This window comes from Salinivibrio sp. HTSP (genome assembly GCF_003390965.1).
GTDB lineage: Bacteria > Pseudomonadota > Gammaproteobacteria > Enterobacterales > Vibrionaceae > Salinivibrio > Salinivibrio kushneri.
Map to the genome: position 1 here is coordinate 1 of NZ_PXUD01000063.1, position 57,671 is coordinate 57,671.

Here is a 57,671-nt window from a genome sequence, read left to right on the forward strand (position 1 = left end):
CCCCCTATCCAACATCGTGCTGGGGCTTGTGTCACCTACGCTGCCTGTGCGGCAGTGAACGCATTAACTACGAGCCAACAACCGGCGGGCGATTTCTAAGCTGCCTGTGCGGCAGTGAACGTACACTATTAAAGTAGTGTACCTTGGCGTATTTTCTAAGCTGCCTGTGCGGCAGTGAACTCTCGGCAAGTTTAGTAAGAGCAAAACTTCTGTTTCTAAGCTGCCTGTGCGGCAGTGAACGCCAAGTTCTTGTGACACGGTTTCGAGCGCCATTTCTAAGCTGCCTGTGCGGCAGTGAACGACTTGAGGACGCAAAAACAGTCAGAGATCGCTTTCTAAGCTGCCTGTGCGGCAGTGAACCGATAGTTCTTTTAATCAAGATATTAGTGGCTTTTCTAAGCTGCCTGTGCGGCAGTGAACATCAAGATATAAGCAACTGGAATGTATCGTCATTTCTAAGCTGCCTGTGCGGCAGTGAACCCAAATGCATACTTGGGGGGAGTCAAGTGAGATTTCTAAGCTGCCTGTGCGGCAGTGAACTGGGAAAGATATTTCTACTCGGCAGCCAGAAATTTCTAAGCTGCCTGTGCGGCAGTGAACATCCAGCGTGCTCGCGATGAGGCGTTAGAGCATTTCTAAGCTGCCTGTGCGGCAGTGAACGCTCTTTCATCGCAGAAGCTGACGGAGTGTAATTTCTAAGCTGCCTGTGCGGCAGTGAACAAAAGCCGAGTTGTGGCGACTCGACTTTTTTATTTCTAAGCTGCCTGTGCGGCAGTGAACAGGCAGTACAATAGCTTCATGAATAAAACAGATTTCTAAGCTGCCTGTGCGGCAGTGAACAAATGCGGGATCATCGCCCAAGACCAACAAGCTTTCTAAGCTGCCTGTGCGGCAGTGAACCCCGTCAATGCTAGGCGGGTTTTAATTTAAAATTTCTAAGCTGCCTGTGCGGCAGTGAACTATAGAATAACGTAATAATTGTCAGTGACAACAGGCCGTTAGGATAAACATCATCTTTTACCCTTGTTAAAAATGGCTTTCCGTAACTATCTGTATTTATTGTTTATTTTTAAATATCCCAAAAACAAGGGTAACAGCATTGATGGGTTAGAAGGAACACGCTGATCGGTTTTTCCTGCTCTACGCGTATTATTGGCCACCAGCACAAGGAGACCGAGATGGCATTGAACGAACAACCGGGAGAGATTGACCGAATTATAGAAATGGCGTGGGAAGATAGAACCCCGTTTGAGGCGATTGAAGCACTCTATGGCCTACGCCAAGACGATGTGATTGCGTTAATGCGACGTGAATTAAAACCGCGGAGCTTCAAAGTATGGCGCGAACGGACTCGCGGGCGCAAAACTAAACACACCGCCCTGCGTTCGAGGCACGTGATGCGTAGCCATTGTAAGACACAGTACAAACTTAAATCAGCCAAAAAGTGACAACAGTGACAGCATCACCGGATCAGAATATGGGTGAATACAGTCTCTACGCGGTGTTAAACCAAAGTGAGAGCTAATTTGTCACTTTCTCGTAACACTCACCGGAGTTATCACCGAAAGCGAGAACATGTAAAATAAACCTATTTTTCATGATCTTATAAAGTTAAACACCGACTAATCCAAGCGGTTATCCACAGTTTCTGTTGATAGTAAACGCGTAACCCCTAACTTATTTTTTAATTAATTATCAATACTTTAAAAGCAATAAACGGTTTTTTATAGAAAATTCTTGACGGCTGGGCGGATAAAGGTGCAATCCAAACGGTTAATCGAGCCAACGGCGTGCTACTTCCATCAATAACTTATCTTTGTAAGGGTGAGCCAGTAATGTTACCCCGTAAGGTGTGTTTTGATGCTCAAACAACGGGATAGTGAGCTGGGGTAAACCACAAACCTCCGCTAGCGCCATCAGTCGTCGCTGGGATAAGTTAAACGCATCACTGTCTGACGCATCCGCATCACGAGGTAAAATGGCGCCAGGTGTGGATGGAAGCAGCAACACCTTATCACTTGGCCACATAGCACAAACGGTATCTCTCAACTGCTTGCGGGTTTTCTTCGCCTGATAATGCGCTTTGTAGTCGACCGCTTGTAAGCGATCTAAATACTGTTGCGTTGAGGTGGGCAAATCAAGCTTGGCCTGTTGCAACCATGTACCATACATCAGCAAAAATTCTTGGCTAGCAATCGACACCTGCGCATTTTCAAGCCGCGACAGCACCAGTGTGTTCATGGCTAGGGTCGACTCTTGCGGTAAGCTTAAACGCTCAAGATGCTGATAAACCTGCGCCATCGCTTCGTCACTGTAAAACAAGGCAAACACCGCTTCGGCGATGACTACGCCCTGGATATTCGTCACCGCAGAGGAAGGCTTGGCGACCAGCTCTTGAAACTGACTGAGCGGGCCAAGTGCCGCGCTGCACACACCCACATTATCAAAGGTTTCTGCGACAGAGATGATCCCCTGTGTATCGATCAGGTTTGGCGTGGGACGATAACCAAACAGGCCGCAGTGTGCTGCAGGGATCCGCACGCCGCCAAATGCATCATTACCAATGCCCAAATCAGCCAATTTTTTTGCCACCGCCACCGCAATACCTGCGTTTACTCCTCCCACGCGGTACTGACGAAAGTGGGGATTGCGAAGCTCCGCGTAAAAGGGATTAAAACCGGTAATACTAACGCCTAAGGGGTCCATTTGCAGTTGCCCTATCAGGCTGGCCCCTTGCGCCATCATGGTTTTAACCACCGCAGCGTCTTGGCTGGCGGCGGTGCGTCCCTCAGACCATGAGGGGATCCCGATACCAGCGACATGTTCCTCAACAGACACCGAGTGAGAGACTGCAAGTTTATAACGCCGAAACACCCCACTAAGGCTGTCTTGCCGTGGTGGATCGAATTGGTGCGCAAACATCGCTTGATCGAGCATAGTTACAGGCCTCATCAGTCACGCTTATTACTTATTGGTCAGTGTAATACATGGGCATGAAATCAGGCGCACTTTCACGGTTTATCGTACTGATATCTCGAACATGCCAGCTTGCGACCTGCAATCTTACTATCGACTCTCTTGCGACACGAGGCGATGTGAGATGTCTTGCTTCGTCACGCGACTATTTTATAAGTTTACCGCGGTTAAGCCAGGTACTTGTCGGCACGATTGTTCAAATGCGCTGAGTTTGGGCGCCAAGTCAGCACTGACAAAGGTATGCTCGAGTATTTCGACCTTACGTGCGAGCTGCCAACTATCCACCGATGCGCCCTGTCCGTAAGGAATGGCATAAACATGAAAGTGCTGACGCTGTGCCAAGTAATCCAAGTTGGGTGGCACACGAAGCGGCTGATAGCCCTGATTGAGGTAGATATAAAATTCACCCATACAATTGGCAACCACATACGATCCTTGCTCGCTGCGCAATGCTAAGTAAGGTCGTGCGGTCTCAGCATATTGATTGATATGCCACTGATTCGCGTCAGGGTTAAGCTGAATCATTGGGGCAACAGGTCTCACTGGCGCAGGCGCCGCCTGAGGCTGAGGCACATTATTCACTTGCGTGGGCTGAGACTCTGAGGGCGCTGGATCAATAATACGTACACGCTGAGCCGTCTGATCCTGATCTTGACCCAAAACGCGATCAACCCATTGCTGCCATTGCTCCAAAGGGCTAATTAGCAGTGCTATCATTGCCCAAGACGCAAGCACCCAGCGCCACGATAATCCAGGTTTCGCTGGCTTTAATGTGACAGGGGTGGCTTTGCGGGTAAGATCGGTTTCCAGTTGCTCTGCGCGCGTTAGCGCTTCTTTTAACTCGCGGTTCACCTGCAGCAAATCTTTTTTGCGTTGGTCCTGCTCGCGCTGTAAAGCATCATGTTGAGATTCCAACGACTGGTGCTGTCGCTCGAGTTTTTGATATTGCTCACGCCATTGGCGGTTATCAAACTCAAGCTTGGCCATTTTGGCCGTCAAGTGGGCGGGGATTTGGGTATCGGCTTGGCGAGACTTCAGTGTTCGGTTTTCTTGTTGCAACGCCGACACTTCTTTTTGCAGTCGTGCGATCTGGCTGCGCAATGCCGCTTGGCTGGCGTCACTTTGTGATTGACCGAGCGCACTCCCCTCGCCCTTGCCTGACTTCACCGCTTGATAGGCCTCACTGACCAGCTGCATTAGCCCCGTACTCCCTCCTTTGTCTGGATGTACGCGGCTAGAAAGTCGCTTATAGCGTTGTTTTATTTGCTCGGCATTATCTCCAACATTCACGCCTAAAAGTTCGTTCCACGTGGTCATGTGACTGCTCGTTATCCTAGTATACGCCTGCCTAGATTAGTCAATTTATCGGCCAATGTGGGAAAAATTAACCCCCTTTTGTCTCATTTAGCGTTAACAAACTCGGAGAAAGCGAGAGTTGTCGCCTCGGTTGTTAGAAAAAAACACTAGAAATTGGCATTTTTTACTCTTAAGAAAAAATTATTCCCCGTTCACTCATTTTTGCATTGCATTCAAATTTTTGTGATCTATCATACTTTCCGTCATAACGACGTTCCGATGAAGACAGCAGGAGAGAGATGGCAAGCGCCATCCGCCGAAGAAGTAAATCTTTCAGGCACTTAATTGTATGGACTGCTGTTGGAGGAAACTCTGGAGAGACCCGTTAGTTCGGGCGCCGAAGGAGCAAGCTTGGACTCAAGTGAAACTCTCAGGCAAAAGGACAGAGGAGATACCCACCCCAATATGTAGCACTTTTGTTAATATTAGTGTGGTCTATCTCCTCCTTTGATGTTTAAAGGGGGAATTAATGCCATTTTTTTCGCAACTACCGGATATACAAACACTTCTAGGCACCATTGACGACTGGATATGGGGGCCACCGCTTCTTTTGCTACTCACCGGTACGGGGCTCTTTTTTACAGTACGGTTGGGGTTACTCCAACTCCGTCGCCTGCCGTTTGCGCTCAAGCAAATCTTTAAGTCCTCGAACGCCAAAACCCAGGGGGATGTGTCAGGGTTTGCGGCACTGTGTACAGCCTTATCCGCGACCATAGGGACGGGGAATATTATCGGCGTGGCTACAGCCATCTCTCTTGGCGGCCCTGGTGCGCTGTTTTGGATGTGGCTCGCCGCCTTTTTAGGGATGGCGACCAAGTATGCAGAGTGCTTGCTGGCGGTCAAATACCGCGAGACTGACCACAAAGGCAATATGCTCGGTGGGCCGATGATGTACCTGTCTAAAGGCGCCGGTAAACCTATTCTCGCCAAGCTCTTTGCTTTATTTGGACTGGGCGTAGCATGTTTTGGCATTGGCACCTTCCCACAAGTCAACGCCATTAGCAGCGCAGCGACCCATTTATTCAACATTCCTACTGTCGCCGTTGCTGGACTTTTGACCGTACTTGTCGCCTTAGTGACATTAGGCGGAGTTAAATCCATTTCTGCCGTCGCCGCCAAGATTGTGCCCGTAATGGCAGTACTCTATGTAAGCGCATGCTTATGGGTACTCGTGGCAAACGCCGCGCAACTACCACAAGCCGTCAGTTTGGTGTTTGAGTCTGCTTTCAACGGTATGGCCGCGACCGGTGGCTTTGCGGGTGCCGGCATGATGCTGGCGATTCAATCGGGTATTGCCCGTGGCGTGTTCTCTAACGAGTCTGGCCTCGGGAGTGCGCCCATTGCCGCGGCCGCAGCAAAAACCGACTCCTGTGTTGAGCAAGGCTTGGTATCAATGACCGGCACCTTTATCGATACACTGGTGATTTGCACCATGACCGGGCTCACCTTGATCCTGACGCAATCTTGGTCGGGTGAGTTAGCGGGGGCCGCCATGACTTCACATGCCTTTGCGGTAGGGATGGAAAGCGCTGTTGGTCCGATGCTGGTGAATATTGGTCTATTGTTTTTTGCCTTTACCACCATTTTAGGTTGGCACTATTACGGTGAACGCTGTGTTGCGTACCTGTTTGGCAAAAAAGCGATTTATATCTACAAGCTATTCTTTATCGGCTTAATTGCATCTGGTGCCTTTATTCAATTAAACACCATTTGGATACTGGCCGATATCGTCAATGGCTTAATGGCTATTCCTAACTTGATTGGCTTATTGCTGCTGCGCAAGGTAGTGATAGCGGAAACTCAAGCCTACTTTGCTTCCTATGACAACCGCGCAGCCTCAAACGCTGTGCCTAACCAAGGCAACAATGCGGTGGTTGATACACAGTAAGCAAGTCATGTATTGGCGAATGCTCGTCTGATAAAAAGCCGAAGCATCGATGCTTCGGCTTTTCTTGTCTGCTCATTGTTCGCGTTCACGCATTGTATCGCGTTTACACACAAGCGATTAGGCGTATTGGCGCTGCGATTCTTCAATGCCAAGCTTACCCAAAATAGCACGTGGGTTAGTAAAATTACTTACCCTCACATCATGCTCCACTTTGTCACCGACAGCGACAAACTCATAGTTAAGAGACTGTGTGGCTTGTTTATCCCACACCCCATCACCAAAATAAATGCGACGCTCAAAATGGACACCGTAATCTTGTTTGGCACGGAACGCAGCCAATGCCATTACCTCGCTGCGACTCATCGCATCTGAGCAAGAAGAAAAAACAATACCGTCAATATTAAAACCAGCGGCTTTAAGCTTCATCCGTGCGGTTTCTTCCCAACCGCCTGTTGCTATCGCCAAGGCAACCGTGGGCATATGACGCATCTCATCAATAAATGCCACTGCGCCTGGCAACGGCTTTAATCCTTGCAGAGCAATGGCGTCGGCCAGTTTATGGGTGAATACGCGCTTTATTTCTCGAAACAACATGATTTTTTCGCGCTGAAGCTCATGGCTATCAATCAGCTCTTCAATGATCCCCGCATCGGTGACATTGGTATAGCCTCCCCAATCATCCGGCACCGTTAAGCCGGTGACGTCATAAACCGCTTCGCTAAAACACTCGTGGTCCATTTGGCAGCTGTCGACCAGCGTGCCATCCACGTCTAACATAAATAAATTTTTCACGCGCATTTCCTCAAACCCCGTTGCGTCCCACAAGCGACCGACTTGTGATTTGATCTGGCGCTTTGCCGTTCTTTGTTCTGGGTACCTAGCCAACACAACGGGAATTATAACATTATTTTTACATTTTGAACGACTATCGGCCGCCATCATACGCTCATACTCACGTCGCGCAACTCACCACGCCACGCGTATCGACATCAACAAAAATTTTGAACAAGTTTAACGAATCTGTACGCTGGAGTTCGTTGTGAAAATCTCTAGACTACATCGAGTCAACAAAACAACATCATGTGCAATACGCCTATTAACTTTAAGGAGAGACGCATGAAAGCGCTGGTATTGAAATCAAGTATTCTTGGCCCCTACTCAAGCTCAAACGCGGTGATTAATAGTGTGGTGGATGAGCTATCTCCTGACACGCTGATTGAGCGCGATCTTGCTTCTACCCCATTGCCAGTTCTCACTGGTGACAATGTGGGCGGTTTACGCGGGGCAGACGGGCTTACTGACGCCCAGCAACAAGTACAGCAAGCCTCCGATCAGTTGATTGAAGAAATTCAGCAAAGCGATACCTTGGTGATTGCGGCACCTATGTACAACTTTACGATCCCCGTGCAACTCAAAGCCTGGATCGATCTCGTTGCCCGTGCCGGCGTGACCTTCCGTTACACCGAAAATGGCCCCGAAGGTTTATTGCAAGGCAAGCGCGCGATTGTTGTAACAACCCGTGGTGGCATGCATAAGGGCGGCGCGACGGATCATGTCACTGGCTATATGCAAACCGTACTTGGCTTTATCGGCATCACCGACGTCGAGTTTGTTTACGCCGAGGGACTGGCGATGGGCGAAGACACTGCAAGCCAAGCCATTGATGAGGCCAAGCAAACGCTTAAGCGCCTTGCCTCATAACGGAAAGCGGTGCGGTAAACCGATTTCGCAACGAGCAACACTCTGCTCGCCTATGAGAGTCTGCCTACTGGCAGGCTTTCTTGGTTTCTGGATGCGTCACGCCTCCAATCACCCCAACCAAGCCAAGATTGGTGTTAAACGGTGCCAATGTTACCATGAGCCTTTATCGCAGGGTCTCAACCTGCCCCCTTTTGATTGATCAAGTTGGATTCGATTGTGACAGACGCCGACCAGCCAAGCTTTTTTTTCTACGACTTTGAAACATTCGGCACCCATCCAGGTAAAGACAGACCTTGCCAATTTGCTGGCGTGCGTACCGACAGTGACTTTAATGTCATCGGTGAACCCTTAGTCCTGTACTGCCAACCACCCAATGACTACTTACCGGCACCAGAAGCCTGTTTGGTCACCGGGATTACGCCACAGCTGGCATTGCAAAAAGGCTTACCTGAGCCGGAATTCATCGCACAAATCCATGCTGCTTTCTCGCAACCCAATACCTGCATTGTCGGGTATAACAACGTGCGCTTTGATGATGAAGTCACGCGCTACACGCTGTACCGCAACTTTTTTGACCCATACGGCTGGAGCTGGCAAAACGGTAATTCGCGCTGGGATTTGCTTGATGTGATGCGCGCCTGCTACGCACTGCGCCCCGACGGCATTGAATGGCCCTACGATGACAACGGCAAGCCCAGCTTTAAACTCGAAAACTTATCCGTTGCCAACGGTATTGAACATAGCGACGCGCACGATGCCATGGCCGATGTACACGCGACCATAGAGCTGGCGAAAAAGATCAAGGCGGCACAGCCACGGCTATTTGATTATTTGTTAAAACATCGGAATAAAAACAAAATCAAGCATCTGATTGATGTGGTCAATATGACACCACTGGTTCATGTTTCCGGTATGTTCGGCACAGAGCGCGGCAACACCAGCTGGATCGTGCCCGTCGCCTGGCATCCTGATAACCCCAACGCTGTGATTACTGTCGATCTGGCCCGTGATCCAGCCCCTTTGTTTGAATTGGATGCCGATGCGCTTCGCGAACGTTTGTATACGCCCCATCACGCACTCGCTGACAATGAGTTACCCGCACCACTCAAGCTGGTGCATATCAATAAATGTCCCGTTCTCGCCGATGCGAAAACCTTACGCCCCGACGATGCCACCCGGCTCGGTGTGGATCGCGAAGCCTGCTTACACCACCTAAAAACATTGAAAGCCGCACCAGAATTACGTGAAAAGCTGGTTGCTGTGTTTGCCGATGCCAAGCCTTTCGACGATCTGGACGTGGATACGGCCCTGTATGCGGGCTTTTTCTCGAAAAGCGATCGCAGTGCGATGGATATCATCCGTGCACGCGATCCAGAGAATCTTGCCGCCCTGGATCTCAGCGTTGACGACTGGCGCATCAAGCCACTGTTATTCCGGTATCGCGCGCGCAATTACCCGTGGACGCTCACCGACGCCGAGCAGAACAAGTGGTTTATGCATCGACGTGATTACTTTGAAACACACCTTCCTGCCTATATGGATAATCTGCAGCATCTCGCTGAACAACACCAAGCGGAGGAGGATAAGGTGCGCATTTTAAAAGCGGTTTACCACTATGTGGAATCACTGGTTGGCTAACACGGGGACGGTTACGATAGACGCATCGCCGATACACCGACTGGTCAATACGGCGACCCAACCTCATTCCGACGTTCGTCTACCCACCAGGTAGCGAACGTGGATTCGCTGAGTCGCCTGCTTTTAATAACTTTATGTTTTTAAAGTAATTAACTAGCAATGCTGACACACTGCCTGCTTTGCCCTACCAAAAAAAAGATAGCTTGACCAGTTGCAGTTCTGTGATTTGAGTCCACACTTTTAAAAAGGATGTTGTTTGGAGTGTGGCAATGATGACAACAAAAGTAGATACGCGCTGTTACCGCTTTCCTGAGGTTGATTTCGAGCCAGAAAGCCGTACGTTATATTGGATCGATGACACGATGACGGTCCTCTCTTACGAAGAATCTCGTTTGCTCGAGATGCTCTGCTACTATGCCGGCGAGGTACTCTCTAGCCGCACATTGTTCAAACAAGTGGCGTTACCTGATAGCTCATTTGCCCAGCATCAAAGTGTGGTGACATCATTAATGGCCAAATCCTACCGCAACGGCAAAAAATGCCTACCGTTTGAGGTGGTCGGTGAGTTTGGTTTTCGTGTGTCACTGCCACAGCAAACACTGGCTAAGCGTCCAGGACGAGCAACAAACACTGCATCGCAGACGCCCCCAGCGTCTTTAACGCATTCAGCCACCATTGAGGCGTCGTCGTTTAGTATTGCTAAACCACTCACGATCCTAGTCACGGCGGCGGCAGTCATTATTGGCATGACAGCGTTACTGACCCAAGCTTAGCGTTGATACCCGCTCTATGCCGCGGGCATGTTGTGTCAGAGCGTCATGTTGCTCTGGCCATTAGTCTTGATATCCGGGAGAGAGATGATGCCACGCCACTACTTACCGCTTCTGTTGTTTATCTCGCTGCTCATTCTCTCCGCACCGACTCGGGCGACTATTGAACAAACCTATGTGGCACACCTTGGCGCACTGCCTGGCTTGATCAATTTGGATGGTAGCGGCGCGTTTGTCGATTTTGTCCGCTATCTCGACGCGCAAGACCCAAGCACCAAGATCAATATCGAGGTTTTTCCGATCCATAGAGCGATTAATCATGTGGCCCAAGGTCAGGCTGATTTTGGTTTACCCGCCGTGCGCCCAACGCGGGAGGTATCCACCCTGCCATTCGACTTTAGCGAGGTATCATTTGGTCAGGTCACCCATGTCCTTTACACTAATAAAGCGGTCCCCCTCACAGTCAAAGAACTCTGGGCGAATCCCTCGCGCTATACCATTGAGGCTGTCCCCTACTATATGCCCTTTAAGGTGCAACGCGCTCACAGTATCAAGCAATCTTTGTTGCGTTTGGCTGCGGGAAGAATTGATGGCTTCATTTGGGCGCAAGAGGAAGCAGACATGGTACTCAAAGAGCTAGGTTTGACCACGATAAAACGCGCGCACTTTGCCGACTTAGAAGATGTCTTTTTTATCCCGAAAGGCGAAGCAGGTCGAGAAATCGATGCCTATCTCACACGCTTGATTACCCGCTTACGCGAGGAGGGGGATCTCGCGCGTGAGTATCGTAAGGTGCATCGCCCCTATGTCGATTGGCAGCCATAAATGCATTAACTGCATTCGGGTCGCAAACGTTTCTGCCTACTCACGCCGTCATAATGGCCACTTTCATCGTCATAGAAACATTGATGTCACTCTAACTTTCAGCAACAAATACCTCTTTGCAAACCATACGTGACATTAATCACACAACTATCAGAAAGGCTTCTCTACACTATCCGCCCGTTAATGATAAAGAAGAGATGCTATGCGAACCGCACTTACTGACGCACTGACACAATTACCCGACGCCCTACAAAGCGTCGTCTCTGATTGGATAAATGACGCAAACTTTGGTGCTAGCTTCACACCAGAGCAGGTGGCGCAGATGGAATCCGCCAGTGGCCTTAGCGGCGCCGCACTGCGTCTTGCTTTATTGCCTTTGGCGGCGGCCTATGCCGTTATCCCCATTTCGCAGTTTAATGTGGGTGCGATTGTCCGTGATGAGAACGGCACCCTGTATTTAGGCGCAAACATTGAATTCACCGGGGTGCAGCTAGGGCAAACAGTGCATGCCGAGCAATGCGCTATCAGTCATGCTTGGACAAAAGGGGCAAAACGCCTCACCGATATTACGATCAATTACAGCCCATGCGGCCACTGCCGACAGTTCATGAATGAACTCAATGGCGCTGAGTCCTTAAGCATCCAGCTGCCACAATCCGACGCGAAAGATCTGCACACTTATCTACCTGAGCCGTTTGGTCCTGCCGATTTGGGCATTGAATCTCGCTTATTGACCGACGAGTCCAATCAATTATCAACGGATGATATTGATATCCCCTTGCTAAAAGCGGCCGCTGACGCCGCTAACCGCAGTCACGCGCCCTACTCAGGTAACTATAGCGGAGCAGCGGTTGAAACCAGTGATGGCGAGTTTTTCTCTGGCATGTATGCCGAAAACGCGGCGTTTAACCCAAGCCTTCCGCCTCTTCAGGTCGCATTAATCGCGGTTAATATGGCGGGCTATCATTGGACAGACATTCGCTCTGTTGCGCTGGCCGAGATGGCAAGTAGTACAGTCAGTCACCTAGCCGATACCCAGGCAACACTGGATGCCATTGACCCCGATATTCCCTTAGTCTATTCAACCCGCTAAGCGCTCTCCTGATTGATCCGGTCTTCAGGGATTTCAGGTCGCCCTGAGGCCGGATTTGCGCTACTATCCATGCGTCTTTTCTCTGATAGTCACGGCAATGAAACAGATTCATCACCCACTCCAAGGCGCGACCTGGATGCTGACCGCAGGCTTGTGTTTTGCCCTTGTTAACAGCCTGTCTCAGTACGTTAGTTTTAAAATGGGCTTACCCTCTACCACGGTTGCCTTCATTCAATACGCCATCGCCCTGGTGGCGATGATCCCTTGGTTGAAACAACTGGGGGTCCGTCAAGCACTGAAAACTCAGCACCTTAGTCAGCATTGCCTGCGGGTGTTTATCTCTGTGATTGGTATTCAACTGTGGCTCTGGGCGCTGGCCTATCCAGTGCCCATTTGGCAAGGGATTGCGCTATTAATGACCTCACCGCTATTCGCCACGGTCGGCTCGGGGCTGTTTTTGCGTGAGCGGGTCGGGATCGCACGCGGCCTTGCGACGCTCGCTGGATTTTGTGGTGCCATGATTATCCTCGAGCCTTGGTCAAGTGCGTTCACTTGGGCAACCTTGTTGCCCGTGGGAGCGGCGTTTTTCTGGGCAACTTACTCACTGATGGTGAAACGTTTATCCGCTTACGACCCACCCACCACCATGGTGGTATACCTACTCTTGTTGATTACGCCCTTTAATTTGCTACTCGCCGTACCTGATTGGACGCTTCCCCAAACATCCACTGCTTGGTGGATGTTATTTGGCGCTGGCATACTGACTGCCCTCGCCCAGTGGGCCATTGCTAAGGCATATGCCGTTTCCGATGCCTCTTTTGTCCAGCCTTTTGATCACGCTAAACTCCCTCTTAACGTCCTCTTTGGTTGGCTGGTGTTTAGTTGGGTCCCTCCCGGCCGACTATGGTTAGGGGCGGGTATTATTATTGCAGCGGTCTTTTTTATTACTCACTGGGAATCACGCCAATACACACAGGCCAAAAACAAGCTCGCGTAACCGGTTTTCCTGCTTCTACGTTCACTTGCCCACTAAGAAAGCGCTGTCAAAGAAAAGGGGCCGTTATGGCCCCTTGACACGCTCTCATTCAAATCAGCCACTACGAAGCCGCCGCTTTGATTAACCACACTTGTTCACCACGCTCGCCGTCTGGTTCCGTATGGGTTTCAAGCAACCGAATGTCTAACCCTTGGAACGCCTCTTCTACCACTGACGCATCAATGGAAAATGGCGGCGTGTCATCCGCTTGCGGATAAAATAAGGTAATCAGCAGCAAACGCCCCCCAGGTGCCAGCAAGGTTCGAATATGGCTGACATACTGCGCGCGCATCGCAGGCGGCATGGCCACCAAGGCCGCGCGATCATAAATCAATGGCATAGGACTCAGGCGCGCGGTAAAGAAATCGCCATTGATCAGCTCCAGTTCATCAAAACAATAATGGGTATGCCCTGACGGTGCGCGATAAACCTGCGGGGTATATAAGTTTTCCGAGAAAAAGGCACGAACGGCGATCTCACTAAGCTCGACGCCAATCACATGCTGGTGTTTTTCCGCAAGCCAGTTGAGATCGATCGACTTTCCGCAAAGGGGCACCAAAACCGTTTCGTCACTTTGTGGTGCCAGTGACGGCCAATGGCGGATAAGCATCGGGTGTACCGTATCTCGGTGAAAGCCTATTTGATTTTCAGCCCAGCGCTGATGCCAGAACTCTTGTTCCATGCGCTCTCCAACGTGATGAAAACCGTGATTTTAGCAAGTTATTTACCCAAACTCATTCATCGTATTAACCCGATGCCTCGCGATCTAATTCCGATCCTGATCACAAACTAACCACTGAGTGACTTGCGAGTGACGCCACAAAACATTACTGTTCAAACATACAGTAATGATGATATATACAGGTGTTTTATGTACGTGACGTCCAATGTGTCAAATCAAGCGAAAGCTCAGTCTTCTGCGCGTGTCACGCCATCGTCTTGCTATCATGCTGCTTTTACCGTCACCACACAGGTAAACGCACACTGGCAGGCGGTCTTACGCGCGATTGCACTACAAGCACGCCAGCCCAAGTGGGTCACGATCATTAATCCACCTCGCGCTTTAAATGCGGCACAGCTTAGCCTCTGGGGTATCAATACCAATCAGGTGCGAGTGGTCCATCGCCAAGCGGGGTACGATGATGAAGCGCTTATTGACGCAGCGTTAGCCGCTGACACCTCATGTGCCATTATTGCCTTTACCGCAACAGACAAGCCGTTCAATTATTGTGAGCAAAACAAACAAGGGATCGCGCGCGTCGATCCCGCCTTCATCCAGCGTCACTAATTCACGCAGTATCAATAAACTGGGCTTACGGGTGGTTAGGATTGAGGGTTAAGACTTGAGGATAGCGTTAGGCGAACCCATTCACGGTTCTCGTTGCTGTACTCTATTTGCGCATCGGTTTGCTGGCTAATCGTTTCCATTTGCCGATATTCAAGGGCATAAGGCATTAAAATAGTTAGCTCTTCAATGCCTTGTTGACGTGCGATGCGTGCGAGCTGTACCAAGTTGGCTGTATCAGTGTTACGCACCGACATTACGCGAGTGGCTTGCTGGTAAAGCTGCTCTTGTGCAGAAAGCGGTGGGTTGCCATCACTGGTTTGGTGTTCAAACACAGTCGTAAAAATGGGCAATAAACTGCGAAAAATATCGGTAAACGTCCAATTGGGTTGCTGACTCTCGCACAAAAAGTGGGTGTAGTCGAAAACGACTTCTGTGGGCGCTTTCAGCTGGGTTGACAGCACATCCATGGCTTACCTCCAGACAGAAAATGAAATAGACACTCCCACTATAGGCAGTTTTAAACGTATGTCTGGAAGATCGTACAGTATTTTGCGCTTGATCATGCTTTAGATAAGGGAATACGCAATAAAGACATACTTCATTAACACCATAAAAACAACTGGTTGATAATAGAAATTTTTATTTACCCTTACATCACAATGCAGGAAAAAAAATCAGACAAGCATATTAGCGAGTCGGGTGAACATCCGCTTACGCATTAAATACCGTCATCAAACACGTAAGCGGGTGCGCAAAGGGATCAGCAAGCTTTGTAAATCACCTTGTTAGCGGCGACTTGAACACGCTCAACGGCGCCTTCTTCGGTCAGCTTTTTCAATGCACCTGTCGCCCACGATGCCGCTTTGGTGTCTTCTTGACCTGCCGCAAGGCCAATCCCTTTTGGATTAATTCCTTCAGGGTTTGCTTGAACAATCTCGAGCACTTGCTGTTGCTTCGGCGTCAATGAAGAGGCTGCGCTCGCCACCGGTGCCTTGGTAGATGGTTTTGCGGCGGGTTTCGCAGCGGCAACCGGTTTTGATTTAACCGGACGCTGACGTGCTGGCGATGATGCCTTAACACGTTTGTTGAGTTTAAGTTGTACCTTACGCTTGTGAGAGATTTTCATTCAATCATCCTACTCCGACGCACTGCGTTCAGGCTTGCTGAATGCAGCGGGTGAAAAACAAAGCGCGTGTTATACCAAATTTCCCGCCACTTTTGTAGGTAACCGCCCCCTAATAGGCGCAAAGATCGTGATATTCAGCGATAAATGTTTACCAATCCAGTGATTCTTAGGCAAACTAATCAGACACTATGGGCGTATTATCCACCGATAGTTTATGAAAAATGCGGAGCGGTTCCGTCCCCCTTGCGTAGAATGGATGATCATGGATGCTTTAAAAACGATCAAAATCTATCCTCCTCAATTTGAAGCGGCGCGCTGGAGCATGTTGGCCGCCATGGCGGTGGCGTTTCTTTTGATCTGCTTTTTCCTCGTCCAGCCCACGCTCTCTCTTGGCCAGGGCGTATTGGGCTTGGCGGCGATGATGGCTATTTTTTATGCCGTCAACCAGTTGCTTCAACGTGCTCAGCTCTCTTTTTCCTTATCATTTATGCATTTACAGCACCACAGTTTTCGCGGTGGCTGGGTGCTTAAGTGGCGAAACATTGAAGCCATTGGCATTCCGCATCTCCATCAGCAAGGGTTAGGTGAGCCACTTCCATGGGTTGGGATTAAGATTAAGCGTTACGATGCGCTTTTGGACAGCATCAGCTTGCGCATGGTGAGCCATATTATTATGACGCAACGCGCGTTGCTGATCACGGCGTATCGACGTGGAGACCATAAACCCAGCAAACCGCTGGAAGACATGATGTTTGATGACACGCCCTATCGGGGAAGTAACGGCGTGCTCTACAAAGGCTTGATGGCCATGCTGGCAAACCGTATGCGCTATACCAGAGAATTGCTGGGGTACGATTTGTTTGTCAGTGAAGACTTGCTCGACAGGCCGCTCGAAGACTTTGTTGGTGTCACTCGGCGCTACTTGGCCGCTGCCAGCGGTGATGACTAACAGCCCCAGTTCTTAGCCTGGGGCACCAGCGAGGCCAGCTGCTTTCGACGATATGCTAGAACGCCCCGGTCAAAAAGGGATTCGTTTTACGCTCATGTCCCAAGGTCGATGTCGGGCCATGGCCAGGGATAAAGGTCACATCATCCCCAACCGGCAGCAGGGTGTTTTTAATGGCGTTGATCAAGGTCGCATGATCCCCTTTAGGAAAATCAGTCCGCCCGATCCCCCCGTTAAACAGTACATCCCCGACCCAAGCGGTGCGCCCTTCTAAATCGACAAACACAATGTGGCCTGGGGTATGTCCTGGGGCAAACAACACTGAGAGCGTACTATTGCCCACGGACACGGTGTCACCTTGCTCTAGCCACTGATCAGGGTCAAACGGCTCAGCGTGCGCGAAACCAAACATTTGGGCTTGTGCCGGCAACGCTTGTAACCAGAAAGCGTCTTCTTTGTGCGGTCCCACCACGGGGACATTCAACGCGCTAGCAAGCTCGACAGTGCCACCAACATGATCTAAATGGCCATGGGTTAAAAGGATTTTCGTCACTGTCACGTCTAGTGAATGAATGACCTGGCGAATTTTAGCTATATCCCCACCGGGATCCACGACAGCCGCCTGTTGCGTTTGGTCGCACCAAATAATGGAGCAATTTTGCTGAAATGCCGTGACTGGCACAATGTCATAATGCAACGCCATGGGGGTAACCTTCTCTTTGTCTGTTCAGTGGCGTAATAACACGCAATCCGTGACACGCCCTCAGGTTTTGAATCGTCAATACGCGCCTCACTATGCCACGCTGTCATCAGTTTGCAACTATGCTGCCAAGGAGGTGTCACTTTTACTATCTAGGCTAACGCTAGGATATCTGGATAAATCAGATACGCATTTTTGCATGCAGGGTTGCTTATGTTAGATGTTGATAAAGTTCTATCGTCTCATTATCCCCAACTAGAACAGCGAGACTGGCTGAAACGCCCCGTCAGTAGAACCCTTAAACGGTTACTTCATGAACAGGAGTTTCAATCCTTTGCCGAGCGGTATCCTCATCTGCAAGGGTTTGAGTTTGTTGAGCAAGTGCTCGACTACTTTAACTTTAGCTATCGAGTGAGCGATCGTGAGAAAGAGCGAATCCCCGAATCAGGGCGGGTAGTGATTATCGCGAACCACCCTATCGGCTCGTTGGATGGATTAGCGCTGTTAAAACTGGTGCGTTCTGTCCGACCGGACGTCAAAGTGATTGCCAACGATTTGTTGATGCAGGTTAAACCGCTCCACGGTTGCTTATTGCCCGTCAACAATATAGGAGGGTATACCCCGAAACAAAACCTACAAAATATCACTCAGTGGCTGGAAAATGACGGGGCAGTCATCATTTTTCCGGCCGGCGAAGTGTCCCGGGTGGCACCAACCGGGATCCGTGATGGTGCCTGGCATCCTGGCTTTTTACGCATGGCGACCAAATCAAAGGCACCGATTCTCCCGATTCACGTCCATGGCCGCAATTCCGCCCGTTTTTATGGCGCATCCATGGTATACAAGCCGCTCTCGACCCTGCTATTGGTTGAAGAGATGTTTCGCCAAGAGAACAATACCATTGCTTTTACCGTCGGCGAATTGATCCCCCACCACAGTTACAGTGCCACCGCCTCCCTCCCCGTCAAAACACGCGTTAAGTTATTCCATAAGCACTTGTATCGTATTGCCAAACGCAAACCTGGCTTGTTTCCCACAGAGACAGCAATCGCCGCTCCCGAGCCTCGTTTAGCGCTTAAACAAGCACTCAATGCCGGCCAGCAACTCGGACAAACACCTGATGGCAAACTGATTTATTTACTCGACTATCAAGCCGACTCCCCAGTCATGCGCGAGATTGGACGATTACGTGAAGTCGCCTTTCGTGCGGTGGGAGAAGGCACAGGTCAGCGACGTGATCTCGATAAATATGATCAGCATTACTGGCATTTGGTCCTTTGGGATCCTGCCGAGCTCGATATTGTGGGTGCCTACCGCTTGTGTGACACCCAAGCGACACTTAACACCCAAGGGCTGGATGGGATCTATAGCGCAAGCTTATTCGACTTTGAGCAAGGCATGCAGCCGTTTCTTGCGCAGGGGTTGGAGCTGGGACGTAGTTTTGTGCAACCCAAATATTGGGGAAAACGGAGTTTGGACTATTTATGGCTTGGTATTGGTGCGCTGCTCGCCCAGAAACCTCAGTATCGTTATTTATTTGGTCCAGTCACCATCAGCAACGCCATGCCACAGGCAGCTAAAGAGTTACTGATTTTCTTTTACCGTACCTACTTTACAGGCGAGAGCGAGTACGCACGCTCTAAACGCCCCTTTGAACTGGCAGACAGTAAAGAAAGTGAGCTTCTGGGTCACTTCTGCGGGAACGATTACGCCAAAGACCTTAAACAACTTAAAATGCTACTCGATCACCTGGGCGTCGGAATTCCCACCTTGTATAAACAATACAGTGAATTATGCGAGCCCGGAGGGGTCCAATTCTTGGACTTTGGTGTGGATCCTGACTTTGCCGATTGTATTGATGGCCTTGTGTTGGTCGACCTTAAACGCTTAAAACCCAAACGCTATCAACGCTACATTGCCCCTCACTTCAGCCACCAGCCTAACGCTGATACCTCTCATTGAGATGACGACAATGGCGTGGCTCGCCGACATCGACATGAAAAGGGAGCCACGGTTGTACGCGGCTTCCTGATATTTATTGCGCTTGCATCTCCACAGAATGACGCTGCTGGGTTAAATAGCTAGGCTTTTGTGTGGTGATCGTCCGTTTTGCGGGGACATCGTAGGCGTACACGTCATCGCGAAAGGCCACTTCCCCGTCATCCGTGACCCAAGCCGTCTGATAAATGGTCTGCACCGCCAAACGTCTTTTGAGTGGTACCCACTTGGTCTGGGTTTTATCAATATAGTGCTGATAATCGGTCAGCTGCTTACCCGATAAATCCAGTAATAAGTCCGCCAGTTGCTCTGCTTGCTCGACACGGATACAGCCGGAACTAAATGCACGCCGTGATCGGCTGAATAAACTTTGCGCTGGCGTATCATGCAGGTAAATCGCGTTACGATTGGGCGTGTTAAACTTGTATTTTCCGAGGGCGTTGCCACGACCTGGTGCCTGCTGAAGCCGGTAGGGAAACCCGTCGACTGACACTTTTTGCCAATCAATCAAGCTAGGATCTATTTGGGTATCACTTTGCCAGTTAGGCAGAATGCGGTACTGATGCTGAGAAAGATAATCGTACCCATCAACCAGCTTGGGTAGGATATCTTTTTGCACGATGCTCCGGGGCACATTCCAGCTCGGATTGAGTACCACAGAGTCGAGTCGTGACGAGAAAAGGGGCGTACGTCTCGATTGGCGACCGACCACCACCTTGCTTTCGAACACATTCTGATCGTTAGCCCACAGACGCATACGATAATCAGGGATATTAACCACAATGCGATCCGGTTGTTGCGCTGACCACAAGCGTAACCGCTCTGCGTTGAGAGCAAGCAGCCGGATCCGCGCCGACGCATCTAAATTAAGCCATTTCAAGGTTGATGGGCCAATGATGCCATCCACACTCAGCCCATGTTGTGACTGAAATCGTTTGACAGCATCGAGTAAATCGCCGCCATATCGCACCGTTTTACCATCCAGTGCCTCCAACCGCTGACTGTCCCCCCAATAACCCTGCATACTTAGGTTATCGACGAGATTGAGCGCCAGAGATATCGTGACTGCTTGGTCAGGGTAAATTAATCCATCGCTGTTCACGCTGGGCCACATTGAGCGGGCTTGCCGTTGTAAACGAACAATCTGCTTAATAAGCGCGGTATATTGTGGATGCTGAGGTCGAAGCTTACGCAGAAAAGCAGGCAAAGACGGCCCCAAACCGGCTTTAAAAACCGCCTTTCGCTGAGACACGGAGGGCGCAGGCAATGGCGAGTGATGCAGCGAGCCAAAAAACCAGCGCATACCTTTGTCAGGCACTGCGTTCAGGTAACTCATCAAGGCATACGCCGTGTCAGTAGCAAAAATATCATACGCGGTATCGCTACCCTGTTGGCGGAGCTGGCGAAGTTGCCAGGCACGCCACTCAAATTCAGGACTGAAGCTGGCCAATGAAATCACATTAACTTGCGTTGCCAGCTCGTCCCGCGCCGCATCCTGGGTCCATAGCAGAGAAAACCCATTATCGAGATAGTCTTGCGTCAGCACTGAGGGATAGGCTAAGACAGTGGCATCGGGGGCGGCCGACTCCAACCAGTCGCGCGCATACTGATAGGCGCGTTGACGATGATCGTCAGCCGACAGAGTTTGCTCAACCGACGTCGCTTGATCGGAGGCCGAGTGCGCCGAGGTGGATGGTGCCGCTAGCAGTCGCATGCCACCGACCTCGATCGCCTCATTTGCCATACCGGGGTTTACCCAAAAACAACATCCTATCAGAAGGTTAGCCAACCAGGCATCGTGCCTTCTCACCATATGCCCCTCCTCATCCATGCTTTAATTATGGCAAATTTTGCCCCCGTCTCGACAAAATCATCGTCTGATTTTTTTCTCTCCCCCCCAACCCACAATAAAACAAAAAGCGGCAGCCTGTTCAGACTACCGCTTTTCACGCTACCACGCGTTCATTACACCAGCGTTATCCAATGATTATCCCATCGCACTGGCGTCATCTGATAATCGGGATGGTGTGCGCTATCAAGTGTCACCATTTTGCCGCCCCCCGAACTCAAGTTGATCACATCACCGTCACGACTGGCACCAGAGGCATCCACCAATGGATGCAAACCTATCATATCTTGGCTGTCTAAAGACCAGATACCATAGCAATTGCCTCTGGGTGAGGTCGCCACCACCCAGCCATTGAGTGTCGCGATACTCGCTACATAGTTGTTAAATCGAGCCCATTGTTCAGGGGTGGCATTAAGCATTTTCATCGGCTCCCCTCGTCGATGGATCGCAACCAAGGGCGCATTATCCGAGCCATGATATTGCTGCCCCGTCACCACATAGCCATCCTCAGACACCATCAAATGACGAATACTCAGCTTTTTATTGGCTAATTCAGCACGCTCAACCACCTCACCCGACTCGATGTCGATGTACACCAACGCCGGTGACATTGAATCGATATTTAGCACGGTGCGACCATCGGTATGCATGCCACCGACCCCGACCACTAGCGTATTAGCATCCGCCAGTGCAATCTCATGAGGACCAATCCCAAAGCCACTGATCTCACGCACTTTTTCCACCTGGCCACGGGCGCTTAGCCGATAAACACCGACCACGCCCTCACTGGTTTGGCGTTTACCTTCAGTGGTATATAGCCACTGGCCGTCATCAGAAATCGCGCCATGCCCATAAAAGTAGCGGTCTGAACTGGCTGTTACCTGTGACAGCGTCACGCCACGTAGATAGTCAAACACCTGCATAAAATCACCGGGCCGACGCGCAAATGCCACACCCAGTGTCCCGACCGTTCGACGTTGAGCGGCGACACCATGACCGCGCGCGGGCAACGGAAGACGGAATACGGGCTGTCCGGTACGATCCGCGCCGACAACCGCGAACGTTCCATCACTGCTTAGCGCGCAGCCGAGTAACTCGCAACGGTCGGCAGTAGGATTGCCGCGACAACCACTCAACGCATTGACCACTGTAGGCAACGCCGCCCCCATCAGAGCCGCTTTTAATAAACGGCGTCGCTTTAAACTAGTCTCCATCTGATGCATTAAACCCGACGATAATACCTAAATCTTGCGCGACCTGACCGCCAAGCACCAATTTGAGATACTCAAGATTATTGTACACAGTGAGCATATCACGGTACCCCGCAACGCTATTTAACCTATCAAACAAAGGCTCACCATCTTGTGGCACGCTGTTATATGCCAACTGCCAATGCTCGCTGACACGATCCGCGACCTCATCATAACCTCGCTCACGGAGGGATTGTTCAATGCCACCCTCAGCATGATATTGGGTTTGCATCGCTTTGATGCTTTGGCGTAACAATGTGAGAGAGTGCCGTGATCGCCACGCTTCACCTTGGTAAGGGTTAGGAAAGCCCGGTTTACCCAGAGGGCCAGACAGTTTCTTCAGCACATAATCCAGCTGATGGGTCAACGCACCGAGCTTTTCTGACACCGCCATCGAAGGCGGCATGCCATGCCAAGGGTTTTTCTGCCAAGCCGCATTGAGCGCTGATGCCGTTTGTTGCAAGCGAGCACTGACCGCCATCGCCACTTCACAGTGCTTCGGTTGGCTCAAATCAGCTTGCTGGTCATAGAGCAACCACTCCATCGCGCCGACGCCTTGCACGGCCACACTTTGCTCGGCCAATGCCTCCGCGGTCCACTGTGTATCACTGGCCAGCAAGGCGTTAATTTTTCGCCCTGTGGTATTCTTTTTGTCCGGATAAAACTGAATACGCCAACTTTGCGCCAAGGCGTCCTCAGACCCTTTTTCTACCCCTTGTAATGGCATCCAATTGGCCATCACCGTCTTCCACGCTTGGCGCGCATCATCAATCGGCGTGCCCTGAGTACAGACCGATTGCGTGGTCTTAGCCAGATCCGTGGCCGCAGAAAGAAACTGCTCACTTCGCTGCTTTTGTAGTTGCCAAAGGCCGTGGTTAGGCCCGGTCTCGGTTTGAGATAAACACCCACCGAGTAATACCGTGGCGCTCAGAGAGATCACGGCGATAGGATTGAGTCGAAAACGCATGCGACAAGACTCCAGCATATTGTTGTTATAAGGAACGTAAAAACGCGATTAAGGCGTCACGCTCCGCTTTCGGCATCGCCAGCACACGCTGTTTCGCACTGGCGGCTTCGCCATCATGCCATAAAATGGCTTCCATGAGGGTACGCGCGCGACCATCGTGCAGATAGGTGGCATCCGCACTCACTTCTTTGGTGTACCCAATCCCCCACAAAGGTGGTGTGCGCCACTCTCTACCGTTGGCGATAAACTCTCCTCGATGATCCGCTAGCCCCGCTCCCATGTCATGCAACAACAAATCCGTATAGGGGTGAATACGCTGCTCGCTCAGTGCGCTAAGTTCGGGGCGTTTTGCGGTAGTAAATGACGCCACATGGCACGCATTGCAGCCTGTTTGCACGAAGATATCTTGCCCCTGTTTCACGGCAGGATCCTGCATATTGCGACGCGCTGGCACCGCCAAATGACGGGCGTAAAATTCGACAAACCCGAGGATATTGTCGCTGACTTCTGGATCGCCACCATTGGGCATCTCGTCGCACACAGACTGTGACGGCATACAATTGTGGTGCGGAAACATGGAAGTGGTTAGTCCCACATCGCCATTGAAGGCCGCGGCGTTTTGTTGGTTAACCGTGGGTAGTCCCGCCTTCCAACCAAACCGGCCAAGCGCAGTGCGTTGCTTCTCGATATCCCACACTTGATTGGGACGACCTGAGATCCCATCACCATTGGCATCTTCAGGATCAGCCAGTGCGTAAATCTTTTCCTCTGGAATAGATTCCAACAATCCCAATCCAATCATTGGGGGCGCAATCCGCGCCGACATCTGAACATTCTCCGCCATCGGCCCATAGTTAAGCTCGGTGACGGTTAAATGTGGCTGACGCAGAGTGACGGTCTCACCATCGGCAAAAGTCACAGGAACGGCTGAATAGGTTAAGGCAACCTTTCCTTCTGGCTTCGCACCTGGCAGGGCAAAATCTTGTAACTGTCCCCCGTAATTTGGCTCGGGAATATTGCCATATTGGATCAATTTCTGCTGTTCTGCTTCGGTCATTGCCGGCACACTCAATCGCACCAACATCGACACAGCATTGGTATCACCAGGAGAAGGCGGATGCCCACGGCCATCTTTTATATGACAATTCTGACAGCCATTGGTATTGAACAAAGGGCCAAGCCCATCACGCGCATCGGTTGAAGCCGGCGAGCTGACCCAGGGGTTACGAAAAAAACTGTTCCCGACACTGAAGTCGATGCGCTCGCTCATGGGTAAGTTAGCGGCAGGCTGGGAGAAAGCGTTGGCCCCTTTTTTAATCACCGTGGTACTGCCACCCGAGGTGCGCTCAAAAGCAACCGCTGACGCGCTCACCAAGGCACTGACGCCGATTGCACCGAGGTAAACAATGACTTTGGACTTCATGTTGTATCCTGACAAAGCAAAAAGCCCCGCGGCACGGGGCTTGATATCATTAGCGGACAATTAGAATTGATGATCCGCGGTATCTGGGTTGAGATTATCAATGCCGATGATCTGAGCGGCTTTCTCAATGTGTTTGGTTTGGTCAACCAGTGCGGTGATGGATGCATTGACGAGTTGGTTACCCTCATTGTTGCCCGCCGCGATTAATTGATCAAAATGCACATTGTCTTTTTCCGCTGACACAACAAGTGTTTTTACTTGCTCACGCGCTTGCTCAAAGCTTGTCTTGATCGCGTTGGCCGCGTCAGTATCTTTGTCTTTGACTAAGTCAAGCACGGATGGCCCTGTCAGTTTGCTACCGTCAACACGCTGATAAGCGCCCATCATGACGTTGTAAATACCCTGCTCATTGTAAAAGTGCGAGTTGTGGGTATTATCAGAGAAACAATCGTGTTCGTCTTCGGTCGAGTTGGCTTCCAATGCGACTTTCATGCGCTCACCGGCCAATTCACCCAACGAGAGAGACCCCATACCAAACAGCATCTTACGTAAGCCGTTCTCGCTAGAATCCGCCAATAGCGTCGCGCGATAGTTATCTTTATTACCTTCCGCCCACTGGTCGCGCATCCAGGCTAAATCATCCACCAAGAGATCGGCGGCCGCTTTCAAGTACTCGCGGCGACGGTCGCAGTGGCCGTTCGTGCAATCTTCCCCGTAAGCAAAGTCTGAATATGGGCGCTCGCCCGCACCTGGATGAGTGCCATTTAAGTCTTGCCCCCAAAGCAAAAACTCAATCGCATGATAACCGGAAGCCACGTTCGCTTCTGACCCGCCTACCTCATTGAGACTGGCCAACAGTTTTGGCGTAATGTCAGCGACATCGAGATCCGTCGCACCAATTTGAATGCTTTGGTTAGCAATAATGTTTGCTGTCGCACCAGCGTTACCCAGCTCGGCTTGGTAACCGTCTGCCACATAATCAATCAAACCTTCATCCAGTGGCCATGCGTTCAGCTGCCCTTCCCAGTCATCAACAATCGCATTGCCAAAACGGAACACTTCTGACTGCTGATAAGGCACTCGTGCGTCTAACCATGCTTTTTTTGCTGCCTGAAAGGTTTTTTGAGAGGGGCTGGCAGTAAAAGCCTCAATGGCTTCATCAAGCGCGACCGCCGTCGTGTGGGAGTCTGCGAATACCGCATGCGCGATATCGGCGTAATGTTCAACAACGTCTTCTGGCGTCGCCGCATTAACGCCCAGAGGCGCGGCAAATAAGGAAAGCGCAATAAGGTTACGCTTAAAAGGGGTCATTTCCATAGTACTTTGTCCTTCGCTTTAGTATGAACAGTTATGAGAACTATTATCGTTTGTATGCGAGAGATTCTAAGCATTATGTTACTAAATGCAACAAGGAATTGAGGCTATTATCAAAGCTGTGATCTCCACACTCCAAGCAGGGTTTGGTGCAACGTGTTGCAACGCTGATCCGACCTCTTGACCACTTAAACTAATGACTATGTGGCACTTTTTGCGCCTGCTCACTGAAACAGCTAAAAATAACAATAAATTAGATTTAATTTGAACTCTAAGGGTTATAATAGACTGAAAGCACATTGATTATTTGATAGTGAAAAAAACCATGAAAAGTCGATTTTTCTCTCGATGCCTTTGCACTCCAACCGCGGGTATTGTAAGTTTCGTTGGCGATTTTTTCTGGTGGAGGTGAGTAAATGGAAAAACACGAAGAAGTACTGGTTGCGCTGCGGCAAATCATCCGCGCAATAGACCTGCATTCACGAAAACTTAACAAAGTATCCGGGATCACTGGCCCCCAACTTGTCCTAATGCGTGCGATTAAAGAGCTGGGCCAAGTGACCATTCGTAAGCTCTCGACCCATACTAATATGAGTCAGGCAACGGCAACGACCATTCTTGATCGTCTAGAAAAGCGCGGATTGATTTTGCGTGTTCGCAGTGAGCTTGATAAGCGTAAAGTGCATGCCCACTTGACCGAGCAAGGGGAAGCGGCGTTAGAACAAGCACCCAAACCCCTACAAGAAAACTTTATTTCACGCTTTCAAAGTTTAGATGAGTGGGAGCAATCGTTATTGCTGTCATCGGTACAACGTATCTCTTCGATGATGAACGCCGATGATATTGATGCGGCACCAATGCTAGAAGTGTCTGCCCTCACCTCACATAATTCGCAATTCCAGGCAAAAAAATAATGGTCTCCGGCGGGTAAACAGGATGTCTCCACCGGTCTCACCTGCCTACTACGGCGTAATAAAAGAAAGTGGCGTATTAAAAGCAAGGGATGTTCGCTTTTTGTCGCCATCAGTCATGCGCTGGCTCTGCATGCTACTTTCATTCGCACCGTTTAGCGTTTTCCACTCATTCGTCAGACATATCACCTAGTGGCCCTTTCCGTCACTGAACAATCAACAAAAAGACGGCTAATAGCCGCCTTATTAATTGAGAGTCAGTCGGTTACACGCTGTTATTTAAGGGACATTGTGCCCTTTTGACGCCACCCATATCCGATACCATTGCTCACGCGTGAGGTTGAGGTCATAAGCCGCTTTGGCAGCTTTAACGCGTTCAATATTCCCCGAGCCAATAATCGGCAAAGGTTGAGACGGATGACGCATCACCCAGGCATAAATCACCTGATCGATCGTCGCACCACCTAGCTCTTCGCCAATAGCATGCAAGGTATCACGTACCCGTATAGCCTGCTCAGACTCACCGTTAAACATCTCGCCGCCTGCAAGGCAAGACCACGCCATCGGTTTAATACGCAACCGCTGTAACTGATCCAGCGTACCGTCATGCACCACATCAAACCGTAGCGGGTTGATTTCCACTTGGTTGGTCACCAAGGATTCATCCCAACGAGACTGAAGCAGGTCGAACTGTGAAGGCGTAAAGTTAGAGACACCAAAGTGCGCCACCTTGCCGTGGTGGCGCAGCGTCGTAAAGGCTTCAGCCACTTCATCTGCATCCATTAACGCATCAGGACGGTGGAGCAGTAACACATCCAGTTTTTCTACGCCCAAGCGTGACAAGGAGTTATCCACCGACGCCAAAATATGCCGGTAACTGGTATCGTAATGGTTGATTTTACGGTTTGGGGCCGCCTCACTGACCAAATTGATATCGCATTTCGACACCACTTGGATATCGTCTCTGACGCTGGGGTCAAGCTTCAGCGCTTGGCCAAACAGTGTCTCACAGCGATAATCGCCGTAAATATCCGCATGGTCGACCGTGGTAATACCTAAGTCGATGTGCGCCTTAAGAAAGCTTAAGCGCTGCTGCGGCGTCATTTGCCAATCATCCAGCCGCCAGTAACCTTGCACCATGGGCGAGAAAAACGGACCGACTGGAGAAATAGATGTCGCTTTAAACTCTGACAAAACGGATCCTTTATGCCGAGAACTAGAAACCTCATGCTAATCCGATCTTCCGCCACCCTCAATGCCTTATCGAGCATTTTGTTAGCCTAACAGTGCGTGCGTTTGTTTTCGCGCAAAAGACAGCAACATTTGGGTATTAAATGCACGACAAGTGTTTCATTTATCACCAACACTTGGCGAATGCGTTGAACTTCGTTATCTTATATCGCGCAAAAAAAGCGAAAAGGAAGCGAAAATGCTTATTCGACGCATGGAATTGCGTGATTGTGACGCGATCAATACGATTTATAATTATTACATTACACACACTGCCATTACGTTTGACTTGTGCCCATGGCCATTAGCTGAACGTGAACAATGGTTTGCTCAGTTTGATCCGTCCTCCTGCTATCAAGCCTGGGTGGCAGAGCAAGACCAACAAATCCTTGGCTTTGCTTACAATACGCCTTTCAATCCCAAGCAGGCTTTCCACATCGCCTCAGAAATCACCATTTATGCGGCCCCCGATGCCGGTGGCCGTGGGGTTGGCTCGGCATTAATGCAAACCTTGCTCGACGGAATGCGCGATAAGGCCCTGCGCCGCGCCTATTCTCTCGTCACGCTACCTAACCCAGCGTCATTGGCATTGCATCGTCGCTTTGGCTTCCAACAAGTTGGACAGCTAAATGATGTCGGTGAAAAGTTTGGCCAATACCACAGTGTGGCCATGCTAGAGTGCGACCTGACGGTTTGAGCATGTTATTTCCCTATCGAATAAGCCCCCACCTCCACTTTACGCCAGTAAGGTGTCTTGATTTGATGCCGTCATAACGACGTTTCAGGAGTTTAGTAGTATGAAAGTTCGCACCAAGGTTTCTGCGGCGATCATCTCCGCCTGTGTTATTTGTATTGTCGCCACCGCCGCGGTGTTGGCAAACCGAACCACCACACTGTTTGGCGATGAAATGCGAGAGCAGGCCATTAGTCAGCTCAAAGCCGTACGCGAAGCCAAACACTCTGAATTAACCAGTTATTTTTCATTTATCGGCCAACAACTCACCTCAATGGCCGACTCCACCATGACCGAAAACGCGGTAACGTCTTTTAGCCAAGCTTATCGACGCTACAGCCGTGAAGTCCGCACTGATAGAGCGGCCCGGCGCGCGCTGCAAGACTACTACACCGACACCTTCGGCGATGTTTACCAAGCGCGCAATGATACCAACGCCAATGCACGCTCCAACCTCGCAGCGCTCGCCCCTGCCACGCGGACACTGCAGCAATTTTATATCAGCGGCAGCCCCCATCCTTTGGGCGAGAAAGACAAGTTGGTGACCACCAATGATGGCTCCACGTATGACAAGGTGCACACTCAATATCACCCTAACTATCACCGCTTTGCCGAAACGTTTGGCTACCAAGACATCGTGTTAGCCGATGCCAATGGCCGTATTGTCTACTCGGTGGCCAAAGAGATTGACTTTGGAACCAGCTTATTTGCGGGTCCCTACGCTACTAGCGGCATGGGTGATGCCTTTTTAGAGGCGATTGATGCAAAAGCCGGCGCCATCAGTTTTGTGGATTATCGCCCTTACTTTCCCAGCTACGATGAACCGGCCTCATTTATCGCCACCCCTATCGTCGAGAACGGCGAAACGCAGGGCGTACTCATCTTTAAATTGCCGATTCAGCGTTTAAGTGGCGTGATCAGCAGTCAAGGCCAATGGCAGTCAGCAGGCTTTGGACAAAGCGGCGAAATGTTTATGGTCGGGCCTGATAACGTCCTTCGCACCGAAGCGCGCGCTTTACAAGAGGACAAATCTGAGTATTTACACTTGTTGCGCACCAATGGCGTCAAACCCGATTTGATTCGCCGCATTGATTTCACCGATACCGCCGCGGGCCAAATGCCCATGGCGTCGCAAAGCATTACCCAAGCGCTGGCAGGCGAAACGGGCACTGGCAAAGAGCAGAGTTATCGCAACCAAACCGTCTATACCGCTTACTCACCGATTGATGTCTTCGGCAAGCGCTGGGCGCTGGTCAATCAAATCAGTCAACAGGAAGCGCTATCACAAGTGGCGACCATGCAGGGTACCATTCTCAAAGCGACGGTGATTACCTCATTGGTGTTAGTGGTTGTCGCGATCGTGATTGCCTATATTCTCGGTGGCAATATTGCCAAACCCATGATTGCGGTCACCACACGTATTAAATCCATTGCAGAAGATAAAGACTTAACCCAACGTTTACCCGATAGCGGTAAAGACGAAATGGCGCTGCTTGGTCGCTCGCTCAATGATATGTTCGCAAGCTTCCAACAGGTGATTCAAGAGGCGCACCAAGCTTCTGGGTTACTCGGCCAAGCCTCTAACGACATCAATCAAGATGTGGTAACCATGCGCGATCGCGTGACCGATCAGGTCAAGCATACCCATCAAGTTGCCTCAGCAGCGACAGAAATGGCTACCTCCGTCACCGATGTTGCCCAGTATGCAGATCAAGCCTCCACCGCGTCTGATGACATCACCCAAGCCGTCAACAAAGGCTCACGAATTGGTGACGACCTGGTTGCGCAAATCCGTACCTTGTCATCGAGTATGGACGCAGCCACCGCCACCATGGGGCGTTTATCGCAACAAAGCGAAGAAATCGGCACCGTACTGGATGTAATTCAAGCCATTGCCGAGCAAACCAACTTGTTGGCACTGAATGCGGCGATTGAAGCGGCGCGCGCGGGCGAGCAAGGCCGTGGGTTCAGCGTGGTCGCCGAAGAGGTACGCACCCTCGCCTCACGTACCCAAGACTCGACCGAAAGTATCCGCGATAAAATTGCCGCATTACGTCAAGAGACGCAGTCAGCGGTGGCAGATATGGATACCACCAGCCAAACCGTTGAGACCTGTGTGGACTATTGTCAGCAAAATAACGCTGCGCTGGTTGATATTGCCAACATGGTCACCGAAATCAATCAGATGACCTCACACATTGCCAATGCCACCCAGCAGCAAACACAAGTGACGACAGAAATCAGCGAAAGCATCACAGACATTGCACAATCAGCTGAAACTGTCTCGCAGCGTACACATGACACCGCCGAAACCGTCACTGGCTTAAGCCAACGATCATCACGCCTGGCTGACACTATCGGTCATTTTAAAACCGACTAAAACGCAAAGGGGTCAGCCTTAAGGCCGACCCCTTCGTTTTCACCTTGACTGACGATTACTCCATCACCGGCTCGCGATCGAGCTCCCGACGCTTCTCTTCACCAAAGCCGCGTAAGCCCACGACATGGACGTGTTCGCGATCGTTGAAGATTTTACGCACCAGTTTATACGTCGTCCCTTGCTCTGGGCTGATGTTTTCCGGTGCCGCAATCAACAGCTGCATATCCAAGCGATGACACAACTCAAACAAGGTCGAGATCGATTTAGCATCCAAACGCGCGGCCTCATCCAGGAAGAGTAAGCGACAAGGGATCACATCTTTGCCTCGCAGTCGGCGTGATTCTTCTTCCCAGCTTTGGATCACCATCAGCAAGATTGCCTGCCCAGTACCAATCGCTTCGCCGGTCGACAACGCGCCGGATTCCGCTTTCAACCAGCCGTCGGTGCCACGATTCACCTCAATGTCTAATTCGAGGAAGTTGCGATAATCTAACAACTCTTCCCCTAAGGTCTGTGGCGCACGTTGCCCCATTTCAATATGCGGGTTTAAGCGCTGGAACAGTTTAGCCATCGCTTCCGAAAACGTCAGGTTTGGATTACCAAATAAATCTTGGTGCTGGTCAGCATGTTCAGCCAAGCCCATCAGCAACTGAGCATGGGTTTCACGGATAGACACATTCAGGCGCACGCCTTGCACTTGACCAAAGCCCACGTTCTGTAGCCCTTGGTTAAGCATGCGGATCCGGTTTTGCTCGCGCTGAATCGTCTTGCGAATAATGTTGGCGACCGACTCGGAGCTGATCGCCAAGCGTTGTTCACGCTGCGTAAGCTCATCAGTAAGACGGGCCAGTTCGACTTCCATTTCCTCAATCGCTTCGACCGGATCATCGGTGCGAATGATATCGTGACGGATACGTTCGCGCAGATGCTGATACACAGCCACGTAGAACAAGACTTTACGCTCTGGTCGTCCAACATCTTCAGACGCCCGCAAGGCATCGCGCAAGGTTTCGTTGTCAGCAACCGCAAGGCGCAATGCCCCTAACGATTTATCTGATAACGAACGTAACTCGTCAGCAGACATATACGCCATTTCTCGACGATGCAGTTGTTTTTCTACCCCATTGTCGCGCGCGATGCGCAGGACGCTACACCAGCCCGCTTTGGCGTTGACCACAAACTGACGCAGCTCTTTGTACTGCTTAAGCAGTTTACGCAGCTCTTTGGTCAGTGATTTGGTCTCCATCTCCAGCGATGTGATACCGCGGGAAAGCTCGCTATGGCGCTGCCGTGCCTGATGCATTTGATCGTACAAAGCATCACGACGACTTTGCGCACGCATCAGGGCGTCTTCATCCGCTTGCACACCTAGCTCACTAAGCTCACGCTTAAACTCGTTCAATGTCTCTTGCTTAGATTGATGGGCGCTTTTGAGCGACGCGAGCACCTGATGATATTGGCTATTCTGCGACTGAATTTGCTTGAGCGATTCACGCTCACGTTGGCGCACCTGCTCGGCGTCTTTGAGTTTGGCTTTAAGCTGTTCGTTAAGCTCACTGCTTTGCGTCAGCATGTCTGACGCATCTTGATAGGCAAAATGCGGACGACGCTCCGCTAAATCGGCAACAGCAAACACTTGCTGCTTAATCGCCTGTAAGGTGTTATCCGCCTCTTGGTAGGCCTGTTCTAGTTTATCAAATTGCTCAGGGTCACTGTCGAGTGTTGCCAGGCTACTTTCCAATGCGGCCAAGGTTTCACCATGTTGTTGGATAAAGCCTTGTGCTTCTTTGGCGGCCTCTACGCGCTCAACCGCTGCTTGCACGCGCGCGTCGAGATTCTCCTCTGTGAGCGCGTCGGCACAGTAGCGAAGCTTATCGAGAATTTGTAGCGCTTGCTGACAACGCGCCACCGCCGCCTCGTGTTGTGCCAATACCTGCTTGGCTTCGGTTATTGCCCGCTGAGTCTGCGCACGTTTCTCGCGGCAAGCGGCGATCGCCTGTTCAGGATCGGGCTCAAACGCCACCGTGAGATGCTCAGCAATAAACTGGCTAAATGCGTGTGACAAGCGTTGCCACTTTTGTACATCAAAAGAGGCTTTGGCATGATCTTCCACCAAGGCCTCTCGTTGTTCACGTAGCTGCTCAAGGCGGTGCTCACGGGCAGCTCGACCAAACAAAGGCGTAGTCGGGAAGCGCGAATAGCGCATTTGCCGATCGTTTAGGTGTACACACACGGCACCCGACAGCTCTTGAGCATCAAACACGCTATCATCAAACGCGTCGGCATCCCCCTCAATGATGTATAGATCATCGGGGCAAGCGTCCAAATCAGTGAGTTTGTCTTTAACGCCTTTAAGATCAGGCACCACGATGGCATGCCGCGCCGGGCCATAGAGTGCGCTGAAATAAGGGGCGTCATCGAGCGTGATATCATCATAAATTTCAGAGAGTAAAGTTCCACCCAGTGTGTCGGCGAGGCCTTGCAATTGCGCATCGTCGCTGCCACCTGGCTGCGCTAATTGCTCAATCGCTTGTTCAATCTTTGCTTTTTGTTTACTCAGCTGATCTTGGTGCTGCGTGCGCGTACGTACCGCCTCATGCGTGGCATGCATCGCCTCCATCACCGCTTGACTGTCCACCAAGGTTTTTTCAGTTTGGCTTTCCAGTTTGGTCAAGGCGTCATTGGCCGCAAACCAAGTCGGTGCTTTTAGCTCAAGATCTTGGATTTGCGCGTCAACCGCATCCTGTGTCCGCGCGAGCTCACGCAGTTGCTCAGCTTGGGTGTCTTTTTCCTCTTGTCGCGCGTCGCGTCGTGCTTGCTGCAGCGCGGCGGCTTGCTCGACCGCGTCACTGTCAGCCAGCGATTCGCCTGTTAGGTCCTGATATTCCGACACTAACTGGCTCGCTTGCTGATATTGCTCAGCCCGTTGGCTCAGTTCACGCTGCTCATACTGGCGCTGCGTTAGACTGTCGGCTAGATAGCGACGCTCTCTGCCCAGCTCAACCCAGCGCTTGGCAGCCTTGCCAGCCTCAGCACGGGGCACAGAGGGATCAAGACGGTGCAAAAGATGCAAGCCCTGTTCAAACTGATTGGCCGTCGCTGACGCCAAATCGCGTTTATGCTTGAGTGACAGTACGCAATCGGTTTGTTCAGACTCTTGTGCTTTTAACGCGTGTAATCGTGTCGTGGCCTCGTCTGCACTGAGGGTCTCATCGCCAGTGAGGCGACGCGCGGTTTCCAAGGCATTGAGGGCTTGTTGGTACTGCAGGGAACGCGTTTGTTGCGTGTTGAGTGCTTGTTGGTAGTCAGCAAGCTGAGTCTTGAGACTATCCACTTCCTCTTCACTTTGTGCCGCACGCAATTCAGCTTCAGCAAGCTGCTCTGTGGCCTCTTCCACCACCATGATTTGCTCTTCCAGCTTTTCAGAAAGATCGAGTAAGTCTTCCTCGTAACGCTGAATCTTTTCTTGTTGGCGCATCGCCGATTGCACCAACTGCAGATGATCAGCCGCCGCTTGGTGATCTTGTTCGAGGTGATCTTGTCCCGCTTCCAGCTCGGCTAATTCTGCGCGCATGGTTTCCGCATGCTGCTGCTTTTGCTGCAACGTCTGCTGGGCAGCGTTCAGCTCCGCCCGCAACGACAGCGCTTGCTCAAGCTTACTACGACGCTCATTGGCATGGCGCATATAGTCCGAGGCCACATAATGGGTCGCTTCGGTGATCAAATGCTTAAACAAGTCACGGTCGCGTTGCGTCAGCTTGATCGCCTCTAGCGTCATACGGTTTTCTTTCAGCGCCACTTCCATATCTTGGAAGGCTTTTTTCACGCCGCCATTTTGTGGCAACAAATACTCGCGCAACGACTTGGTGATCGCGCTGGAAATACCGCCGTAGAGTGACGCCTCAATTAATCGATAAAACTTGCCTCTGTCTTGCTGGGTGCGCAGCTTTTTCGGTAGCACGCCAAACTCAAACATTTGCGCGTGATAGTCGGTGACCGAGTTAAAGGCTTTGAAGTGCGCGGTTTCATACTCACCCGCCGCCTCTTTTACCTCGTTAAGCTGGCGTACACGCGCTTGACCGTTATTTAAGGTCTCGACCAACACATCGGTCGGCGCCACAGAAGAAGGCAAGCCTTGTAAAACGAACGGCTTGATATCCACCTTCTTATCACGCCCCGCCACTTGTTGAAGACGCACCCCAAACAACACCCGCTGTTGGCGTGAATTCACTACATCCAAGGCGGCATAACAGGCACCTGGCTGCAATTTACCGTGCAAACCCTTATCACGAGACGCGCTCGAGCTGCCTGCCTCTGTGGTGTTACGGAAGTGCAACAGGGTTTGGTCAGGGATCAACGAGGTGATAAACGCCGCCATGGTGGTCGACTTACCCGCGCCGTTCCCGCCTGATAAGGTGGTGACAAGGGAGTCAATATCAAAGGTTCGGGCAAAAAAGCCGTTCCAGTTCACCATGGTGAGTGAGTGATACTTACCGCGCTGACTCATACTGTCGGCTCCTCCGTTGTCTCTGTATCGGCATTGTCTGCGTCTTCATCCGAGTGATCATCGAGCAGGCTTGATTGAATATGCGCTTGGCTATGCACCACGGCTTCCCCGTCCCGAATCAGACGCAACTGGGCTTCTTGTGGATCGTCCCCGGCTCGTACATCGGCACCAAAGCGGAAAGTCGCTTCACTGACGCGGAATTTACTGCCTTCACCGATGGGTAAAATCATCCCAAGACGACGCAAACGTCGCAGCGATGTTTTCACTTTGTCGAAAAGCTTTTCCCGGTCAAGATCTGAGCCGGTGGCACGATGCGTGACCAACTTCATCAGTTTTTTCTCATCCGCCAACGCCAGCAGCTCATCAAACAGCTCTTGGGTGGTAAAGATCCCTTCTTGTGCCAAGCGCTCTGGGCTTAAGTACAGAAAACACAGGACTTTGCCAACCAGCATATCCAGTTCAGACAACACGCTGCGCCTAATTAAACTGGTTGAACGCGGGCGAAGATAGAAAAAGCCCTCTGGTGCGCGCACCAATTCAGCGTTATAACGCTGGTAGAAAATATTCAGCGCTTGCTCGTATTCCATCAGCAAGGCGTGGTTATCCAGATCGTCGCTGGCAATATGGCGGCCAGCACGCAGTGCACTGTCCAACGCCGGGAACAAAGGGTTAGCAATGGCTTTGGCCAGCCCTTCTGGCATTGGCTGTTCAGTATTTATCGATGACATTCGCTTGTACCTTAGCTCCGAAGTCGTTAATCGCCTGCCAATCAGGCTGAATCGCGTTAAGATCAGATTGGGAGTAGCCCATGCGGACCGCTTGGTTAATCACTAAGCGCGCGAGATCAAAATGGCGAGCTTGTGGGTGCTCGGCTAAGTAATCTTTCAGGACACGACCTAAGTCGATCGCTTGTCCGGTTTCTCGATGGCGGTTGAGCATCTGTGACACTGCCTGTGAAAGGCCATCGTCAACCACACTTAATTGTTCAAACGCTACCTCTTCTGGCATCTCGCCCGTGACTTCATCGTCACGCAACACCAGCGCTTCATCGCGCGTATCACGCAGTCGCTCCGCATCGGCGTAAGTCAAAAACCAAGGGATATCAAAATAGTCGGAAACCGACTGGCGCAAACGCTGACTGAATGCACGGTTTTTATCCATATCAATCGCGGTACGAATAAATTTATGCACATGGCGGTCGTAACCTATCCATAAATCGATGGCTTGCTGCCCCCAGTTCACGATACGGTCCAGTTTCATCTGCAAGCTGTATACCATGCTATCGACGAAATCGAGGTCATCACGGCCGCGAACCACTTCTTGGATCCCCAGCAGCTGGCTTTGAAGCTCATCCCCCGCCGCCTGCAGTGTTTCTTGCAACTCTTGCAAGGTGCTCGAGGTTTCGTTGAGCAAGTATTCGCAGTTAGCGATTGCGGCTTGCCAGTCCTGGGTGAGGAGCGCGGCAATGTCTTCTTTGACCTGTTGCTGCTGCTCATCCATTACCCGCTGGTTAAGATCGATGCGGTCAAAAATCTCGGCGACCGAGTACTTCAACACGCCATAAACGTTATGGCGCCAAAAAGTGGCATCCCCATCTTCTTCCGCCGCTCGGCGCGCCTTGGCAATTTCATCGGCCACCATGGATAGCTGTACTGAAAGCTTTAAGGTCGAGTACTCACGATGACGGGCGTAATAATCGGCAATACCGAGCGCCAATGGCGTGAGGCGGTAAATGCTGTCGCCATCAGTCATTTCACTGGTAAACCGACTTAGCAGTCTCGCTTGTACCATTTCGTTGATGGCATTGTTGGCGCGGAAGGCAACATTACCAAGACTGCCTCCTTCATCGTTGGTAAACTGCTCGCTCACCAACCGAAAGACGTCCACGAGTTCGTGTTCACTCAACTCATCTTCTAGTCGTTCCTGGCTCATCACCGCCATTGCCAGCAAGAATGCCAAGCGCTCCGGCGGCAGGTTTAACCCCAAGCCACTTTGTTTTACCCAACTGACCAACTCAGGTACTGTCTGAGCGTCGTCTGCCCAATGCTGGGAAGACTGAGCCTGATCACTCATCCGTTGTCCTTGTTTTCATCTTGATTGCTTGGGGCATGATGTTGGCCCCAGACATGAATATATCGCCCAAGAGACACAAACGGCTCTTGGCGGCAAAGCTGTTGCTCTAATGCAATAACTTGCTCAAAGGTAAAATCACCAATGTTGGTATCACGCATATAATCGTGAAAGGTGCGTACGCCTGTTTTACCTTTGAGGGTAATGTCACTGTCTTGCATCCATTGATAGACACTCTCGGGGGGCAAACCTTTGGGTGGCTGAAGTTTAAACCGCTTGCGATGCGGCATGCCTTCCTCAACATGGGTGAGGTTACCGCACACAAGATTCTTGAAGAGCAACCCGGTTTGGTTATAGAACATCACTGACGCCACCCCACCCGCTCGCAAGTGCTTGAGCAAGTCTTTCAACACCTGCTCCGGTTCGGCAGTCCACTCCAATACCGCATGGAATAAAATCACATCCGGTGGCTCGCTCAAATGGTCGCCAATCGTCTGCACCGAAGAATGAATCAGCTGATACTGCGCAAGTAAGCCCTGTTGTTCAATCTCCTGACGGGCTAAGTCGAGCATTTGCGAAGAAAGATCACATAAAGTGACCCTGTGACCACGCGCCGCCAAGTGCCGAGACATAGGGGCAACCCCACCACCCGCATCTAAAATATGCAGGGTCTGCTCAGGCGGGAAACAGTGCAGGATCTGCTCTATGTCCTGCCAAACAACCGCTTGGCGGATTTCGCCTTTGCCCGATCCATAAATGTTTTTAACAAATTTGTGGGCAATGTCGTCGAAATTTTTATCCTCAGTCACAATGGCATTCGTTATCATTGAGTGGTAGAAAGGCATATTCTGTCACAAGCCTTACGTTAATAAAGGTTTATGGCACTATTTGTGCCTCGTTTGACTATATTTCGGGCGACATTGCATGTTTGAATTAAAAAAACTTATCTCAACCTTGATAATGCCCTTGCCCGCGCTGCTGTTGTTGGGTCTTTTCGGGCTATGCCTGCTTTGGTTCTCTCAGCGTAAAAGGCTGGCATCTTTTGTTATCTTCGTTGCGTTTGCTGGGATTTTTCTCACTTCGTTTCAACCGGTCGCCTCGGGGCTCCTTCGTCCACTTGAGCGTCAATACACCGCGTTTCTCCCTACGGAAAAACCGGTAGACTTTGTAATGGTACTGGGCAACAGTCATGTCGTAGATGACGCTATCCCCCCAACCTCTGAGCTTTCTCGTGCGGCGTTAATGCGCCTCGCAGAAGGCATCCGTATTCACCGAATGTACCCCACTTCCAAGCTGATTTTGTCAGGCTATGACCATGGTTATGAAGTCAGCCATGCGCGTATGTTGGCACGAGTCGCAATGGCATTGGGGGTCAATAAAAACAGTATCCTGTTGCTTGAAACCGCCAAGGATACATGGGAGGAAGCCTACCAAGCCGCGTCGGTGGTTGGGAGTAGTAATCTAGTTCTTGTCACATCCGCGGCACACATGGATCGTGCCGTCTATGAGTTTCAAAGCGCTGGCCTCGATCCCATCCCCGCACCGACTAACTTCATGGCGCAAAAGCAAATTAAGCAGCCATGGATAAAATACGGTCCACGTGCGCAATACCTCGAGCAGTTCGAACGCTATTGGCACGAGCGATTGGGACAAGCATGGCAACGGCTCCGTGACTTTATCGCTCAGCCGACCAATTAAGCTCGCCAACGCGTATCACCCACTAAAAAAGCCGCGATTGATTCGCGGCTTTGTTATTTTCATTCGCAGTAGGCGTAAAATTGCGCCTATGCGTTGCTATCGACGGCTAAATAGGCGCGCACTGCCTCTAAGTCTGCTTGGGTATCAACGCCATGCGGCGGCGTCTGTGTGGCAACGGCTACATGGATCTTCTCGCCATGCCATAGCACACGCAGTTGCTCCAATGACTCAATCTTCTCCAACGGGCTCGGTGTCCAGTGGATGTAACGGCTGATAAATCCTGCACGATAGCCATAAATACCAATGTGCCGCAGCAATGCTTGCGGGATCTCAGGTGATTCAGCCTCGAAATGGGTGCGATCCCACGGAATCGTGGCGCGGCTAAAATACAGGGCAAACCCTTTTTGATCCGTCACGACTTTGACCACATTGGGATTGAACACTTGCTCTTGGTCATCAATCGCAACCGCCAAGGTGGCCATCGGTGCCTGATCATTCTGGCTAAGGTTCTCCGCCACTTGACCGATAACCGCTGCGGGGATCAAGGGTTCATCGCCTTGCACATTGACGATAATATCATCATCAGCAAAGCCATAGCGTTCGACAACCTCGGCCAAGCGCTCAGTGCCAGACTCATGGTCGGCACGTGTTAAACACACCTCTCCACCAAAGGCTTTGACCGCCGCTTCGATACGCTGGTCGTCGGTGGCAACAATCACCTGACTGGCACCGGCCGCTTGAGCGCGCTCGTACACATGTTGGATCATTGGCTTACCGGCGATATCAGCCAACGGTTTACCCGGCAAGCGGCTCGAGCCAAACCGCGCTGGGATCACCACATAAAACGGGCTCATCCCTGGACCTCTTCCAATGACATATCACGAGCTTCTGATTCAAGCAGCACGGGGATACCATCAATAATGGGATAAGCGACACGATCAAATTTACAAACTAACTCATTGTTATCGCGTTGATAATAGAGTTTGCCCTGGCATGATGGGCAGGCCACAATTTCAAGCAGACGGTGATCCATAGCGTTCCTTTATTTTTTATTCGCGTTTGTTTGCAAACGTTCTATCTTGGCGAGTACGGCCTGAGCTGCCTCGTCAGGCAGCCGCGCCTCTACCGGTAAATACCACCAGTTATCTTGGGCGATCCCTTGGTATTTTACCGCATCTTTTTCTGTCATCAGTAAATGTTGCCCCTTCTTGCTCAAGCTGTCCAGCTCGTCGGCGTTGAGGGTTTGATGATCGTTAATCCCTTGGCTATAAACAGGTGTCACGCCCATTTGCTGCAAGGTGGTAAAAAAGCGGGGTGGATGGCCAATCCCAGCAACTGCCACTACTTGCGGTAGCATTGAGGCTTGGCAGCGTTGTCCCGTACGTAGGTTGACCGCCAAGCCAGGGACCAGATGCATCCCCCATTCTTGGCCTTGTGGCGTGCCGCCATTAGTGACCAACATATCGACACTCTCAAGCCTATCGAGTGATTCGCGCAAGGGTCCCAGGGGCAGATAGTGACCGTTACCAAACCGACGCTGACCATCGATGATCACGATTTCGATATCTCTATCCAGCCGATAATGCTGCAGACCATCATCCGTGACCACGATATCGACACCTTCTTGCAGGATACGTTTAACTGCCTCGCTGCGGTTGGGGTCAACACAAACCGGCACCTGAGTGCGGCGCGCAATTAATACTGGCTCGTCTCCCGCCGTGCGCGGTGGCGTGGTTTGGCTGAGTAATAGTGGATACTGCTCAGATTTGCCGCCATACCCGCGTGACACTACCCCTGGTCGGTAGCCATGCGCTTTGAGTTGCTCCACCAACCAAATCACAAACGGGGTTTTGCCATTGCCGCCAATCATGATGTTCCCCACCACGATAACCGGCACTGGCGCCGAATAGCGCCGTGTTTTGCCGCGTAAATATTGACGACGGCGATGGCGCGCCACGAGGCCAAATAAGGCGCTAAACGGCCTTAATAATACCGACCATAGCGGGCGTTGATGACCAAACCACAGTTGCTCTAGCATGCTCAGTCACCAAACTGAATACGGTGAAGTTGTGCATAGGCACCGTCACGCTCAAGGAGTGCTTGATGACTGCCTCGTTCGACGATCTCTCCTTCATCCACAACCAGTATCTGATCGGCATCTTCAATGGTCGACAGTCGGTGTGCTATCACCAACACAGTACGATCTTTTTGCAGCTCATCCAATGCCGCCTGAATCGCACGTTCAGACTCGGTATCCAGTGCCGATGTGGCTTCATCCAGGATCAAAACGGGCGCATTACGTAGCAAGGCACGCGCAATAGCCAAGCGTTGGCGCTGTCCGCCAGACAAGCTCACCCCGTTTTCACCAATCATGGTGTCATAACCGTGGTCAAGCTCTCGAATAAAGTCATCCGCGTAGGCAAGTTTCGCGGCGTGCTCGACTTGTTCCCGGCTGTATTTGTCTTCTGCGGCATACGCAATGTTATTCGCCACCGTGTCATTAAACAGGTGAACGTTTTGCGACACCACTGCGACATGCTGACGCAAATTACCCAGGGTATAGTCCTCAATCGGTACACCATCGAGCGTAATCGCACCACTGTCTAGTTCATAAAAACGGGTTAACAGGTTAGCAATGGTGCTTTTTCCTGACCCTGAACGTCCCACCAGGGCTAGGGTCTGACCCGCTGGCAGCTCGAAGCTGACATGATTTAGCGCGGGTGCGTCGCGAGTGGGATAGGTGAAGACCACATCCTCGACCTTAATGTCGCCACTCACTTGCTCCACCGCGTGTGTCCCGGTGTCTTTTTCCGTTTCCAGCTCCATCAGGTTAAATAAACTGTGGCAGGCCGCCATCCCGCGTTGGAACTGAGAGGTCACGTTGGTCAAGGATTTAAGTGGGCGCATCAGACCAAACATGGCACCAAATACTACTGCAAAGGTACCTGCAGTTAGCTCAGAGCGAATCGCCTCGGTGTTGGCCAAAATCAGTACCACCACCAATGCCATGGAGGCAATCAACTGGATCACCGGGTTGGCAATCGCTTGTGCGGACACCAGCTTCATGGTCTGCTGACGCATACGATTACTGACTTTCTCAAAACGCGTCTTTTCAACGTCTTGGCCACCGTAACTTAACACTACTTTGTGCCCTTTAAGCATTTGCTCGGCGGAGCTAGTCACCGACCCCATGGCATCTTGCATATTGGAAGAAATGCGACGGAAGCGCTTAGAGACGATGCGGATAGAAATCGCCACCACTGGCGCAATCACCAGAAGAATAGCGGAGAGCTGCCAGCTTGACCAAAACATCAACGCCATCAAACCGATAATGGATGCCCCCTCGCGCACCAAACTGACCAAGGCGCTACTGGTCGCTGACGCGACTTGTTCTGAGTCATAGGTAATCCGAGAAAGCAGTGCACCGGACGACTCTTGGTCAAAAAAGCTGACGGGCATTTTCATGAAGTGATTGAACATCCGGCGGCGCATGGTCATCACCACATGACCCGACACCCAAGATAAGCAATAAGCGGACACAAAGCTCGACAAGCCACGTATCACCATGAGTGCGACCAAATAGACAGGCATCCATTTGAGGAAATCGCCTTTGACATCGTCATAAGTAAAGCCTTGGTCAAGCAGAGGCTTTAGCATTGAGAGCATCAGGGTGTCACTGGCGGCATTAATCACCAAGGCGATAATGGCAACAATCAGCCCTACTTTATAGTTGGCAATGTAGGGCCACAGCTGCTTAAACGTCTGCCAGGTCGTTTTATCTTGATATTCGCTCATTAAAATCGTTTAGATGTGTTAAACAGACGGGCATTCTACTCTTTTACAAGTCCGCGTCCAAATATACTGGCCGACGTTTAAACATCTGACGATACCAATAATCGCTGCGGTCCTGCCGCCAACGTGTTAACTGCCAACCCGAGTCGACACCCTGCCAACGCACTTGGCCATTTGCCGCCGTATCAAGCCAAGTGATACCGGCGTTTTGATAGGCCAATTTCACCTCTGGTGACGGAAGCTGCCATGGGTTGAGAAGCCCAGTTGACGCGACGGCCCAAACCGGATCAACGGCGCGAATAAACGCTGAGGAAGACGAAGACGCACTACCATGGTGGGGCACCAAAATGATGTCACTATTAAGCGCCTGTTTATCGGTCAGAGACGCCAACAAATCAGCCTCTCCACTGGCTTCTATATCGCCTGTGAGCAGCAGGCTACGTCCATCGCCAGAGACTCGGATTACACAGGAATCATCATTATCAGCACGCGCCTTTTGTGCTGGGGGCCAGAGTACCGAAAAGGTGAGTCCTTGCCAGCGCCAACGCTCGCCGGCCACACAGGCTTGATACCCAGCACGACGCTCACTGGCACGGCGCCACTGCGGTGAATAGGTATCAGACATAAACGTCGCCCCACCATCATGATCACTGTCGCCATGACTGAGAATGAGGCCATCTAACTGCCTGATTTGACGATGGGTCAGAATCGGTGCGATCACCGCTTGTGCAATACCGCCCACCTGCCAGCGGTTGCCCGTGTCATAGAGCACCGCGCGGTGATTCTTACTGATCAATACCGCCAACCCATGCCCGACGTCCAACACATCAATTTGCCAGTTGACCGGTTTAGGATCTCGCCAAGCTACCACGGCTGCGACCAGGACCAGCATCACCGCCTTTAAACGATGCCAACGCCAGCCGTATAACCCCCAAACGAGCACCGTCGCCGATATTGCCCAGCCTGCCGAGGTGACTGGGGCGGGTAACCAGGTATCCGCCGCCAGATCGGCGAGTGCCATCACTGGATGAAGGCTGGCATTTGCCCCACCCCATACCCAATCCGCAACCCAGGAAAGCGATAGACTCTCACTCAGCAGGCCAACAAAGACCAGTGGAACGGTCACCATTCCCACCCAAGGCACCGCCACGAGGTTAATGGGCGTGGCAGCGGCGCTGATCCCTGCAAATAATCCTAACTGCAAAGGAAGCATTCCTACCAATAGAATCAATTGTATGCCGATAAGCTGCTTGATAGGACGAAGCCAAGGCCGTGTTTGTTTTCGACCATCAGAGGCGGCATGGGTCAGCGTGTAATGCGCCATGCATAAGGCCCCCACAGCGGCAAACGAGAGCCAAAAACTCATTGAGAAACCGGCGAAAGGGTCGCGGAGCAATACCAATAATAAGGTTAACTGCAACAGATTGAGCGGGGAAATCCGCGCTCCCAAGCGTTTACTGATTGAGACCAGCATCAAGGCAATGAGCGCGCGTTGAGTGGGCAGTGCAAACCCGGCCAATGCCGCATAGAGCGAGGCCACCCCCATCGCCACGTACAAAGGCAGCCATAAAAACAGGCGTCGTTCCGGGAGAAAGACGCGCGCCCAACGGCCGATTTGCCACCCAATCCCGTAGGCCAAACCAATATGCAATCCTGAAATAGCCATCAAATGGGCTAAACCACTGTGCGTCAGGGTTTCCCAGTGCGCTGGAGTTAACCATTCCCGCTCGCCAAGGCTCAATGCTAATAAATGCGGCCCAAAGGCAAGCGGCGCCAAAGCTGGGCTGAGTGTATCAAGTAGTTGCTGACGCCAACTCACCTGCTCGGTTAGCCGCGTTGCTTCTTTGAGTCGGGCCTTGGCATGCACTCGCCGTGCAACGTAGTATTTTTCCGCATCAAATCCCGCCTCGTTTAACCGTCCGTAAGGGGGCTTAAACGTCACCACCAATTGCCAACGTTCACCTTGCTTGGGATAAGGGGGAGATTGCCAATAAACGCGCACTCTGGCTGAGCGAAAAGGCGGCAATCTTGTCTGATTAATTTTATCAACGTCAAAAATAATCGCTTGCGCCCCCGTTTTTGCGCTGAAAAGGGTGCCCACTGTCCCACTGATTGTAGTATCCTCTTGGTGTGAAATGACGTGGATCACGTCGGCTTGATACAAATTTGCGGACAATACAGCCCAAGTGAGCCCTAACGCGCTTCCAGCAAGCCACCACCAACGTCTTTTCCACCCAACAACGAAGACGATCACTGTCATGATGCAGACCCAAATTGGCGGTAACATTGGCCACCAAGGTAGCGACAGCACAGCCAGTGCGGCAGTCAATGTAAAGGTCAGCGTCATTGCGTAATTTCCAGGTAATGTAAACAGGTATGCCTAAGAAGTTTTTCCAACGCTATATGCCCAAGCGCGAAACATTGCGCGACAATAAGGCACTCAGGGTGTTTGGTAGCCTGTTGCATGACCCCAACTTATGGTGCCTTAACCGCCGGTCGGCTTCCGGTGCCTTTGCTGTCGGCCTGTTTATGGCATTTGTCCCCTTGCCCAGCCAAATGATCATGGCCGCCGGGCTCGCGATCTTATTTGGGGTTAACCTGCCGCTCGCCGTTGCGCTAGTATGGGTAAGCAACCCCATCACCATGCCTGTGCTTTTTTATCTCGCTTATAAGCTCGGCACCTGGATGATGAATAGTCCGCCGTACCCGTTCCACTTTGAACTATCGTGGCATTACTTGGCGGAGCAAATGAGCCACATCGGCCCCCCGTTTTTATTAGGCTGCGCCACCAGCGGACTGGTGATGGCTGTCATCGGCTATTTCGCTGTACGTGGCATATGGCGCTATTCTGTGGTCAGAAGCTGGGAAAAACGTAAATTACGTTTGCCCAAGAAAATAAAAGAAGTGTTGCCTAACCCAAACAAGCCCTCCTAAATCGTCCTGATTTAATCTACGCGAGGCATCAAACGCGACCAACCTTCGTCAGGCAAAAGTGCGATGCAATCGTCAGCCCCGCGTCTGCACATGGTATTCCCTTCAGGGGTCAGCAAGGCAGATCAAAAAGAGCCCATTGTCGGGCTCTTGGTGTTAATACAATAAAGCGTATCAGTGATCACAGCGTGCCAAGCGGCATAGCCACTATTTGGCACTCAACACCGCGGCAGGCTCGAGCTGACAAGCTCTTCGGGCGGGATACCAAGCGGCAAGCAAACTAAGCAGTATGGCAGTGATACTCACAAGCGCCACGTCCGCAGCATGCAGTTCACTGGGCAAGAAATTAATAAAGTACACATCCCCTGATAAAAAGCGATGCCCGAGCCACTGTTCGACCTGAGACAATATCGCCGTGAGATGAGTGGCGAGAGTGACGCCCAAGATACTGCCCAACACACTGCCTAAGGCACCAGAAAAGAGCCCATACCAAATAAAGATGCGACGAATCAGCCGATCTTCTGCCCCCATGGTACGCAAAATCGCGATGTCCGCGGCTCTATCTTTTACGGACATCATCAAGGTTGACACCACGTTGAAGCAGGCCACGCCAATCACCAGCACCATGACCAAATACATGATGGTTCTCACCAATTGGATGTCTCGATATAAATAACCGAACTCACTGGTCCAGTCTTTTAGATACACATAGGTGGTTAGCGTTTGGCCGACTTCATGCACAATCTGACGGGCCTGCAACACCGGAGACACCTTTAGAGACACACCGGTCACTGACTGTCCCATTTGCATAATAGATTGCGCGTCCTGAAGTCGCATCAGGGCCAATGAATGGTCAATTTGGCCACCAAGGCGTAACAGGCCTGCCACTTGCATTCTCACTCGCTTTGGGGCGCGTAATGCAAGTTGGCTGTCCGTCGCAGGGACCATGACCGTTAACCAATCCCCTTGACTAACGCCCAGCTTCGCCGCCACACCTTGTCCCAACACAATCTGCGACTGCCCGACTGGCAAGCTCTCCCAGCCACCTTCAATATAATCACCAATGCGACTCACGGTTTGTTCATCACTCGGATCAACCGCGCGAATTTTCGCAGGCTGTAACGCCGAGCCATGTTCCATCAACACCGTCAGCTCAACATAGGGAGCCGCAGCCTCGACATTGGGATGCTGCTCAGTCTGACGTTTGACCTGTTGCCAGTTATCGATAGGACCATTAACACCAAACACTTGGGCATGCGGTACCACAGACAGCACACGTTGATTCAACTCACGTTCAAACCCATTCATCGCCGACAGGCCGACAATGATCACCATGACCCCCACTGCAATTCCGATCACTGACGACAAGGATATAAAGGAGACCAAACGGTTTCTTTGTCTGGCGCGACTGAAGCGACGACCAATGGCCAGCGATAAAGGCTTCATGCTTCCTCCTGCCCCAGCAGTTGACCATCTTGCATGGTCAGCTGACGGTCTAGCTTGGCGGCGAGTTCGCTATCATGGGTCACCACCAAAAACGCTGTGCCATGCTGCGCGTTGAGCTGGCGCATCAAATCGTAGATTTCCAGCGCGGTGGTATGATCAAGGTTCCCCGTAGGCTCATCGGCTAACACTAATTTAGGTTCATTGACTAACGCACGCGCAATGGCCACACGCTGCCGTTCGCCACCTGATAGCTCTGCCGGGCGATGGCTGAGCCGGTGTCCGACCCCTACCGCGTTGAGCATGGCCGTCGCACGTTCAGACGCGGCGCTGTGGCGCATTTTGTTGATCAAAAGCGGCATCATCACATTTTCCAGCGCGGTGAAATCGGCGAGCAAATGGTGAAATTGATAAACAAACCCAAGCGTTTGATTGCGCAGCTTCGCTTGCTGCTTGGCCGTCATCGCATTGACCGCCTCACCCTCAATCCACACATCACCTTCCGAGGGCAAATCGAGCGTCCCTAAGGTGTGTAATAATGTACTTTTCCCCGAGCCAGAGGAGCCCACTATCGCCACCAGCTCTCCCGGGGCAATGGTCAAGGAAACATCGTTTAACACGCAGGTCGGCTGTCCGCCCTCTTGATACGTTTTACTGACGCGGTGACAGGACAACAAAGATTTACTCATAACGCAGTGCCTCAGCAGGGTGAACAGATGCCGCTTTAAACGCAGGAAATAGCGTGGCTAGCACACTTAGCACGACCGCTAAGCCTAATACCATCACCACATGAAAAGGATTAATAACCACAGGTAACGCTAGGCCGTTACCCAGCAGACTCACGCCAAAAATAGACATGATTTCATTGATGTATGCCGATAGGAGCACACCAAGTACGCCGCCTACCGCCGCGCCCAGCACACCACTCAAGCTGCCTTGAGCAACAAAGACAGCCACAATGTCTTTATCTTGCATCCCAAGGGTTTTTAGAATCGCGACCTCAGATTGCTTTTCCATGACCACCATGATCAGCGCGGAAATAATGTTAAAGGCAGCAACAATCACAATCAGGCTGAGCATCAAGCTCATCATGTTCTTTTCCATCTTTACCGCTTGAAACAGCTCGCCACGCCAAACACGCCAATCCGTCCAAGTATCGGGATCAGCATGTGTCTTTAATTGGGTAATGGCAAATGGATCATCTAAAAACAGGCGTAAGTCGTTGGCTTGAGACGGCGGCTCCCCACTGAGCCTCGCCACATCCTCAATGTTAGCCAGCATTAACTGCCCATCGACATCCGTGCCGGTATGAAAGATCCCCGCTACCGTAAAGAGACGCTGTGCGGGGATCCGGCCTATCGGTGTAAAGCGGCTGGCACTGGTGACCATCACGCGCACGGCATCCCCGACGCGAAGTTGTAACTCAGAGGCCATACTACGCCCAATGATCACTTGATAGCGCCCGGCGGCCAGTGCCGATAATTCCCCTTGCAATAAGTGGGCAGCCAAGGGCTCATGCGCACTGGGGTCGATGCCCTCTAGTAAGCCGGCGCTTAAGCCTTTACGGCTTTGAATCACGGCATCCGTGGTTTGTATTGGTGCCGTATCAATCACGTGAGGCCAACGCTCAATCGCGGTTTGATCTGGGTTTGCTTGCCCGTTAGCAATAATCGCATGAGGCAACACGCCGAGAATTCGGCCTTTCAGCTGAGCTTCAAAGCCATTCATCACCGACGAGACGGTGATTAACGCCATCACGCCAATAGCAATGCCTGCCGTCGACATCGACGAGACAAATCGGCCAAAACGGTCGGCTGAACGGCCGCGTAAGTATCGCAAGCCAATAAACACCGACAAGGGTTGAAACATAGCGCACCTAGCTTATTGTTTTGATTCGCTGCAAGCATACCTGTCCAATTGGGGCACGCCAAGCCGACCTTGTACGAAAGGCACCATTGTCACCCTAATTAACGCCTCACCGCCCCCAGAAACTGCGACTGATCTTTACCTCTCGCCACGGGTGCGTGATAATCATTAATACAACTGCAACCTAAGGCACAGTGATGAGCCAAGACGAATATTTTTCTGTGCGAGCGGCGATTCGCATTAATGTTGAGCCTCTTGCTGACAATCAAGCCCAGCCGGATGCTCAGGCTTTTACCGCCGAAATCCCGGCGCCTTTTCGCCTGGCGAGTCAATGCGGCCAGCTCGATAGCGACGTAGAAAAAGATTTAAAGGCTATCGATCCAGAGGATGCCTCTGCGTTATTCCGGGTGCTGCAGGCTCAGAACGAAAAAATGACACTGATGATGGGCTATATGCTCAGTCACGAAGATCAGCCCGATCATCGCTTTGTGACACACACCTTTGGGGCGAGCAGTTTTTCTTACCATAGTCATTCACCGCTTAAAAAAGGCGTGCATGCGCGCGTGAAGTTATTTCTCGATTATCCGCCGACGGCCATCTATTGCTACGGCGTCGTCACCGGGTGCGAGCCTGATGCCGACAGTGAGCAAGAAAATCCTGACTATGTGATCCAAATCCAGTACACGCGTTTAATGGAAGAAGACCGCGACACGCTCATTCGTGCGGCGCTGCATCATCAGCAGAAACTACTAAAAAAACGTGCACGAAACCGCAAACAATCAAGCAGTTAAAATCATGACCCAACAACCGCTCTATGCTTTTACGCTGCCCTCAGGGCCAGGCGATGTTAAACATCTCGGTAATCTATCAGGGGCTGCATTACCGCTAGCCATTGCCACGCTCACGCAGCAACACGCCGGCCCGGTGTTTCTTTTGGTGCCGGACAACCAAACCGCCGTGCGTTTGCAGCCCGCCATTCGCCAATTTACTCAAGGCCATTGCGACCTCTTTCCTGACTGGGAAACCCTGCCCTACGACAGTTTCTCCCCCCATCAGGATATTATTTCCGCGCGTTTGTCTTGCCTGTATCAGCTTCCTCATCAACAAGACGGGGTACTCATTGCGCCAGCGAGCACCGCATTACAGCGCGTGACGCCGCGACATTTTCTCCATCAACATGCCTTAATGGTGAAAAAAGGCGATATCTTATCGCTTGAGAAGTTGCGTGATCAGCTCACCGATGCGGGCTACCGTCATGTTGATCAAGTGATGGAGCATGGCGAGTTTGCCAGCCGAGGTTCGATCCTCGACCTGTTCCCAATGGGCAGTGACGAACCTTATCGTATTGATTTTTTTGACGATGAAGTCGACACCATTCGTCAATTTGACCCGGAAAACCAACGCTCAACCGGGGAACTGGAACACATCCAGCTGTTGCCGGCGCATGAATTCCCCACCGATGATGCCGCAGTAGAATATTTTCGTGGCCGGTTTCGCGAGCATTTTGAAGCGCGCCGAGAGCCAGAATCCATTTACCAGCAGGTAAGTAAAAAAACCTGGCCGGCCGGGATTGAATACTGGCTGCCGCTGTTTTTTGAACAAACAGAAACCTTGTTTGACTATTTGCCTGACAATACATTGGTGTTATCAGTCGGCGATATGGAAAGCGCCATTGATCATTTCCAAGCCGATGTGGCAAACCGCTATGATCAGCGTCGCGTCGATCCGCTTCGACCGCTGCTCCCCCCCGATGCGCTCTGGTTAAGCAAAGAGGCCCTGTTTACTACGCTCAAGCACTACCCACGCTTAAAGCTAGAAAGTGACACTGTCACTGAAAAAGCAGGGCGAGAAAACCTCGATATTACGCCGCTACCAACGTTGACGGTTAATCATCAAGCCAAAGAGCCCCTTGCGGCGCTGCGCCAGTTCAGCGAGCAATTTGACGGCGACATCATTTTCTCAGTTGAGTCTGAAGGGCGACGCGAAGCGCTACTCGATCTCCTCGCCCAAGCCAAAATCCGCCCGATGGTAGCTAATGGCCTGTCCGAAGCCTTGTCGCAACCCGGCCGATTTGGCCTAATCATTGGCCCCGTTGATCAAGGCTTTATTGATAACACCCGCCAATTTGCGCTGATTTGTGAAAGCGATATGTTTGGCGAGCGCGCGGTACAGCAACGCCGCCGCGACAAACGCAAGCAAAACGTCAGCACAGATGCGGTGATCAGAAGCTTGGCGGAGCTAAAACCCGGTCAACCCGTTGTGCATCTTGAGCACGGTATTGGTCGCTACCAAGGCTTACAAACCCTGGAAGCTGGCGGACTCAAAACCGAATATATGACGTTGGAATACCAACAGGGTGCCAAGCTATATGTGCCGGTGGGCGCACTACACTTGATTAGCCGCTATTCCGGTGGCGCGGAAGAGAGCGCGCCTGTGCATAAACTTGGCGGCGAGGCGTGGGAAAAAGCACGCCGCCGCGCCGCAGAGAAGGTGCGCGATGTCGCCGCCGAACTGCTTGATGTTTATGCCAAGCGAGAAACCAAACCTGGCTTTGCCTTTAGCCATGACAAAGACGCCTATCGCGCCTTCCGGGCGACTTTCCCGTTTGAAGAAACCAGTGATCAATCACAAGCTATCAACGCCGTGCTGTCGGATATGTGTCGCCCCATTGCCATGGATCGCTTGGTGTGTGGCGATGTTGGCTTTGGTAAAACCGAAGTGGCCATGCGTGCCGCCTTCTTAGCGGTTAATAACAGCAAGCAAATTGCCGTATTAGTCCCCACCACCCTGCTGGCGCAACAGCATTTCGAGAATTTCCGTGACCGCTTCGCTAACCTTCCTGTCCGTGTGGAGGTGTTGTCACGCTTTAAGTCAGCAAAAGAGCAAAAAACGATTTTGGCCGATTGTGAAGCGGGTAAAGTGGACATTCTCATCGGCACCCATAAGTTGCTGCAATCGGATGTGAAGCTGCGCGACCTCGGTTTATTGATTGTTGATGAGGAGCACCGCTTTGGGGTTCGCCAGAAAGAGAAAATTAAGGCGATGCGCGCCAATGTAGATATTCTCACCTTAACCGCCACGCCGATCCCCAGAACACTGAATATGGCGATGAGTGGCATGCGCGATCTTTCGATTATCGCCACCCCACCGTCGCGCCGCCTCGCGGTGAAAACCTTTGTCCGTGAACGCGAAGACAGCCTGATTAAAGAGTCATTACTGCGTGAGATTATGCGCGGTGGCCAGGTGTACTTTTTACACAATGATATCGAGACCATAGAAAAAACGGCCAATGAAATCAGTGAAATGATCCCAGAAGCTCGCGTGACCGTGGCCCATGGCCAAATGCGCGAACGTGAGCTAGAAAAGATCATGAGCGATTTCTACCATCAACGATACAACGTGCTGGTATGTACCACCATTATCGAAACCGGTATCGATATTCCCTCAGCCAACACCATTATTATTGATCGCGCCGACCACTTTGGTCTTGCGCAACTCCACCAGCTGCGCGGTCGAGTGGGTCGTTCGCACCATCAAGCCTATGCGTATCTGTTGACCCCCCATCCTAAACGGATGACCAAAGATGCGGCAAAACGGCTGGACGCCATTGCCTCGCTCGAAGATCTCGGTGCCGGCTTCACCCTTGCGACTCAAGACTTGGAGATACGCGGCGCCGGCGAGCTACTCGGTGACGAGCAAAGTGGTCAAATCCAATCGGTTGGTTTCACCCTATACATGGACATGCTTGAGCAGGCCGTCGAGGCATTGAAAGAAGGCAAAGAGCCGAGCTTAGATGTATTGCTGAATGAACAAACCGACATTGAGCTACGCCTGCCTGCGCTGTTGCCGGATGACTACATTCCCGATATCAATATGCGTTTATCGATGTACAAACGCATTGCCAGCGCCAAGTCCAATGATGATATCAATGAGCTGCAAGTTGAGTTGATAGACCGTTTTGGTCTGCTGCCTGACGCCACCAAAAACCTTCTTCATATCCAGCAGCTCAAGATACGCGCCGCGGCATTAGGGGTGAAAAAGATCGAAGCCAGTGATCGTGGCGGCATGGTCGAGTTTCATGAGGACGCGCAAATTGATCCCGGATTCTTGGTCGGGCTGTTACAATCGCGGCCTGACAAGTATAAATTTGACGGGCCAACCAAAATTAAGTTTATCGAAAGCCTCACCGATCGACGGGAGCGGATGAACTTTATTGATGAGCTGTTGACTCAATTTGCAAGTCACCAACTGGTCGCATAATGGCTTGCCAAAGAAAACGGAGTAACCTGTGAAAAATCATTCATGTCATCCACCAGGCTGGCTAGCACGCTATACCAAGCAGAGCCTTTGGGCGTTGCTACTGATCTCACTTAGCCAGCCGGTGCTAGCTAAGCGACTCTATGATGTCGAGCTGATTGTATTTAAACGCAATCAAAACCCAGCTAATATCGAAGAAAGCTGGCCCACTCAAGTCGATACCACGTCGGTCAGCCGTGCTATTCCCGTCACTAACAATAGCGCGCTACAAAATGCGGGACTCACCCCGCTGCCACCCAGCCAATGGCAGCTGACCAATGCTTACAACAAACTCTCTAACCATGCGGGCTTTACGCCCATGGTGCATGTTGCATGGCGTCAAGATGACAGTGGCCGCGCTGCTCTGCCTTTGCTGCGTGTCAGTGCCGGAAAAGACTACCGCGACCGCTTTAATCCAGACGGCACGCCGGTGACAGCGCAACCCACCTCGTCAAGCAACACGGCGTCAGATAGCGAACAAGCGTGGGACGAGCAGGCACTGGAAACGACGCCTCCTCGCCAACCCCTCTATGAGCTAGATGGCACACTGCGCGTGTACGTCCAGCATTACTTGTTCGTCGAAGCCAACATGGTGCTACGAGAGCCAAGCGAGCGGCGCGCACTGGTTGAAGACGTGATCAATATGCCACTGCAAACCACAGATGCGCAGCAAGGTGCCTCATCACAGACAGATAACGTGCAAGTTGCAGGCCTAGAAAAGGTCGAGAAGCAGTACCACATTGAGCGCTTTTTGCAGCCTTACGCGTTCACGCACAAACGACGGATGCGCAGTGGCGAAACCCACTATTTGGATAATCCCATGATGGGCATGATTATTCAGGTGCGTAAAGTTCAGGATCAATAAGTCCCCGACTGTCGGTGCGACCGATCAGCGTTAAAACAAGAAAGCCGGTGTGACCACACCGGCTTTTTCTTTTTACTACACCATCGAAGGCACGCAATCAGCATGCCGATCCTACCCTTACGCCCCACTTATGATGGCGTTTTACTCTGTGAACGAGATGAGTTGGGCTTACCGCCACTTGGTTTGTGGGTATGGCGACGGTTTTTTCCCACCGGTTTGTGACCACGTGCATTGTCACCAGAGCGTTGACCATCCTGACGCGGTTTGTTCTTTTTCGGTTTCTTGGGCTTGATTGGGCGCGTATCAAGCTTAGACTCTGGCACTGGGTTCGCCACCGGAAAGTCCGCCAAGCTATGGCGCGGGAGAACCTTTTTAATCAAGCGCTCAATGGCAAACAAATCTTTGGCTTCATCCGCACACACCAAAGAGACCGCATTGCCTACCGCCCCCGCACGACCGGTACGACCAATACGGTGAACATAATCTTCCGCCACATGAGGTAAATCGAAGTTCACCACTTGTGGCAGTTGGGCAATATCAATACCCCGCGCCGCGATATCGGTTGCCACCAACACTCGCACGTCACCGGTTTTGAATTGTTCAAGTGCTTTGGTGCGCGCGCCTTGGCTCTTGTTACCATGAATGGCGGCGGCACTGACGCCGTATTCATCCAGATAACGTGACAAGCGGTTGGCACCGTGCTTGGTTTTGCTAAACACCAACACCTGTTGCCAGTTATTGTAAGCAATCAAAGAAAGCAGCATCGCGGGCTTTTTCTTTTTATCAACCGGATAAATGCACTGCTCCACCCCTGTCGCGGTTTGGTTCGCAGGGCTCACCGAGATCTCAACCGGATTATTCACCAGCTCTTTCGCTAGCTGGCGGATGTCAGCCGAGAAAGTGGCAGAGAACAGCAAGTTTTGCCGCTTGGCTGGCAACAACCCCAAGATCTTGCGGATATCACGAATAAACCCCATGTCTAGCATGCGATCAGCTTCATCCAACACCAGCACTTCCAGCTGAGAAAAACGCACCGCATTTTGCTGATACAAATCCAATAAACGCCCTGGTGTCGCCACCAGCACATCAGCCCCTTTGCGAAGCTTCATCATCTGCGGGTTTATCTTCACCCCGCCAAATACCACCATAGAGCTCAGCGATGTATGCTGGCTGTACTGCTCAACATTTTTATGTACTTGGGCGGCAAGCTCACGCGTTGGAGTCAGAATCAGGGTGCGCACGTGGTTAGGACGCGCGCGTTTACCTGCTTGTAAACGCTCTAAAATAGGCAAAGTAAAGCCCGCCGTTTTACCTGTACCGGTTTGCGCGGCCGCCATCACGTCTTGGCCTTCAATCACCGCTGGAATCGCTTTTTCCTGAATCGGTGAGGGTGTGGTATAGCCTTGCTCTTGTACGGCTTTTAATAGTGGTGCAGATAGTCCTAAAGAGGAGAAACTCATCAATTGATCTCAATAAATAAAAAATGTCGTCACAGGCCGCATGGCCCGTCACTTAGGGTCATGAATATCAATATCGTGGTGTGAGAAAAACTCGGCGTCAGGAGGGTTGCTCTAGAAGTGATATCAATAATCTTGATTGCGACGCTATTGTGACGCCTTTCATGTCAGGCGGCAACCACTATTGGTCGCTCATAGTAATAAAAAGACCGAGGTATGCCCCGGTCTTATTATTTAAGTTCGCGGTGCCTGATTCAAGCGCAACGTTTAGTGCAACTTTAGACTTGGACGCAACACGCGGTTAATCCGCCCAACCAGCATCATCAAACCGGTTTTGACATAACCGTGCAAGGCAATTTGGTGCATCCGGTATAGAGAGATATAAACCATGCGAGCAATCCGGCCCTCAATCATCATCGAGCCTTTGGTCAGGTTACCCATTAAGCTACCCACGGTAGAAAAGCGGCTGAGTGAGACTAAAGAACCGTGATCTTTAAACACATATGGTTTGAGTTCCCGTCCATTCAACTTCGCCACAATGTTACTAAAACAGCGACTGGCCATCTGATGCGCAGATTGTGCACGCGGCGGTACTTTGCTGCCGTCTTCTTGTGTACACGCCGCGCAGTCACCGATCACAAAGATGTTCTCGTCACGGGTGGTCTGCAGAGTGTTGTTTACTTCGAGCTGATTGATACGGTTGGTTTCTAAACCGGCAATATCTTTCAAAAAGTCAGGGGCTTTAATGCCTGCCGCCCACACCATAATATCAGCATGGATGCGCTCGCCTTCTTTGGTTTCCAACCCTTCCTCATCGGCCTTGGTGACAAAGGTATTGGTTTTTACCTTCACACCCAGCTTCAATAACTCCTGGTGTGCGGCACTGGAAATACGTGGCGGCAGCGCGGGCAAGATCCGCTCACCGGCTTCAACCAAGGTCACGTTTAGTTTCGAGTTCTCTAAGTCACGGAAACCGTAATTACGCAACTCTTTAATCGCATTGTGGAGTTCCGCAGACAGCTCCACCCCTGTCGCGCCCGCACCGACAATGGCAATATCCACACTGCCGTCACCGTGTTTCGCGTGTAGGCGCATAAACTCGTTATTCATCTCACGACGGAAACGATGCGCCTGCTTGGGGTTGTCGAGGAAAATACAATTATCCCGTACCCCTGGCGTGTTGAAATCGTTCGACGTTGAGCCAATCGCCATCACTAGGATGTCGTATTCCAGCTCACGCTCAGGCATCAACAGCTCATTGTTTTCATCATACATGGGCGCGAGCGTGATCACTTTCTGGTCACGGTCAATGTCCCATAGCGTGCCCATTTGGAAATCAAAGCCATGG

The 57,671-nt window shown here is 51.3% G+C and carries 46 protein-coding genes, 1 CRISPR repeat array and 1 riboswitch (1 of these 48 running past the window's edge); of the genes, 19 read left to right on the forward strand and 27 right to left on the reverse strand.

Annotated elements, in window-relative coordinates; genetic code table 11:
- The first annotated feature begins 32 nt into the window (after window positions 1-32).
- A CRISPR array of direct repeats spans window positions 33-960; the repeat unit is 28 nt; unit sequence TTTCTAAGCTGCCTGTGCGGCAGTGAAC.
- A 218-nt stretch (window positions 961-1,178) separates the two neighbouring features.
- Entirely contained in the window at window positions 1,179-1,448 is a 270-nt protein-coding gene (locus tag C7A19_RS11605) for a TIGR03643 family protein (RefSeq protein ID WP_077458187.1), read from the forward strand.
- Window positions 1,449-1,773: 325 nt separating this feature from the next.
- Here the strand turns inward: C7A19_RS11605 and C7A19_RS11610 are convergent, their stop codons facing one another.
- Window positions 1,774-2,952 carry an amidase family protein gene (locus C7A19_RS11610; RefSeq protein ID WP_116644945.1) on the reverse strand — a complete coding sequence of 393 codons (1,179 nt, stop codon included), beginning with the start codon at window positions 2,950-2,952 and terminating at the stop codon, window positions 1,774-1,776.
- Between the two features lie 174 nt (window positions 2,953-3,126).
- The gene (locus C7A19_RS11615; RefSeq protein ID WP_116644946.1) at window positions 3,127-4,293 is read right to left on the reverse strand and encodes a J domain-containing protein; all 1,167 of its coding nucleotides are present in this window, start codon (window positions 4,291-4,293) and stop codon (window positions 3,127-3,129) included.
- Between the two features lie 341 nt (window positions 4,294-4,634).
- Window positions 4,635-4,728: riboswitch (glycine riboswitch) on the forward strand.
- A 73-nt stretch (window positions 4,729-4,801) separates the two neighbouring features.
- On the opposite strand from C7A19_RS11615, the gene C7A19_RS11620 reads away from it, so the two are divergent.
- A complete protein-coding gene (locus C7A19_RS11620) occupies window positions 4,802-6,220 on the forward strand; it encodes an alanine/glycine:cation symporter family protein (RefSeq protein ID WP_077458193.1) in 1,419 nt (472 codons plus the stop codon).
- 117 nt (window positions 6,221-6,337) lie between these two features.
- Here the strand turns inward: C7A19_RS11620 and C7A19_RS11625 are convergent, their stop codons facing one another.
- Window positions 6,338-7,012 carry an HAD family hydrolase gene (locus tag C7A19_RS11625; RefSeq protein WP_235614298.1) on the reverse strand — a complete coding sequence of 225 codons (675 nt, stop codon included), beginning with the start codon at window positions 7,010-7,012 and terminating at the stop codon, window positions 6,338-6,340.
- A 324-nt stretch (window positions 7,013-7,336) separates the two neighbouring features.
- On the opposite strand from C7A19_RS11625, the gene C7A19_RS11630 reads away from it, so the two are divergent.
- The 6 genes from C7A19_RS11630 (at window position 7,337) to C7A19_RS11655 (ending at window position 13,244) form a co-directional block, all read left to right on the forward strand.
- Window positions 7,337-7,921: an FMN-dependent NADH-azoreductase gene (locus tag C7A19_RS11630; RefSeq protein WP_069362494.1), complete on the forward strand. Its 585-nt coding sequence runs from the start codon at window positions 7,337-7,339 to the stop codon at window positions 7,919-7,921.
- A gap of 216 nt (window positions 7,922-8,137) precedes the next feature.
- Window positions 8,138-9,559: an exodeoxyribonuclease I gene (gene sbcB / locus C7A19_RS11635; RefSeq protein ID WP_116644947.1), complete on the forward strand. Its 1,422-nt coding sequence runs from the start codon at window positions 8,138-8,140 to the stop codon at window positions 9,557-9,559.
- Between the two features lie 269 nt (window positions 9,560-9,828).
- A complete protein-coding gene (locus C7A19_RS11640) occupies window positions 9,829-10,332 on the forward strand; it encodes a hypothetical protein (protein WP_116644948.1) in 504 nt (167 codons plus the stop codon).
- Between the two features lie 84 nt (window positions 10,333-10,416).
- Window positions 10,417-11,154, forward strand: a complete 738-nt coding sequence (locus tag C7A19_RS11645; RefSeq protein WP_201264086.1) for a transporter substrate-binding domain-containing protein — start codon at window positions 10,417-10,419, stop codon at window positions 11,152-11,154.
- A gap of 202 nt (window positions 11,155-11,356) precedes the next feature.
- Window positions 11,357-12,247: a cytidine deaminase gene (cdd, locus tag C7A19_RS11650; protein ID WP_116644950.1), complete on the forward strand. Its 891-nt coding sequence runs from the start codon at window positions 11,357-11,359 to the stop codon at window positions 12,245-12,247.
- 97 nt (window positions 12,248-12,344) lie between these two features.
- A complete protein-coding gene (locus tag C7A19_RS11655) occupies window positions 12,345-13,244 on the forward strand; it encodes a DMT family transporter (RefSeq protein ID WP_176719651.1) in 900 nt (299 codons plus the stop codon).
- 100 nt (window positions 13,245-13,344) lie between these two features.
- On the opposite strand, the gene C7A19_RS11660 is transcribed toward C7A19_RS11655, so the two are convergent.
- Entirely contained in the window at window positions 13,345-13,965 is a 621-nt protein-coding gene (locus C7A19_RS11660; protein ID WP_069362500.1) for a thiopurine S-methyltransferase, read from the reverse strand.
- 189 nt (window positions 13,966-14,154) lie between these two features.
- Here C7A19_RS11660 and C7A19_RS11665 point away from each other — a divergent pair, with 189 nt between their 5' ends.
- Window positions 14,155-14,571 carry a hypothetical protein gene (locus C7A19_RS11665; RefSeq protein ID WP_077486055.1) on the forward strand — a complete coding sequence of 139 codons (417 nt, stop codon included), beginning with the start codon at window positions 14,155-14,157 and terminating at the stop codon, window positions 14,569-14,571.
- Window positions 14,572-14,606: 35 nt separating this feature from the next.
- On the opposite strand, the gene C7A19_RS11670 is transcribed toward C7A19_RS11665, so the two are convergent.
- Together C7A19_RS11670 and C7A19_RS11675 are read right to left on the reverse strand one after the other, a co-directional pair.
- Window positions 14,607-15,038 carry a transporter gene (locus C7A19_RS11670; protein ID WP_116644951.1) on the reverse strand — a complete coding sequence of 144 codons (432 nt, stop codon included), beginning with the start codon at window positions 15,036-15,038 and terminating at the stop codon, window positions 14,607-14,609.
- Between the two features lie 293 nt (window positions 15,039-15,331).
- Window positions 15,332-15,697, reverse strand: coding sequence for a MarR family transcriptional regulator (locus tag C7A19_RS11675; RefSeq protein ID WP_069362503.1), 366 nt, complete (start codon window positions 15,695-15,697; stop codon window positions 15,332-15,334).
- A 262-nt stretch (window positions 15,698-15,959) separates the two neighbouring features.
- Here C7A19_RS11675 and C7A19_RS11680 point away from each other — a divergent pair, with 262 nt between their 5' ends.
- The gene (locus tag C7A19_RS11680) at window positions 15,960-16,646 is read left to right on the forward strand and encodes a DUF2982 domain-containing protein (RefSeq protein ID WP_235614299.1); all 687 of its coding nucleotides are present in this window, start codon (window positions 15,960-15,962) and stop codon (window positions 16,644-16,646) included.
- 55 nt (window positions 16,647-16,701) lie between these two features.
- Here C7A19_RS11680 and C7A19_RS11685 read toward each other — a convergent pair whose 3' ends face one another.
- Complete coding sequence (locus tag C7A19_RS11685) at window positions 16,702-17,346, reverse strand: MBL fold metallo-hydrolase (protein ID WP_116644952.1); 645 nt, start codon at window positions 17,344-17,346, stop codon at window positions 16,702-16,704.
- A 210-nt stretch (window positions 17,347-17,556) separates the two neighbouring features.
- On the opposite strand from C7A19_RS11685, the gene C7A19_RS11690 reads away from it, so the two are divergent.
- Window positions 17,557-19,305 (forward strand): GNAT family N-acyltransferase, encoded by a 1,749-nt coding sequence (locus tag C7A19_RS11690; protein ID WP_116644953.1) that lies wholly within the window; start codon window positions 17,557-17,559, stop codon window positions 19,303-19,305.
- A gap of 73 nt (window positions 19,306-19,378) precedes the next feature.
- Here the strand turns inward: C7A19_RS11690 and C7A19_RS11695 are convergent, their stop codons facing one another.
- The 5 genes from C7A19_RS11695 to C7A19_RS11715 all read right to left on the reverse strand — a co-directional run bounded on the left by C7A19_RS11695 (window position 19,379) and on the right by C7A19_RS11715 (window position 26,141).
- Window positions 19,379-21,154 carry a L,D-transpeptidase family protein gene (locus C7A19_RS11695; protein WP_162300269.1) on the reverse strand — a complete coding sequence of 592 codons (1,776 nt, stop codon included), beginning with the start codon at window positions 21,152-21,154 and terminating at the stop codon, window positions 19,379-19,381.
- Window positions 21,155-21,306: 152 nt separating this feature from the next.
- A complete protein-coding gene (locus tag C7A19_RS11700; RefSeq protein ID WP_116644955.1) occupies window positions 21,307-22,404 on the reverse strand; it encodes a DUF1513 domain-containing protein in 1,098 nt (365 codons plus the stop codon).
- Entirely contained in the window at window positions 22,394-23,407 is a 1,014-nt protein-coding gene (locus C7A19_RS11705) for an imelysin family protein (RefSeq protein WP_162300270.1), read from the reverse strand. Before C7A19_RS11705 ends, C7A19_RS11700 begins: the two co-directional genes overlap by 11 nt.
- A gap of 25 nt (window positions 23,408-23,432) precedes the next feature.
- Window positions 23,433-24,830, reverse strand: a complete 1,398-nt coding sequence (locus C7A19_RS11710; RefSeq protein ID WP_116644957.1) for a di-heme oxidoredictase family protein — start codon at window positions 24,828-24,830, stop codon at window positions 23,433-23,435.
- A gap of 60 nt (window positions 24,831-24,890) precedes the next feature.
- Window positions 24,891-26,141, reverse strand: a complete 1,251-nt coding sequence (locus C7A19_RS11715) for an imelysin family protein (protein WP_108743869.1) — start codon at window positions 26,139-26,141, stop codon at window positions 24,891-24,893.
- 419 nt (window positions 26,142-26,560) lie between these two features.
- Between C7A19_RS11715 and C7A19_RS11720 the strand changes: the two genes are divergently transcribed.
- On the forward strand, window positions 26,561-27,058 hold the full coding sequence (locus C7A19_RS11720) for a MarR family transcriptional regulator (protein ID WP_046073151.1): 498 nt from the start codon (window positions 26,561-26,563) through the stop codon (window positions 27,056-27,058).
- 276 nt (window positions 27,059-27,334) lie between these two features.
- On the opposite strand, the gene C7A19_RS11725 is transcribed toward C7A19_RS11720, so the two are convergent.
- Complete coding sequence (locus C7A19_RS11725) at window positions 27,335-28,195, reverse strand: aldo/keto reductase family oxidoreductase (protein WP_102505367.1); 861 nt, start codon at window positions 28,193-28,195, stop codon at window positions 27,335-27,337.
- 289 nt (window positions 28,196-28,484) lie between these two features.
- Between C7A19_RS11725 and C7A19_RS11730 the strand changes: the two genes are divergently transcribed.
- The gene (locus tag C7A19_RS11730) at window positions 28,485-28,982 is read left to right on the forward strand and encodes a GNAT family N-acetyltransferase (protein ID WP_077458229.1); all 498 of its coding nucleotides are present in this window, start codon (window positions 28,485-28,487) and stop codon (window positions 28,980-28,982) included.
- 100 nt (window positions 28,983-29,082) lie between these two features.
- A complete protein-coding gene (locus tag C7A19_RS11735) occupies window positions 29,083-31,398 on the forward strand; it encodes a methyl-accepting chemotaxis protein (protein ID WP_116644958.1) in 2,316 nt (771 codons plus the stop codon).
- 55 nt (window positions 31,399-31,453) lie between these two features.
- On the opposite strand, the gene mukB is transcribed toward C7A19_RS11735, so the two are convergent.
- Genes mukB through cmoM form a run of 4 tightly spaced genes read right to left on the reverse strand, consistent with a single transcriptional unit; the run spans window position 31,454 to window position 38,784 of the window.
- Window positions 31,454-35,905, reverse strand: a complete 4,452-nt coding sequence (gene mukB, locus C7A19_RS11740) for a chromosome partition protein MukB (protein WP_102505242.1) — start codon at window positions 35,903-35,905, stop codon at window positions 31,454-31,456.
- Window positions 35,902-36,633: a chromosome partition protein MukE gene (mukE, locus tag C7A19_RS11745; RefSeq protein WP_069362517.1), complete on the reverse strand. Its 732-nt coding sequence runs from the start codon at window positions 36,631-36,633 to the stop codon at window positions 35,902-35,904. The genes mukB and mukE overlap by 4 nt, the downstream gene beginning before the upstream one ends.
- The gene (gene mukF, locus C7A19_RS11750) at window positions 36,614-37,978 is read right to left on the reverse strand and encodes a chromosome partition protein MukF (RefSeq protein ID WP_116644959.1); all 1,365 of its coding nucleotides are present in this window, start codon (window positions 37,976-37,978) and stop codon (window positions 36,614-36,616) included. The genes mukE and mukF overlap by 20 nt, the downstream gene beginning before the upstream one ends.
- A complete protein-coding gene (gene cmoM / locus C7A19_RS11755; protein WP_201264087.1) occupies window positions 37,975-38,784 on the reverse strand; it encodes a tRNA uridine 5-oxyacetic acid(34) methyltransferase CmoM in 810 nt (269 codons plus the stop codon). Before cmoM ends, mukF begins: the two co-directional genes overlap by 4 nt.
- 115 nt (window positions 38,785-38,899) lie before the next feature.
- Here cmoM and elyC point away from each other — a divergent pair, with 115 nt between their 5' ends.
- Window positions 38,900-39,673, forward strand: a complete 774-nt coding sequence (gene elyC, locus C7A19_RS11760) for an envelope biogenesis factor ElyC (protein WP_077486085.1) — start codon at window positions 38,900-38,902, stop codon at window positions 39,671-39,673.
- An 86-nt stretch (window positions 39,674-39,759) separates the two neighbouring features.
- Here elyC and kdsB read toward each other — a convergent pair whose 3' ends face one another.
- From kdsB to C7A19_RS11785, 5 genes are read right to left on the reverse strand one after another with little or no spacing between them, the layout of a single operon-like run.
- A complete protein-coding gene (kdsB, locus tag C7A19_RS11765; RefSeq protein WP_116644961.1) occupies window positions 39,760-40,527 on the reverse strand; it encodes a 3-deoxy-manno-octulosonate cytidylyltransferase in 768 nt (255 codons plus the stop codon).
- Entirely contained in the window at window positions 40,524-40,706 is a 183-nt protein-coding gene (locus C7A19_RS11770) for a Trm112 family protein (RefSeq protein WP_046073143.1), read from the reverse strand. Before C7A19_RS11770 ends, kdsB begins: the two co-directional genes overlap by 4 nt.
- Window positions 40,707-40,715: 9 nt before the next feature.
- Window positions 40,716-41,711 (reverse strand): tetraacyldisaccharide 4'-kinase, encoded by a 996-nt coding sequence (lpxK, locus tag C7A19_RS11775; RefSeq protein ID WP_116644962.1) that lies wholly within the window; start codon window positions 41,709-41,711, stop codon window positions 40,716-40,718.
- 2 nt (window positions 41,712-41,713) lie between these two features.
- Window positions 41,714-43,468, reverse strand: coding sequence for a lipid A ABC transporter ATP-binding protein/permease MsbA (gene msbA / locus C7A19_RS11780; RefSeq protein ID WP_077521429.1), 1,755 nt, complete (start codon window positions 43,466-43,468; stop codon window positions 41,714-41,716).
- A 43-nt stretch (window positions 43,469-43,511) separates the two neighbouring features.
- Entirely contained in the window at window positions 43,512-45,812 is a 2,301-nt protein-coding gene (locus tag C7A19_RS11785; RefSeq protein WP_116644963.1) for a DNA internalization-related competence protein ComEC/Rec2, read from the reverse strand.
- A gap of 29 nt (window positions 45,813-45,841) precedes the next feature.
- Here C7A19_RS11785 and C7A19_RS11790 point away from each other — a divergent pair, with 29 nt between their 5' ends.
- Entirely contained in the window at window positions 45,842-46,399 is a 558-nt protein-coding gene (locus C7A19_RS11790) for a DUF2062 domain-containing protein (RefSeq protein WP_077486092.1), read from the forward strand.
- Between the two features lie 204 nt (window positions 46,400-46,603).
- On the opposite strand, the gene lolE is transcribed toward C7A19_RS11790, so the two are convergent.
- From lolE to lolC, 3 genes are read right to left on the reverse strand one after another with little or no spacing between them, the layout of a single operon-like run.
- Window positions 46,604-47,842 carry a lipoprotein-releasing ABC transporter permease subunit LolE gene (gene lolE, locus C7A19_RS11795; protein ID WP_077458249.1) on the reverse strand — a complete coding sequence of 413 codons (1,239 nt, stop codon included), beginning with the start codon at window positions 47,840-47,842 and terminating at the stop codon, window positions 46,604-46,606.
- Window positions 47,839-48,528 (reverse strand): lipoprotein-releasing ABC transporter ATP-binding protein LolD, encoded by a 690-nt coding sequence (lolD, locus tag C7A19_RS11800; RefSeq protein ID WP_102505236.1) that lies wholly within the window; start codon window positions 48,526-48,528, stop codon window positions 47,839-47,841. The genes lolE and lolD overlap by 4 nt, the downstream gene beginning before the upstream one ends.
- Entirely contained in the window at window positions 48,521-49,708 is a 1,188-nt protein-coding gene (gene lolC / locus C7A19_RS11805) for a lipoprotein-releasing ABC transporter permease subunit LolC (protein ID WP_116644964.1), read from the reverse strand. Before lolC ends, lolD begins: the two co-directional genes overlap by 8 nt.
- Before the next feature lie 194 nt (window positions 49,709-49,902).
- On the opposite strand from lolC, the gene C7A19_RS11810 reads away from it, so the two are divergent.
- From C7A19_RS11810 to C7A19_RS11820, 3 genes are read left to right on the forward strand one after another with little or no spacing between them, the layout of a single operon-like run.
- Window positions 49,903-50,496, forward strand: a complete 594-nt coding sequence (locus tag C7A19_RS11810; protein WP_077486100.1) for a PilZ domain-containing protein — start codon at window positions 49,903-49,905, stop codon at window positions 50,494-50,496.
- A 4-nt stretch (window positions 50,497-50,500) separates the two neighbouring features.
- Window positions 50,501-53,965 carry a transcription-repair coupling factor gene (gene mfd, locus C7A19_RS11815; protein WP_116644965.1) on the forward strand — a complete coding sequence of 1,155 codons (3,465 nt, stop codon included), beginning with the start codon at window positions 50,501-50,503 and terminating at the stop codon, window positions 53,963-53,965.
- 28 nt (window positions 53,966-53,993) lie between these two features.
- The gene (locus C7A19_RS11820; protein ID WP_235614300.1) at window positions 53,994-54,866 is read left to right on the forward strand and encodes a peptidoglycan binding protein CsiV; all 873 of its coding nucleotides are present in this window, start codon (window positions 53,994-53,996) and stop codon (window positions 54,864-54,866) included.
- A gap of 128 nt (window positions 54,867-54,994) precedes the next feature.
- Here the strand turns inward: C7A19_RS11820 and C7A19_RS11825 are convergent, their stop codons facing one another.
- Both C7A19_RS11825 and C7A19_RS11830 read right to left on the reverse strand, forming a co-directional pair.
- Window positions 54,995-56,326, reverse strand: coding sequence for a DEAD/DEAH box helicase (locus tag C7A19_RS11825; RefSeq protein ID WP_116644966.1), 1,332 nt, complete (start codon window positions 56,324-56,326; stop codon window positions 54,995-54,997).
- Window positions 56,327-56,590: 264 nt separating this feature from the next.
- On the reverse strand, window positions 56,591-57,671 hold the 3' portion of the coding sequence (locus tag C7A19_RS11830; protein ID WP_069362532.1) for an NAD(P)/FAD-dependent oxidoreductase. The gene runs 209 nt beyond the window's last position; the window shows 1,081 of its 1,290 coding nt (coding positions 210-1,290); the start codon falls outside the window, past its right edge; it ends in the stop codon at window positions 56,591-56,593.

Coding starts and splice junctions, on each gene's coding strand:
- C7A19_RS11665 (WP_077486055.1), top strand. CDS start 14,155: ATGTACGTGACGTCCAATGTGTCAAATCAAGCGAAAGCTCAGTCTTCT.
- C7A19_RS11670 (WP_116644951.1), bottom strand. CDS start 15,038: ATGGATGTGCTGTCAACCCAGCTGAAAGCGCCCACAGAAGTCGTTTTC.
- C7A19_RS11710 (WP_116644957.1), bottom strand. CDS start 24,830: ATGAAGTCCAAAGTCATTGTTTACCTCGGTGCAATCGGCGTCAGTGCC.
- lolC (WP_116644964.1), bottom strand. CDS start 49,708: ATGTTTCAACCCTTGTCGGTGTTTATTGGCTTGCGATACTTACGCGGC.
- msbA (WP_077521429.1), bottom strand. CDS start 43,468: ATGAGCGAATATCAAGATAAAACGACCTGGCAGACGTTTAAGCAGCTG.
- C7A19_RS11610 (WP_116644945.1), bottom strand. CDS start 2,952: ATGAGGCCTGTAACTATGCTCGATCAAGCGATGTTTGCGCACCAATTC.
- C7A19_RS11725 (WP_102505367.1), bottom strand. CDS start 28,195: ATGGTGCAAGGTTACTGGCGGCTGGATGATTGGCAAATGACGCCGCAG.
- C7A19_RS11730 (WP_077458229.1), top strand. CDS start 28,485: ATGCTTATTCGACGCATGGAATTGCGTGATTGTGACGCGATCAATACG.
- C7A19_RS11640 (WP_116644948.1), top strand. CDS start 9,829: ATGATGACAACAAAAGTAGATACGCGCTGTTACCGCTTTCCTGAGGTT.
- lolD (WP_102505236.1), bottom strand. CDS start 48,528: ATGAGTAAATCTTTGTTGTCCTGTCACCGCGTCAGTAAAACGTATCAA.
- C7A19_RS11630 (WP_069362494.1), top strand. CDS start 7,337: ATGAAAGCGCTGGTATTGAAATCAAGTATTCTTGGCCCCTACTCAAGC.
- C7A19_RS11675 (WP_069362503.1), bottom strand. CDS start 15,697: ATGAAAATCTCTCACAAGCGTAAGGTACAACTTAAACTCAACAAACGT.
- mukB (WP_102505242.1), bottom strand. CDS start 35,905: ATGAGTCAGCGCGGTAAGTATCACTCACTCACCATGGTGAACTGGAAC.
- C7A19_RS11680 (WP_235614299.1), top strand. CDS start 15,960: ATGGATGCTTTAAAAACGATCAAAATCTATCCTCCTCAATTTGAAGCG.
- C7A19_RS11705 (WP_162300270.1), bottom strand. CDS start 23,407: ATGCGTTTTCGACTCAATCCTATCGCCGTGATCTCTCTGAGCGCCACG.
- C7A19_RS11615 (WP_116644946.1), bottom strand. CDS start 4,293: ATGACCACGTGGAACGAACTTTTAGGCGTGAATGTTGGAGATAATGCC.
- C7A19_RS11715 (WP_108743869.1), bottom strand. CDS start 26,141: ATGACCCCTTTTAAGCGTAACCTTATTGCGCTTTCCTTATTTGCCGCG.
- C7A19_RS11655 (WP_176719651.1), top strand. CDS start 12,345: ATGAAACAGATTCATCACCCACTCCAAGGCGCGACCTGGATGCTGACC.
- C7A19_RS11620 (WP_077458193.1), top strand. CDS start 4,802: ATGCCATTTTTTTCGCAACTACCGGATATACAAACACTTCTAGGCACC.
- C7A19_RS11690 (WP_116644953.1), top strand. CDS start 17,557: ATGTTAGATGTTGATAAAGTTCTATCGTCTCATTATCCCCAACTAGAA.
- mukE (WP_069362517.1), bottom strand. CDS start 36,633: ATGTCATCGATAAATACTGAACAGCCAATGCCAGAAGGGCTGGCCAAA.
- C7A19_RS11660 (WP_069362500.1), bottom strand. CDS start 13,965: ATGGAACAAGAGTTCTGGCATCAGCGCTGGGCTGAAAATCAAATAGGC.
- C7A19_RS11825 (WP_116644966.1), bottom strand. CDS start 56,326: ATGAGTTTCTCCTCTTTAGGACTATCTGCACCACTATTAAAAGCCGTA.
- C7A19_RS11790 (WP_077486092.1), top strand. CDS start 45,842: ATGCCTAAGAAGTTTTTCCAACGCTATATGCCCAAGCGCGAAACATTG.
- C7A19_RS11645 (WP_201264086.1), top strand. CDS start 10,417: ATGATGCCACGCCACTACTTACCGCTTCTGTTGTTTATCTCGCTGCTC.
- C7A19_RS11685 (WP_116644952.1), bottom strand. CDS start 17,346: ATGGCGTTGCATTATGACATTGTGCCAGTCACGGCATTTCAGCAAAAT.
- C7A19_RS11700 (WP_116644955.1), bottom strand. CDS start 22,404: ATGGAGACTAGTTTAAAGCGACGCCGTTTATTAAAAGCGGCTCTGATG.
- C7A19_RS11735 (WP_116644958.1), top strand. CDS start 29,083: ATGAAAGTTCGCACCAAGGTTTCTGCGGCGATCATCTCCGCCTGTGTT.
- cdd (WP_116644950.1), top strand. CDS start 11,357: ATGCGAACCGCACTTACTGACGCACTGACACAATTACCCGACGCCCTA.
- C7A19_RS11810 (WP_077486100.1), top strand. CDS start 49,903: ATGAGCCAAGACGAATATTTTTCTGTGCGAGCGGCGATTCGCATTAAT.
- C7A19_RS11605 (WP_077458187.1), top strand. CDS start 1,179: ATGGCATTGAACGAACAACCGGGAGAGATTGACCGAATTATAGAAATG.
- C7A19_RS11770 (WP_046073143.1), bottom strand. CDS start 40,706: ATGGATCACCGTCTGCTTGAAATTGTGGCCTGCCCATCATGCCAGGGC.
- mfd (WP_116644965.1), top strand. CDS start 50,501: ATGACCCAACAACCGCTCTATGCTTTTACGCTGCCCTCAGGGCCAGGC.
- lpxK (WP_116644962.1), bottom strand. CDS start 41,711: ATGCTAGAGCAACTGTGGTTTGGTCATCAACGCCCGCTATGGTCGGTA.
- lolE (WP_077458249.1), bottom strand. CDS start 47,842: ATGAAGCCTTTATCGCTGGCCATTGGTCGTCGCTTCAGTCGCGCCAGA.
- C7A19_RS11785 (WP_116644963.1), bottom strand. CDS start 45,812: ATGACGCTGACCTTTACATTGACTGCCGCACTGGCTGTGCTGTCGCTA.
- mukF (WP_116644959.1), bottom strand. CDS start 37,978: ATGAGTGATCAGGCTCAGTCTTCCCAGCATTGGGCAGACGACGCTCAG.
- elyC (WP_077486085.1), top strand. CDS start 38,900: ATGTTTGAATTAAAAAAACTTATCTCAACCTTGATAATGCCCTTGCCC.
- kdsB (WP_116644961.1), bottom strand. CDS start 40,527: ATGAGCCCGTTTTATGTGGTGATCCCAGCGCGGTTTGGCTCGAGCCGC.
- C7A19_RS11695 (WP_162300269.1), bottom strand. CDS start 21,154: ATGGTGAGAAGGCACGATGCCTGGTTGGCTAACCTTCTGATAGGATGT.
- C7A19_RS11720 (WP_046073151.1), top strand. CDS start 26,561: ATGGAAAAACACGAAGAAGTACTGGTTGCGCTGCGGCAAATCATCCGC.